At 41.9% G+C, this 57,671-nt stretch carries 47 protein-coding genes and 4 pseudogenes (1 of these 51 running past the window's edge); 38 read left to right on the forward strand and 13 right to left on the reverse strand.

The genetic code is table 11. From position 1 onward, the window contains the following. Nucleotides 1-89: 89 nt before the first annotated feature. Both ACYTXL_RS20820 and ACYTXL_RS20825 read left to right on the forward strand, forming a co-directional pair. A pseudogene (locus ACYTXL_RS20820) lies at nucleotides 90-272 on the forward strand (ATP-binding protein); the annotation flags it as partial. A 181-nt stretch (nucleotides 273-453) separates the two neighbouring features. Next, on the forward strand, nucleotides 454-843 hold the full coding sequence (locus tag ACYTXL_RS20825) for a hypothetical protein (RefSeq protein WP_461926388.1): 390 nt from the start codon (nucleotides 454-456) through the stop codon (nucleotides 841-843). A 69-nt stretch (nucleotides 844-912) separates the two neighbouring features. Here the strand turns inward: ACYTXL_RS20825 and dinB are convergent, their stop codons facing one another. Next, entirely contained in the window at nucleotides 913-2,037 is a 1,125-nt protein-coding gene (gene dinB / locus ACYTXL_RS20830; RefSeq protein ID WP_461926389.1) for a DNA polymerase IV, read from the reverse strand. Between the two features lie 266 nt (nucleotides 2,038-2,303). Between dinB and ACYTXL_RS20835 the strand changes: the two genes are divergently transcribed. Continuing rightward, nucleotides 2,304-3,806: an aromatic ring-hydroxylating dioxygenase subunit alpha gene (locus ACYTXL_RS20835; protein WP_461926390.1), complete on the forward strand. Its 1,503-nt coding sequence runs from the start codon at nucleotides 2,304-2,306 to the stop codon at nucleotides 3,804-3,806. 396 nt (nucleotides 3,807-4,202) lie between these two features. Here ACYTXL_RS20835 and ACYTXL_RS20840 read toward each other — a convergent pair whose 3' ends face one another. Both ACYTXL_RS20840 and rpaB read right to left on the reverse strand, forming a co-directional pair. Beyond that, nucleotides 4,203-4,883, reverse strand: a complete 681-nt coding sequence (locus ACYTXL_RS20840) for an SDR family oxidoreductase (protein WP_461926391.1) — start codon at nucleotides 4,881-4,883, stop codon at nucleotides 4,203-4,205. Nucleotides 4,884-4,902: 19 nt separating this feature from the next. Beyond that, nucleotides 4,903-5,680 (reverse strand): annotated as a pseudogene (gene rpaB / locus ACYTXL_RS20845) (response regulator transcription factor RpaB). 439 nt (nucleotides 5,681-6,119) lie between these two features. Here rpaB and ACYTXL_RS20850 point away from each other — a divergent pair. From ACYTXL_RS20850 to ACYTXL_RS20880, 7 genes are all read left to right on the forward strand, one after another. Further along, on the forward strand, nucleotides 6,120-6,413 hold the full coding sequence (locus ACYTXL_RS20850; RefSeq protein ID WP_461926392.1) for a hypothetical protein: 294 nt from the start codon (nucleotides 6,120-6,122) through the stop codon (nucleotides 6,411-6,413). 307 nt (nucleotides 6,414-6,720) lie between these two features. After that, nucleotides 6,721-7,107, forward strand: coding sequence for a four helix bundle protein (locus tag ACYTXL_RS20855; RefSeq protein WP_461926393.1), 387 nt, complete (start codon nucleotides 6,721-6,723; stop codon nucleotides 7,105-7,107). Nucleotides 7,108-7,404: 297 nt separating this feature from the next. Further along, on the forward strand, nucleotides 7,405-7,818 hold the full coding sequence (locus ACYTXL_RS20860) for an element excision factor XisH family protein (protein ID WP_461926394.1): 414 nt from the start codon (nucleotides 7,405-7,407) through the stop codon (nucleotides 7,816-7,818). Further along, nucleotides 7,806-8,141 (forward strand): element excision factor XisI family protein, encoded by a 336-nt coding sequence (locus ACYTXL_RS20865; protein WP_461926395.1) that lies wholly within the window; start codon nucleotides 7,806-7,808, stop codon nucleotides 8,139-8,141. The genes ACYTXL_RS20860 and ACYTXL_RS20865 overlap by 13 nt, the downstream gene beginning before the upstream one ends. A 57-nt stretch (nucleotides 8,142-8,198) precedes the next feature. Continuing rightward, nucleotides 8,199-9,221, forward strand: coding sequence for a tyrosine-type recombinase/integrase (locus ACYTXL_RS20870; RefSeq protein WP_461926396.1), 1,023 nt, complete (start codon nucleotides 8,199-8,201; stop codon nucleotides 9,219-9,221). Nucleotides 9,222-9,224: 3 nt separating this feature from the next. Beyond that, nucleotides 9,225-9,692 carry a hypothetical protein gene (locus ACYTXL_RS20875; RefSeq protein ID WP_461926397.1) on the forward strand — a complete coding sequence of 156 codons (468 nt, stop codon included), beginning with the start codon at nucleotides 9,225-9,227 and terminating at the stop codon, nucleotides 9,690-9,692. 2 nt (nucleotides 9,693-9,694) lie between these two features. After that, the gene (locus tag ACYTXL_RS20880; RefSeq protein ID WP_461926398.1) at nucleotides 9,695-10,390 is read left to right on the forward strand and encodes a hypothetical protein; all 696 of its coding nucleotides are present in this window, start codon (nucleotides 9,695-9,697) and stop codon (nucleotides 10,388-10,390) included. A 312-nt stretch (nucleotides 10,391-10,702) separates the two neighbouring features. Here ACYTXL_RS20880 and ACYTXL_RS20885 read toward each other — a convergent pair. Then, nucleotides 10,703-10,894 (reverse strand): annotated as a pseudogene (locus tag ACYTXL_RS20885) (DinB/UmuC family translesion DNA polymerase); the annotation flags it as partial. A 303-nt stretch (nucleotides 10,895-11,197) separates the two neighbouring features. On the opposite strand from ACYTXL_RS20885, the gene ACYTXL_RS20890 reads away from it, so the two are divergent. After that, nucleotides 11,198-12,700 (forward strand): aromatic ring-hydroxylating dioxygenase subunit alpha, encoded by a 1,503-nt coding sequence (locus ACYTXL_RS20890; protein WP_461926399.1) that lies wholly within the window; start codon nucleotides 11,198-11,200, stop codon nucleotides 12,698-12,700. Between the two features lie 60 nt (nucleotides 12,701-12,760). Continuing rightward, nucleotides 12,761-13,453 carry a hypothetical protein gene (locus ACYTXL_RS20895; protein ID WP_461926400.1) on the forward strand — a complete coding sequence of 231 codons (693 nt, stop codon included), beginning with the start codon at nucleotides 12,761-12,763 and terminating at the stop codon, nucleotides 13,451-13,453. Nucleotides 13,454-13,849: 396 nt separating this feature from the next. Here ACYTXL_RS20895 and ACYTXL_RS20900 read toward each other — a convergent pair whose 3' ends face one another. After that, entirely contained in the window at nucleotides 13,850-14,629 is a 780-nt protein-coding gene (locus ACYTXL_RS20900; protein ID WP_461926401.1) for a class I SAM-dependent methyltransferase, read from the reverse strand. A 223-nt stretch (nucleotides 14,630-14,852) separates the two neighbouring features. Between ACYTXL_RS20900 and ACYTXL_RS20905 the strand changes: the two genes are divergently transcribed. Beyond that, nucleotides 14,853-17,156: a two-partner secretion domain-containing protein gene (locus tag ACYTXL_RS20905; RefSeq protein ID WP_461926402.1), complete on the forward strand. Its 2,304-nt coding sequence runs from the start codon at nucleotides 14,853-14,855 to the stop codon at nucleotides 17,154-17,156. A 55-nt stretch (nucleotides 17,157-17,211) separates the two neighbouring features. After that, nucleotides 17,212-19,830: a CHAT domain-containing protein gene (locus tag ACYTXL_RS20910; protein ID WP_461926403.1), complete on the forward strand. Its 2,619-nt coding sequence runs from the start codon at nucleotides 17,212-17,214 to the stop codon at nucleotides 19,828-19,830. Here the strand turns inward: ACYTXL_RS20910 and ACYTXL_RS20915 are convergent. From ACYTXL_RS20915 to ACYTXL_RS20925, 3 genes and pseudogenes are all read right to left on the reverse strand, one after another. Then, a complete protein-coding gene (locus ACYTXL_RS20915) occupies nucleotides 19,791-20,759 on the reverse strand; it encodes a hypothetical protein (RefSeq protein WP_461926404.1) in 969 nt (322 codons plus the stop codon). The two genes, ACYTXL_RS20910 and ACYTXL_RS20915, sit on opposite strands and share 40 nt — an antisense overlap. Nucleotides 20,760-20,907: 148 nt before the next feature. Further along, a complete protein-coding gene (locus tag ACYTXL_RS20920; protein WP_461926405.1) occupies nucleotides 20,908-22,770 on the reverse strand; it encodes a protein kinase domain-containing protein in 1,863 nt (620 codons plus the stop codon). A 9-nt stretch (nucleotides 22,771-22,779) separates the two neighbouring features. After that, nucleotides 22,780-22,842: pseudogene (locus ACYTXL_RS20925) on the reverse strand (4-Cys prefix domain-containing protein); the annotation flags it as partial. A gap of 533 nt (nucleotides 22,843-23,375) precedes the next feature. Here ACYTXL_RS20925 and ACYTXL_RS20930 point away from each other — a divergent pair. The 5 genes from ACYTXL_RS20930 to ACYTXL_RS20950 all read left to right on the forward strand — a co-directional run bounded on the left by ACYTXL_RS20930 (nucleotide 23,376) and on the right by ACYTXL_RS20950 (nucleotide 31,286). Continuing rightward, a complete protein-coding gene (locus tag ACYTXL_RS20930) occupies nucleotides 23,376-24,887 on the forward strand; it encodes an NB-ARC domain-containing protein (protein ID WP_461926406.1) in 1,512 nt (503 codons plus the stop codon). Between the two features lie 11 nt (nucleotides 24,888-24,898). Next, nucleotides 24,899-25,204, forward strand: a complete 306-nt coding sequence (locus tag ACYTXL_RS20935; protein ID WP_094333446.1) for a fertility inhibition FinO-like protein — start codon at nucleotides 24,899-24,901, stop codon at nucleotides 25,202-25,204. Between the two features lie 673 nt (nucleotides 25,205-25,877). Next, nucleotides 25,878-27,305: a hypothetical protein gene (locus ACYTXL_RS20940; RefSeq protein WP_461926407.1), complete on the forward strand. Its 1,428-nt coding sequence runs from the start codon at nucleotides 25,878-25,880 to the stop codon at nucleotides 27,303-27,305. A gap of 305 nt (nucleotides 27,306-27,610) precedes the next feature. Further along, the gene (locus ACYTXL_RS20945; protein WP_461926447.1) at nucleotides 27,611-31,069 is read left to right on the forward strand and encodes a plasmid replication protein, CyRepA1 family; all 3,459 of its coding nucleotides are present in this window, start codon (nucleotides 27,611-27,613) and stop codon (nucleotides 31,067-31,069) included. 58 nt (nucleotides 31,070-31,127) lie between these two features. Continuing rightward, nucleotides 31,128-31,286 (forward strand): hypothetical protein, encoded by a 159-nt coding sequence (locus ACYTXL_RS20950; RefSeq protein ID WP_461926408.1) that lies wholly within the window; start codon nucleotides 31,128-31,130, stop codon nucleotides 31,284-31,286. A 61-nt stretch (nucleotides 31,287-31,347) separates the two neighbouring features. Here the strand turns inward: ACYTXL_RS20950 and ACYTXL_RS20955 are convergent, their stop codons facing one another. From ACYTXL_RS20955 to ACYTXL_RS20965, 3 genes are all read right to left on the reverse strand, one after another. After that, entirely contained in the window at nucleotides 31,348-32,277 is a 930-nt protein-coding gene (locus ACYTXL_RS20955; protein ID WP_461926409.1) for a tyrosine-type recombinase/integrase, read from the reverse strand. A 622-nt stretch (nucleotides 32,278-32,899) separates the two neighbouring features. Further along, on the reverse strand, nucleotides 32,900-35,026 hold the full coding sequence (recD2, locus tag ACYTXL_RS20960; protein WP_461926410.1) for an SF1B family DNA helicase RecD2: 2,127 nt from the start codon (nucleotides 35,024-35,026) through the stop codon (nucleotides 32,900-32,902). 232 nt (nucleotides 35,027-35,258) lie between these two features. After that, complete coding sequence (locus ACYTXL_RS20965) at nucleotides 35,259-35,651, reverse strand: hypothetical protein (RefSeq protein WP_461926411.1); 393 nt, start codon at nucleotides 35,649-35,651, stop codon at nucleotides 35,259-35,261. A gap of 508 nt (nucleotides 35,652-36,159) precedes the next feature. Here ACYTXL_RS20965 and ACYTXL_RS20970 point away from each other — a divergent pair. The 15 genes from ACYTXL_RS20970 (at nucleotide 36,160) to ACYTXL_RS21040 (ending at nucleotide 50,234) form a co-directional block, all read left to right on the forward strand. Then, nucleotides 36,160-36,450 (forward strand): hypothetical protein, encoded by a 291-nt coding sequence (locus tag ACYTXL_RS20970; protein WP_292796894.1) that lies wholly within the window; start codon nucleotides 36,160-36,162, stop codon nucleotides 36,448-36,450. 174 nt (nucleotides 36,451-36,624) lie between these two features. After that, nucleotides 36,625-37,074, forward strand: coding sequence for a hypothetical protein (locus tag ACYTXL_RS20975; protein ID WP_461926412.1), 450 nt, complete (start codon nucleotides 36,625-36,627; stop codon nucleotides 37,072-37,074). Nucleotides 37,075-37,076: 2 nt separating this feature from the next. After that, nucleotides 37,077-37,415 (forward strand): hypothetical protein, encoded by a 339-nt coding sequence (locus ACYTXL_RS20980; protein ID WP_461926413.1) that lies wholly within the window; start codon nucleotides 37,077-37,079, stop codon nucleotides 37,413-37,415. Next, nucleotides 37,409-38,911, forward strand: coding sequence for a hypothetical protein (locus ACYTXL_RS20985; protein WP_461926414.1), 1,503 nt, complete (start codon nucleotides 37,409-37,411; stop codon nucleotides 38,909-38,911). Before ACYTXL_RS20980 ends, ACYTXL_RS20985 begins: the two co-directional genes overlap by 7 nt. A 12-nt stretch (nucleotides 38,912-38,923) precedes the next feature. After that, entirely contained in the window at nucleotides 38,924-40,147 is a 1,224-nt protein-coding gene (locus tag ACYTXL_RS20990; protein WP_461926415.1) for a hypothetical protein, read from the forward strand. Continuing rightward, a complete protein-coding gene (locus tag ACYTXL_RS20995; protein WP_461926416.1) occupies nucleotides 40,144-40,983 on the forward strand; it encodes a hypothetical protein in 840 nt (279 codons plus the stop codon). The genes ACYTXL_RS20990 and ACYTXL_RS20995 overlap by 4 nt, the downstream gene beginning before the upstream one ends. A gap of 30 nt (nucleotides 40,984-41,013) precedes the next feature. Further along, nucleotides 41,014-42,072: a hypothetical protein gene (locus tag ACYTXL_RS21000; RefSeq protein ID WP_461926417.1), complete on the forward strand. Its 1,059-nt coding sequence runs from the start codon at nucleotides 41,014-41,016 to the stop codon at nucleotides 42,070-42,072. Continuing rightward, nucleotides 42,069-42,788 (forward strand): hypothetical protein, encoded by a 720-nt coding sequence (locus ACYTXL_RS21005; protein ID WP_461926418.1) that lies wholly within the window; start codon nucleotides 42,069-42,071, stop codon nucleotides 42,786-42,788. Before ACYTXL_RS21000 ends, ACYTXL_RS21005 begins: the two co-directional genes overlap by 4 nt. Beyond that, entirely contained in the window at nucleotides 42,785-44,200 is a 1,416-nt protein-coding gene (locus ACYTXL_RS21010; RefSeq protein WP_461926419.1) for a hypothetical protein, read from the forward strand. The genes ACYTXL_RS21005 and ACYTXL_RS21010 overlap by 4 nt, the downstream gene beginning before the upstream one ends. A gap of 29 nt (nucleotides 44,201-44,229) precedes the next feature. After that, nucleotides 44,230-45,054 (forward strand): hypothetical protein, encoded by an 825-nt coding sequence (locus ACYTXL_RS21015; protein ID WP_461926420.1) that lies wholly within the window; start codon nucleotides 44,230-44,232, stop codon nucleotides 45,052-45,054. A gap of 52 nt (nucleotides 45,055-45,106) precedes the next feature. Then, nucleotides 45,107-46,321 (forward strand): hypothetical protein, encoded by a 1,215-nt coding sequence (locus tag ACYTXL_RS21020; protein WP_461926421.1) that lies wholly within the window; start codon nucleotides 45,107-45,109, stop codon nucleotides 46,319-46,321. After that, the gene (locus ACYTXL_RS21025) at nucleotides 46,318-48,081 is read left to right on the forward strand and encodes a type IV secretory system conjugative DNA transfer family protein (protein ID WP_461926422.1); all 1,764 of its coding nucleotides are present in this window, start codon (nucleotides 46,318-46,320) and stop codon (nucleotides 48,079-48,081) included. Before ACYTXL_RS21020 ends, ACYTXL_RS21025 begins: the two co-directional genes overlap by 4 nt. Before the next feature lie 82 nt (nucleotides 48,082-48,163). Beyond that, nucleotides 48,164-48,526 (forward strand): four helix bundle protein, encoded by a 363-nt coding sequence (locus ACYTXL_RS21030; protein ID WP_461926423.1) that lies wholly within the window; start codon nucleotides 48,164-48,166, stop codon nucleotides 48,524-48,526. A 51-nt stretch (nucleotides 48,527-48,577) separates the two neighbouring features. Beyond that, nucleotides 48,578-48,994 (forward strand): hypothetical protein, encoded by a 417-nt coding sequence (locus ACYTXL_RS21035; RefSeq protein ID WP_461926424.1) that lies wholly within the window; start codon nucleotides 48,578-48,580, stop codon nucleotides 48,992-48,994. Beyond that, nucleotides 48,987-50,234: a hypothetical protein gene (locus tag ACYTXL_RS21040; protein WP_461926425.1), complete on the forward strand. Its 1,248-nt coding sequence runs from the start codon at nucleotides 48,987-48,989 to the stop codon at nucleotides 50,232-50,234. Before ACYTXL_RS21035 ends, ACYTXL_RS21040 begins: the two co-directional genes overlap by 8 nt. Nucleotides 50,235-50,343: 109 nt before the next feature. Here ACYTXL_RS21040 and ACYTXL_RS21045 read toward each other — a convergent pair whose 3' ends face one another. Further along, nucleotides 50,344-50,598, reverse strand: coding sequence for a hypothetical protein (locus ACYTXL_RS21045; RefSeq protein WP_461926426.1), 255 nt, complete (start codon nucleotides 50,596-50,598; stop codon nucleotides 50,344-50,346). A 70-nt stretch (nucleotides 50,599-50,668) separates the two neighbouring features. Further along, the gene (gene mobF, locus ACYTXL_RS21050; protein ID WP_461926427.1) at nucleotides 50,669-54,490 is read right to left on the reverse strand and encodes a MobF family relaxase; all 3,822 of its coding nucleotides are present in this window, start codon (nucleotides 54,488-54,490) and stop codon (nucleotides 50,669-50,671) included. Between the two features lie 706 nt (nucleotides 54,491-55,196). Between mobF and ACYTXL_RS21055 the strand changes: the two genes are divergently transcribed. The 4 genes in view from ACYTXL_RS21055 to ACYTXL_RS21070 are tightly spaced (at most 30 nt apart) and all read left to right on the forward strand, a layout consistent with a single transcriptional unit that may run on beyond the window. Further along, the gene (locus ACYTXL_RS21055) at nucleotides 55,197-56,303 is read left to right on the forward strand and encodes a ParM/StbA family protein (protein WP_461926448.1); all 1,107 of its coding nucleotides are present in this window, start codon (nucleotides 55,197-55,199) and stop codon (nucleotides 56,301-56,303) included. A gap of 30 nt (nucleotides 56,304-56,333) precedes the next feature. Then, nucleotides 56,334-56,753: a hypothetical protein gene (locus tag ACYTXL_RS21060; protein WP_461926428.1), complete on the forward strand. Its 420-nt coding sequence runs from the start codon at nucleotides 56,334-56,336 to the stop codon at nucleotides 56,751-56,753. A gap of 12 nt (nucleotides 56,754-56,765) precedes the next feature. Next, on the forward strand, nucleotides 56,766-57,617 hold the full coding sequence (locus tag ACYTXL_RS21065) for a hypothetical protein (protein WP_104899604.1): 852 nt from the start codon (nucleotides 56,766-56,768) through the stop codon (nucleotides 57,615-57,617). Beyond that, nucleotides 57,533-57,671 carry the 5' portion of a hypothetical protein gene (locus ACYTXL_RS21070; protein WP_461926429.1) on the forward strand. The gene runs 380 nt beyond the window's last position, so only the first 139 of its 519 coding nucleotides appear in the window; the start codon lies at nucleotides 57,533-57,535; its stop codon lies beyond the right edge, outside the window. Before ACYTXL_RS21065 ends, ACYTXL_RS21070 begins: the two co-directional genes overlap by 85 nt.

Genomic DNA, 57,671 nt, shown 5'->3' on the forward strand with positions numbered 1-57,671 from the left:
AATGATTGCAATGCGTTTAGTAAAGTTTTAATGCAATTCTTAATCTTATTTTACAGATATAGCTAACAATTTGGCATAGTAAGTACTGAAGAACCAAGTTATTTGATCCTTTTTTTACTACCAAAGATGTGGGGAAAGGTACTGGTTTAGGTTTATCGATTAGCTATCAGATTATTACCGAGCGGCATGGTGGTTCGTTAGAGTGTGTTTCTTCTCTTGAAGGGGGAGCAGAACTTATTATTACAATTCCAGTTGTACAACCCAAACAGTAATTTTGATTCAAAATGTGTGATTGCAGGTATCTGGAATATAGCGAGTATTTCTTCAGTATTGATTTTATCACCTATTTGCCGACCATTGGTCGGCAAATATTTTTCGATATGCGAACCGACCATCATAACTATAGTTAAATCCATCTCTACGGCGGGCTATTCGGCATCACGCTCCGATCACGTGCCCAAAAAGCAAGCAATCCTCACCCATACAACTTTCTGGCAAAATGTCTCTGATTCGCTGATAACTTCCTGTATTCTGGGATATCCGTTCTTTGTGGAGAGCCGAATGATTCCTATAGATATGAAACGACTCATCAAAAAAACCTCTAACCCAGTTCGCAAGAAAACAGAAATAACCCCACCACCGACTGAACCCATTGAGATGCCTGAGAGCCAAAATATTCCTGAAACAGTAATTGAACCCAATCCACCTGTGTACATTGAAGACTACGTTTCCGAATCCGAATACATTTCTGAACACTATCGCCCCCTACCCTCTGTGGGTAACTCCGGGTGGCAACCGTCTGATGTATGGCGCGAGTTGAGAGTTGATAATTTCTGTGAGTAAATTAAGCTCTGACTGAATAAAAATTAATATATATATCATGCTAAATTACCTTCACAGACTACATCTACGCTAAAATATGATGTTCCCATTCTGAAATAATGGCAATTGAATCGCTTGTGACTGTTTGGCATTATCAAGGTTAGACAACGAAATCCCCAACAACCTGATGCTCCGATTCTCCAGGTCAATTGATAAAAACACTGTTTTGGCTATCTCAAAAATCGTAGAGAGTTCACTGATGGGAGCAAGCATTGTCTTACTGCGCGTTATCTGATGATAGTCAGAAAACTTGACTTTCAGGGTTAATGTGCGACCTCGCGTTTCATTCTGCTCTAACCGTTGCTCACAAGAAAGGGCAATTTGTTCGAGTTCTTGTAACATTTGGCTGATATCGCTTAAGTCTTGTGCAAACGAGGTTTCTGCACCAATCGACTTACGAACCCGATTCGCCTCAACTGGGCGATCATCCTCTGCCCTGGCAATTTTGTAGTAATACTGACCAGCTTTACCAAAGTGGTGTGTTAGGTCAGTCAGCGATCGCCCCTTCAAATCTGCGCCAGTATGAATGCCAAGTGAGTGCATCTTCGCCGCCGTAACTTCTCCTATACCGTGGAATTTTTCAATCGCTAGCTGTTCTACAAATGCGATCGCATCCTCCGGTAAAATCACCGTTAGTCCATTGGGTTTATTCTGGCCTGATGCCATTTTTGCAAGAAACTTGTTAATTGACACACCTGCGGTTGCCGTCAATTTCGTTTCCTGGAAAATTGCAGTTTTGATGTGTCTTGCGATCGTAGAAGCGTAGGTGATATTCTGCTTGTTCTCAGTAACGTCCAAATATGCTTCATCTAGTGCAACTCCTTCCACTAAATCACTGTAGTGTTTGAATATGGCGTGGATTGCTGCGGAAACCTCTCGGTAAACGTCGAATCTCGGTCTGACAAAAATAAGTCCAGGGCATTTAGCGATCGCTGTTATTGAAGGCATTGCTGAGTGAATACCAAATTTTCTAGCTTCATAACTGGCTGCTGCAACTACGCCTCGCTGATTCGGGCTGCCACCGACAACTAACGGTTTGCCTCGGTAGCTAGGGTTATCCCTCTGTTCCACCGATGCGTAGAAGGCATCCATATCTACGTGAACTATTTTCCTAGTTCTAGCGACAGATTCTTGTCCCAAGGGTAGCTCCACCACAAACAGTCTTGCTTTTCACAGCATTTTCAAGGAAGTAAATACAATATCAATTTTATAGTACATCAGCACTAGTTTAGAGATAAAATTACCTGCTGTCGTTTTGAGCAACTGTCTCCTGAAGGGGTGTTTGAGGGGATACATAGTTTTTATGCCATCAAGCAAGCGAAAAAAGTTTTTTAAGTAGAAAAGAGCATACCTGGAATTGCAACTATATTAAATATTAAACAGCTCTAACTTTATTAGTTCAAAAACATAAAAGAACACACATGACCACTAAAATAGATTTTCAAGGGAATATGGATAACGCAAGCATTCCATTGAATCAAAACAAAGAAGAAGTATTTCAATGGAAAAAGCAGTGGTATCCTGTAGCAGTTGTGGATTTTCTAGATCCATCTCGCCCACATGCAATACAGTTATTAGGAAAAGATTTAGTCTTGTGGCGAGACAGTTTGAGTAAATGGTCTTGCTTTGAAGATTGTTGCCCACATCGACTAGCTCCTCTTTCAGAAGGGCGTGTTGAGTCTGATGGCACACTTTTATGTGCTTATCATGCTTGGCGTTTTGATTCGCAGGGAAACTGTGTGAGCATTCCCCAGTCGAAAGATCAGCAGACATCCTCTAAACACTGCTCAAATTCAAAGTCATCTGCAATTAGTTATCCAACACAAGAACGGCAGGGTTTATTGTGGGTTTGGGCTGAGTCTGGTTCTGAAGGACAGCTTGAAAGTCAATTGAGGACACCACGAATTATTCCAGAACTCGAAGAAAACTCCGACACAGTAGTTCATCTATTTTGGAATATACGTGACCTACCCTATGGATGGGACTTTTTCATGGAGAATGTAGCTGACCCAGCCCATGTCCCTGTTTCCCACCACGGTATAGTTGGCAATCGGTATAAAGATGCTAATTACTACGATATGCTTTGCATCAAGGAAATGTCTACTCAAGAAGGATTTTCTTTTGAAATTACACCGACTGCGCCCACGATTGAGCAAGCAATTCACGACTTCCAACCACCTTGTCAGATGAGGATTGTTTCTACTTCACGCGATGGTGGTAAGCTGATCTTGGCATTGTATGCTAGCCCTACACGCCCAGGGTGGTGTCGTCATATTGGCTGCCAGGTCTTAGTTAAGAACGAGATGGGTAAGACACCTAAAGGATTAGGAGTCTTTGGACTACCAATGCCAGCTTGGCTAGGCCATGTTTTGTCATCCTTGTTCTTACACCAAGACTTAGTATTTCTTCATTATCAACAGAAGATTCTAGCTAAACATCAAAAGGGCCAATGGGTGAACGCAGTTTATACACCCAATCCTCAAGATAAAATGGTCATTGCATTTCGCCAGTGGTTGGAGAAAAAAGCTGGAGGTAGTATTCCTTGGGCTTCAGGGTGTAATACCGATCTTCCCTTGCCCGAATTAGACAAACAAAAGCTTTTTGATGTCTGGACAACTCATACCCAACATTGCCAAGCTTGCAAAGATGCTTTGAAAAATATTAAACGTCTACGGGTGTTGGCTTACGGGTTATCTATATTATGCTTATGTGTTGCTGTAATTCTGGATGCAAGAGCCATAGCGGTAAAAGCTGCATTAGCATCTGCAAACCAAATACCTGCATCACTTTTAACGATTTTTCCTCATACAGGATTCTGGTGGGCGCTTGGGGGTGCAACATTATTTCTACTTCTAGGATACTTGCTTGATAAATTTAGTCGCCTATTTTACGTTTACGAGTTTGAACACGCACACAATGATTAATGAACTCAAGGTCAGTGCTAAGAAAATTTATTCAGAAGGCTCAGTTGGCAGGAGCGTCCTGCCAACTGAGCCTTCTGAATTCCAAATTTCCAAACCAAGTTGTACCCCGTTCGAGAGATGCCAATAGTTTCGCCTATTGCTATGACTAGCAGATCAGTCCAGAAATAGTAGACTTCGGCTCAAATCTTTTTTCTCCTGAAAACTCCAGTATCCAAAAATTGTACTAATTTCCTGTGCCTCTGGGCGATAAACCAATACAGTTGAAATCAGCCTGTTTTTTCGTAACTGTTCCCTTGCCTTCACAGAGGAACTTTCTTAACTGAACTACATTGAGCCAATTGCGATCGCTATTGCATTGGTTAATATACAGTCAAAACAATTCACGCATGATCAAGCTCATGAAATGGTTAAGGGAATCCCGTTATCTTTGGGTTTTAACTTGAGAATAAATGGCACAGCTTTCAATACCCAATCGGACACAGGTGTATAATTAGCAGCTTCTTCTCCAAAGCTAATAGAAAGCATATCTGTATGAATAATCCCCGGATTAAGGGGTATGGCAGCCATACCAGTTGGCAATTCTTGTGCCAAAGAACGAGTTAATCCTTCTATTGCCCACTTAGAAGCACAATATGGTGCAACTTGGGCTGAAGTCGAACGTCCCCAGCCAGAACTAAAGTTAACAATAATACCCCGTTTCTTTTTCACCATTGCTGGTACGAAATGGCGAATTATATTCGCTACTCCTTTGATATTGATATCTATAAGATCCGAAAATTCTTCAGATGGGATTTCCCACAAAGGTGCTAGATAATTGGTAATCGCCGCATTATTTATCACTATATCTGGCGGTTCATATTTTTGAAGTACGTCTAGTGCCCATTTTTTTACAAGCTGTTCATTTGCCACATCTACAGATGTGAAATCATTGGGCGCACTAAATTTGTGGCGTATTTTATCGAGCGCATCTGATGAACGGGCACAACCAATAACAGTATGCCCCTGTTGAATAAAACCCTCGGTCATCGCATAACCTAGACCTTTACTTATGCCTGTAATTAAGATGAGTTTAGTCATAACACTAACCTTGGCGGTTTCATGATTGATGTTTTAGTTGAGCAATTCGTTGAAAAAAGTAACCAGTTCCTCTTGCTGTAAGTATATATTCTGGATTTTCCGGCTCATCTTCTAACTTCAAGCGCAAACGTGAGATATGCACATCCACCACACGAGTATCTGCATGTTGTTCTGCGTTATAACCCCACACTTGCTGCAATATTTCTCCACGGTTAAAAGATTTGCCGGGATAGCTCATCAATAACTCTAGTAAGCTATACTCTACACCCGTTAATGGAATCCGCTCACCTGCTTTGTAGACTTGTCGCTTATTGGTATCAATTTTAAGATTGTCTACAACCATTACTCCCTTTCTTAGGAATAGCAGCAGTAGTTGTTCTATCGTTTCTTCGTCGCAGCAACGAGCGAATTCTTGACTCTAATTCCTTGGGAGAGAAAGGTTTCGCCATATAATCATCAGCCCCTAATTCCAGCCCAGTGATCCGATCTGCTACATCTCCCAAGGCTGTAAGCATGATGATTGGCACATCTGATTGTTTCCGTAATTCTTGACAGACACCGTAGCCATCCAGCTTTGGCATCATCACATCCAGAACGATTAAGTCAGGAGTTTCTTTACGAAAAGCTGATAAAGCTTCTTCACCATCACTAGCTGTAACTACACTGTAACCAATCATTTCTAGACGCGTCTGTAAAATTCGGCGGATGCTGGCTTCGTCATCTACTACTAAGATTGTGCCTTTATCACCTGATAAGTTTCTCAACGCTGTTCCTAATGAGCGAGAACTCTCAACCATCTATTATCTGCTCATTAGGAGTCAAAACCGCAAAACAATTTTGGTTCTTCAGTACCTGTTATGCTAAATTATTAGTTAAACATCAAAATTTGGCTTAAAAAATAAGGTTAAAAGCCAAAATTATTGCTAAAAACCTAAAATGTTAGTAAATAATGTTAATTATCTTGATAAATAAGGGTTTCAGGGTTTTATCAAAGGAATTTAGCATAGTAAGTACTGAAGAGCCACAATCTTGACCTACAGTCATGATCAAGAAGCGATCGCTTTAAGGCATCTGCACGAAAAAGAAATTTGTACTCAATTGATAAATTCTTCAGCAAGGAACTCGTATTTTCCATAGTTTTGCAGTAGAGTGTTTATTCGGTGCAATTATTAATACCCATTTTCTCCCAACTTTACTCATCCAAATTTTAAGCCAATGCCTTCGAGGGAACAGCCAATGAAAACTTCTAATGAGATACATACAAAGAAAATCATCAAAAAATCCGACAAGCTTACCCTGAGACAGATGAAATTAATCGAGGAGGCAGAAGACCAACTTCTTGAAGCTAATACTGTCAATTCTCCAGCCTCTGTGGTTGAGCTTGAGGAGAAACCAGTAGCGATTTCAGAGCCTAGAGTTCCTGACTATATTCCATTTCTTGATAATCCTCCAGTACAATCGGTGGGCAATTCCGGCTGGCAGATTTCTGATGTCTGGCGGGATCTGCGCGTGGATAGCTTCTCGAATTAAACCGGAACTAAAGCAATCGCCTGAGCAATTTTTGTAAACTATCTTTGCACCAAGTCAAAGTTATAGTTGCATTGTGCCTATAATAAGTTACGGCTAACTATAACTGGAAGTTAGCACCCTGTAAATGGTTATCGCTTGGATGACGCATCAAAGGCGATACCAAGACAAACAAAATTTATCGGCAGCGCAATAGTTTCTATTCTCGTTGCAAACATGCACCCTCCGCGATCGCATGTTGGGAAAGGAGTGAGCAGAGGAGCAGAGGAGCAGAGGAGCAGAGGAGCAGAGGAGCAGAGGAGCAGAGGAGATGGAGAAAGAACCGATTAAAAGTCATAAAGATTTGAAAGTTTATCAAATGGCTTTCGATGCCGCCATGAAAATCTTTGAACTCTCCAAAAAGTTTCCTGTTGAAGAGCGTTATTCATTAACCGATCAGATTCGCCGCTCGTCCCGTTCTGTGTGTGCAAATATGGCAGAGGCTTGGCGAAAACGTCGTTATGAGGCAGCTTTTGTAGCGAAACTGAATAATTGCGAGTCCGAAGCTGCTGAAACTCAGACTTGGATTGAGTTCGCTGTTAAATGTAACTATCTCTCTGTCGAATCAGGCAGAGAACTATATGGAACTTACAACCAAATTTTAGGTGGTCTAGTAAATATGATTGCTAACCCAACACCTTGGTTAATGAAACGTTAGCATTCTTTCTTTCCCTATCTCCTCTGCCCCTCTGCTCCCCTGCCTCTCTGCTGGGTTCGTGTATTTTAATCGTAGTTTATGTCGGATAAAAGATAAGGGTATCTTATTTTGTCTTGAAGTATTGTACTACGATGTAACTTAAAGCATAATGTGAGCAAAGTCTAGATTTAAAGGATTTATGTGCTGGAGTCGATAGTCAGTACCAAGTTGAAATCTATGTTTAAATGTTTTACTGGCGAATGACACTACTCTAGGTGTTGAGCAGTATTAAGGTTAGTGTGGCTTTGCTGTAAAACTATGGCTCGTGATTTATTCCACAATATTGTGAGGTCTGCATTAGAAAAAGAGGGTTGGGTAATTACAGATGATCCGCTCAATATTAGGTGTGGCGGGGTTGATGTTCAAATTGATTTAGGTGCAGAGCGACTTCTAGCTGCCGAAAAAGCAGGAGAAAAAATAGCAGTTGAAATCAAAAATTTTGTGAGTGCCTCAAAAATTTCTGAATTTCACATGGCGCTAGGACAATTTATTAATTATCGGACAGCATTGCGTGGTGAGGAGCCAAATAGAACCTTATATTTAGCTGTACCATTGGTAACTTATAACGACTTTTTTAACTTGTCTTTCATTCAAACTGTAGTTAATGAAAACAAATTAAAGCTAATTATTTACAATCTGGAAACTGAGTCAATAGAACAATGGACAAATTAAATGACTATCGGACAAAAGTTAAGCAACTCTTAACTAAATATCTTCAGTACAAGCCTAGTTACGGAGATGTAGAAGTCGAACAGATTTTTGATACAGAACATGACCATTATCAAATTATTAGTGTTGGATGGAATAATCAGCATCGGATTTATGGGCCAATAATGCATTTAGATATCAAAAATAATAAAATTTGGATTCAACAAAATACAACGGAAGCGGATATTGCTTTAGAATTGATGGAAATGGGTATAGATAAACAAGATATTGTGATCGGTTTCCATACTCCAAAAATGCGTCAATTCTCAGGATTTGCTGTGGACTAAAAGCAAAAATAATACTAGATTAATATATTTTTTAGGATAGAAAGTATCTAATTCAAAATGAATTACAGCGCAGATTTTTTACCACCCATTAAGTTAATTCCGATTGAGGATACCGCACTTACTAGAGAGACAGGAGGTAGTAAAAGAATAACAAAAACAACTGCACCAACCGATATTCGGTTGGTTAAGGTGCTGGAATTTTTACGCAGCAACAACCTTGCACTCAATAGCCGCAAGCTTTACGAACGTGAACTGAAGCGATTTTTGGCTTGGAGTGAGCTACACTATCATGAGCTACGCCCGCGTCACTTCGCACTATATAAAGAGTATCTGCGGGATGAACTGCGGACTGATGCAGGTAAACCGCTTTCAAAAAGCAGCATCAATGCAGGAGTAGCGGCACTCAAAAGCTTTTTTAAATGGATGTGCTATACGTACCCTGACATTATTGCTAGTAATCCCACACTGGGGATTAAACTGGAAAAAGTGCCACTGCCACCAGCCCAAAGTTTGACCCCTGAAGAAATGGAGCGGGTTTGGTCAGCTTTGGAATTGCTCGGAGAAACAAGGCAACGGGATACAGCACTCGTTCACATTCTCAGTCATGGACTCCGGGCTGGGGAAGTTGTTCAACTAAATGTTGGATCATTTGATGGCAAGCTGCTGTTTTTACCCGATACCAAAACGAATGAACCACGCTTAGTGCCATTGCGTCAAGAAAGTCGCCAAGTGGTGGCAGAATATTTACAATTGCGCGAACAGCAGGGGGAGGTTTTGACCAGCCTTAGCCCACTGATGATTTCACACCATGCTTCATACAAGGGCGAACGCCTGAGTTATCACGGGATTTACTTCGCTGTAGAAAAAATAGGTGAACTAGCTCACATTGAGGATTTACATCCTCACTCCTTTCGACATACTTACGCTACTGACTTATTGCTATTGGGAGTTGACCCCAGCCATGCACGAAAATTAACAGGGCATCAAAGCGAGAAAGCGTTTCGGCGGTATACCCTTCGCAGTGAGCAAGAAGCTGCGATCGCTGCTTACTATCGTGCAATCGGAGAGGAAGTGGAGTAAGGTATGCCCAAGCCACTCGATCCCAAATGTCAGCTATGTGCCAAACTACCAACTGCCCAAGCTAAAGTTTTACATGGAACAGCAGGGGATGGATGTTGGAATCCCAAAGTCTGCCACAATCGCCGCTCATTCTATCGCCACCGCTCCCAGAATAATTTAGCAGAAATTGATTCAGTAATAGTCGAACCACCAGCAACATATTTTGCAGTGCTGTATTTGTATAAAGAATCAGGGGATAAGCCATTGCACGCCTTGGGCGCAGAACTCTGGCTGGGACAACAGCCTATTTGCCGCTTAGAACCAATTCACTGTTTTGGGTTAACGGCTGGCAAGATCCGCGCCTATACAGATCAGGTGTTGCAGGCTTTTGCAAAACAATACAGTGTTTCACTATATCAATATAAGGATATGTTTGAGATTACCTCAAGTTACTGTCCAGTACGACCCTGCCCGTTACATCCAGAATCCTAGAGATGACCACATACCGCCAATTAACAATTTGGGATGTATTAGATGAGTTGTCCGAATCTCCACCAACTTCTTCCCTTGATGCGGTATGGCACTGCTTGGATACAGAACTACATGATTTACCTATTGAAACCCAATTATCAACCGCAGCGCTTGCCTTCAGTCAAATTGCGGATATTCTCAAGTCTCGTGCCGAAGTGCTGTTGCAAGATACCCGCGATCGCAATAGCCCAAAGGGGCCAATTGTAAGCACCGATCTCTTTGCTGGTTTAGTGCGGACTACAATGCACCTAGATTTAGATGATTTGATTGAACCGCAAACACCACAAATCTTTAAACCACACGGCCCACACCAATTTTCATATCCTACTGAGTTGGGTGATTCTGTAGTAGCACCTGTTGAAAAAGCGAATGTTTTGGCAATGCTCAATGAGGTGACAACTTTAGAAGATGTTCGCAATTTGGCATCAGATGAGGATGTCCAAAAATGGCAGAGCGCGATCGCTAACCACCTGATAAATGTCAAAGATGAGATTTCTTTAGTTAAACTGCAACGTGTGTTGCAAATGCCGATGGTAGAAGTATGGTTGGGATTATTACTGGGTGGGTTTACACTAGAACAGCGTGGTGATTTTTATCACAACCATAATGTCTGGGTGAAAAGCTCAGAAACTAGAACCAACAACATCCTTGGGGGCTGACCAGCCTTACAGGAGTCCTCTACTTCCTTTACAAATCAAAGTCAAGGCTGAAGGTTTGATCATCAGAATCCTCTTATTTTTCAATAGTAGATGGCTCTTTAGTCGGCTGAATAAGTTTGTTATCTTCAGTATTAATCGGGGTGAAAGCTACTTGTTGAGTGGGAAATGTACCCTTTCTGAAAGCAAAATAACAATCAATGATAAAGTAAAGTAGTAAATCTCATAAACTACTATTGTTTTATTTTAGGTATCCTCAACTAATTTTCTCATGATTTGAAGAATACTTAACACAGCCAATTACTGTTACTAATTTCAGTAATTACCTCTGGGTAAGCCACTTTTACATAGTACATAAATACTACTCAATAGTGATCGCACTGTGCCAGTTGCGTAAGTCCTGATCGTATCTAATTCACTAATAGGAGCAAGCATTGTCTTACTGCGGGTTATCTGATGATAGTCAGAAAACTTGACTTTCAGAGTTAATGTGCGGCCTCGTGTTTCGTGCTGCTCTAATAATGATCTTGATCGTAGCGATCGCTCCTGCTAACCTACTCTCATCACTGCCGCAATCTCCTGATATCCCTTGACAGGGTAAGTCATATTCGTGCGTTGCCCCCTGGGACTACTCAAGGGCAGCGATCGCTACCCAAAATCCAGCTAAGTATCTGCCAATTAAAAGCCGTTTTATGCCATCAGGCAAGGGAAGAAAGTTTTTTAAGTAGAAAAAAGCATACTTGGAATTGCAACTATATTAAATATTAAACAGCTTTAATTTTATTAGTTCAAAAACATAAAAGGACACACATGACCACTAAAATAAATTTGCAAGGGGATATGGATAACGCAAGCGTTCCATTGGATCAACAAAAAGAAGAAGTATTTCAATGGACAAAGCAATGGTATCCTGTAGCAGTTGTGGATTTTCTAGATCCATCTCGCCCACACGCAATACAGTTATTAGGAAAAGATTTAGTCTTGTGGCGAGACAGTTTGAGTAAATGGTCTTGCTTTGAAGATTGTTGCCCCCATCGACTAGCTCCTCTTTCAGAAGGGCGTGTTGAGTCTGATGGCACACTTTTATGTGCTTATCATGCTTGGCGTTTTGACTCGCAGGGAAACTGTGTGAGCATTCCCCAGTCGAAAGATCAGCAGACATCCTCTAAGCACTGCTCAAATTCAAAGTCATCTGCAATTAGTTATCCAACACAAGAACGGCAGGGTTTATTGTGGGTTTGGGCTGAGTCTGGTTCTGAGGCACAGCTTGAAAGTCAATTGAGGACACCACGAATTATTCCAGAACTTGAAGAAAACTCCGACAGAGTAGTTCATCTATTTTGGAATATACGTGACCTACCCTATGGATGGGATTTTTTCATGGAAAATGTAGCTGACCCAGCCCATGTCCCTGTTTCCCACCACGGTATAGTTGGCAATCGCTATAAAGATGCTAATTACTACGATATGCTTTGCATCAAGCAAATGTCTACTCAAGAAGGATTTTCTTTTGAAATTACACCGACTGCCCCCACGATTGAGCAAGCGATTCACGACTTCCAACCACCTTGTCAGATGAGAATTGTTTCTACTTCACGCGATGGTGGTAAGCTGATCCTGGCATTGTATGCTAGTCCCACACGTCCAGGATGGTGCCGTCATATTGGCTGCCAGGTCTTAGTTAAGAACGAGATGGGCAAGACACCTAAAGGATTAGGAGTCTTTGGACTACCAATGCCTACTTGGCTAGGCCATGTTTTGTCATCTTTGTTCTTACACCAAGACTTAGTATTTCTTCATTATCAACAGAAGATTCTAGCTAAACGCCAAAAGGGCCAATGGGTGAACGCAGTATATACACCCAATCCTCAAGATAAAATGGTAATTACATTTCGCCAGTGGTTGGAGAAAAAAGCTGGAGGTAGTATTCCTTGGGCTTCAGGGTGTAATACCGATCTTCCCTTGCTAGAATTAGACAAACAAAAGCTTTTTGATGTCTGGACAACTCATACCCAACATTGCCAAGTTTGCAAAGATGCTTTGAAAAATATTAAACGTCTACGGGTGTTGGCTTACGGGTTATCTATATTATGCTTATGTGTTGCTGTAATTCTGGATGCAAGAGCCATAGCGGTAAAAGCTGCATTAGCATCTGTAAACCAAATACCCGCGTCACTTTTAACAGTTTTTCCTCATACAGGATTCTGGTGGGCGCTTGGGGGTGCAACATTATTTGTACTTCTAGGATACTTGCTTGAGAAATTTAGTCGCCTATTTTACGTTTACGAGTTTGAACACGCACACAATGATTAATTTACTCAAGGTAAGTGCTAAGAAAATTTAGTAATTTACTGATTTTTAATTAAGAAATTCATGAGCGCAAATTGTGACTTGTCGCTCTCCATCGCAATGGCATCAGGTTATTCAATGGGTAAACGAAAGAGAAAACATCACAATACATCCTTCCCTTGGATGCTAGAAGAAAAGAATCTGTTCATTGCAAAGACTGGTAACGAAATAGTTACAGATGCTGGATGGGAGAAAATTTCATTTGAAGAAGCGAGAAAACTGTTTAGTCCCGAAACTTTTCAAGAGTGGTACGAACTGTTCCTAGAAAATACGGATATCTCGCAAATACTTTCAGAATCTAATGTAGATATAGATTTAGATGATGAATCAGCAATAGATAAGTTTTTACAAAGGAGCAACTGGACACCAAAACAAGTCAATTTAGTTGTAGCGAAAGCTATCTATAAAAGTCATGCCTGGGTGAGAGTATTGCTGATTTCTACACCTGATGTTGAAGAACCCTACTTTCAAAATTATGAAATGGAGGCAATTCGTTTAGGAATCCAATTGCGGAAATACATCAAAGAGGATATTCCAGTAATTAATGACTCCAAAGATGCTGTCAGACATTTATATGGAAGATATGCCCTCATTGGCTGGCAACCAAGAAATTGTGTGACCGCAGCTCACAACCTAAAAATATCTCAAGCAACTAAGGTTTACAATGAACTTCTCTGGGATGAAGATTGGGTAGATGAAGAAGACGAAATTTATTAGTCAAGAACAAGAAACTCTAGAACACTTGAAAATATGCTCCCCATTGCTGATGGCTGAACAATAATATATCTCAATGGCACAGCTGAACCAACTAATCCCTAAGAACTGGCTAAACCGATAATTTGTGGCTAAAGTCATAGTTTGACCGAATCCAGTTGACGCCACGCCAGAGGCACTACAACAACAAAATACTGTTTGGGCGTATTCTAGAAATCACTCTCTTCAACACATTGGTAAAACAACGGCTAATGCTTGATTATTTGACCGCGAGTATTGCATTTTGGGTGACTATATAAACCTTATCTAGGTTGAAATCCGTAGTTTTTCCGTATCGGGTTTGAGATGAGTTGTAACCCACACTCGATATTGAGTTTTATTTAGAATGAAAGGGCTGATTTAAATTTTTTGAGCAAAGAAAAGAACCGATAAATAGGGTTTAGTAACATATCCTCCGTGAGCATTTAATATCTGTATAATAGCATTAGAAAAATCCTGCTTTTCAGTTTCAGTAAATTCTTGATAAGCAGTTTGAGTTTTCAGAAGACCTAGATATCGTTCTGCATCATAATTAATAGACCAAGGATATTGTTTGACCACTAGGTTTTTGAAACAAAAGCTATTTAATATCCAGTTTTCTCTTTTTTTTATTAGTGATTCAACTGAGGATGGTTTAGCATTATATATTGTTGTATGTACATATTTTTGAAACGTTTCTTTGAGCGCCTGAAATATTGAAGTATCTGGTAAAATAGAGAAATTCCAAAAAAACGCAATATAACCTTTTTCTTTTAAAGCTTGTGCAACTTTTGGATACCCTTTTTCACGATTTATCCAATGAAAGGCTTGGGCAGATATTGCTAAATCAAAGGCCCTTGGGCGTAGGTTCCAATCCTCTAAAGTCACTGTCTCAAATGTCACCTTTGGATATAAACGCATATTTTGAGATGCTATTGCAATCAGTCTTTCACCTGGCTCTAAACAGCAGATAGCATAGCCCTTTTCAGCAAATGGAACAGTTCCCTTACCTGTCCCTGTTCCAATATCTAAAATTGAAGCTGAATCTGGAAGATTAGCCATCTCAATTACATCTTCAATCAATTGAGATGGATAGCTAGGGCGTGCTGCATCATAGATTTCTGCAACTTCATTAAAGGACTCACTACGTTTTCTGTTCATCACTGATAAATCCACAAACGTATTTTACTCCCGATCACTTTCGCTCGGATTTTAGAAAATATTAACAGTTTTACCACTAGAGAAAAAGCCTCTGTCTCCAATCCAATTTGACAAGACGCTACCGCTACTATTAATCTGTATGATTGGTAATCATTCGGGTGCAGGGTGCAAGTCTGTACTAAAAATAATTCAGAAACCAACCGAGAAACTTTTACTATGATTTATGACAAAAGCTTTATCCTGGCTTATTAAGGGCAGCACTTTGTTTTGTCTATTGCCTTGGGAGCCAATTGCGGCACAAATTGTTCCAGATGCAACCCTAAGAGTCAACTCCAACGTCACGATAGAGGGTAATAATACCAGTGCGATAACGGGAGGAACCCAAGTCGGAAGCAATTTGTTCCACAGCTTTGGACAGTTTTCTGTACCCACAGGAAGCGCAGTCTACTTCAAAAATGCCCCAGACATCCAAAACATTTTGACAAGAGTGACGGGTAGCTCAATATCTAATATTGATGGTTTAATTCGAGCTAACGGCATAGCCAACGTATTTCTTATTAATCCCAATGGGATTATTTTTGGGCTGAATGCTTCACTGAACATTGGCGGCTCGTTTTTCGGCACTACTGCCAGTAATATTAAATTTGCTGATGGCATCTCCTTCGATGCTAAACCCCTTAGTGGTGCAGAACCTCTGTTGACAGTGAGCGTGCCTGTGGGATTAGGATTTGGGACAAATGCTGGAAATATTCGCGTCTTTGGAGACGGACAAGGTATAAGAAAAACTTCAAACCTCATAGATACTAGTTCTGGTCTACGCGTGCAGCCAAATCAAACCTTAGCTTTGGTGGGTGGTAATATATTACTCTCAAGTGGAACGCTTAAAACAACAGGGGGACAGATTGAATTAGGCAGCGTGGCTGGAGCGGGTTTGGTCAATCTGATTCCTACAGATAAAGGCTGGACGTTGGGATATTCAGGCATCTCAGCCTTTGGAGAGATCCAGTTATCTGGAGCAGCAGCAGTTGATGCCAGTGGGAATGGTGGTGGCAATATTCAAATACAAGCCATGAAGCTAATGCTAGACGGTGGTTCTCAGATTGAGTCCAGCACATTAGGAGCAGGAACGGGAGGAACATTGAAAATTAATGCTTCAGATTCCGTGAACCTGGTGGGATTACCAGAAGTTGATTCGTTTTTCAACACTGGTATATCGAGCCTAGTTTACCCAAGAGCTACCGGAGCTGGTGGCAACATCAATATTGAAACTGGGCGGTTAAATGTCCGGGATGGAGCAGGGATCGCTGCTGGTACGTATGGCTTCGGAAATGCTGGTTCCATAGAGGTCTTAGCTCATGATTCAGTGGAAGTGTTGCGAAAACCAACAGCGAATGCAGGCAGTTCCATAACAAGTTTGGCCCAACGAGGATCTACCGGATCTGGCGGTAACATCAAGATTCAAACTGCGCGGTTAAGTCTACGCTCTGGAGGAGTTATATCATCAGGCACATTTGGGCAGGGTTCGGGAGGCAACGTATCTATCACTGCTGACGAAGAAGTGCAAGTAACCGGAAAGTCATTAACTGGTAATTCTCCTAGCAGAATATCAGCTCGAACTGGAGGAACTGGAAAGGCCGGAAATCTGACAATCGAAGCAGAACGATTAACTGTCACTGATGGTGGGAGAGTAAATATTGGTGGTGAAAAAATTCCAAAAAATCTCAACTTTCAGCCAGGACAAGGAAATGCAGGAACCCTCCGAATCAACGCAGACAGTATCAATCTAGACAGAGGTACTATCACAGCTGGCACAGAGGGCGGCACAAAGGGCCAAGGAGGCGACATTTTCTTACACTCTGGTGACTTACAATTACGTGACAGTATCATTACTGCGACTGCTGGTGGTAATGGCGACGGCGGTAATATCAGAATCGACACAGATATCCTAGTTGCAATAAAAAATAGCAGCATCACAGCGAATGCTTTTGAAGGGCAAGGCGGTAATATCAGAATCGACACCAAAGGACTATTCCTTTCTCCTGATAGCAAAATTACAGCTAGTTCACGGTTCGGATTGAATGGTACGATTCAGATCAACACCTTATTTACTAATCCTGTGCAGGCTAAAGCAGAACCAGAAGCGATTCGTGCAACTCCTGAGATTGCATCGGTTTGTCAGAGACGATCGGGGACAGTAGCCAGTAGTAAATTGGTCGTCACTGGTACTAGCGGTCTTCCAATTAGTTCTAACGACCTGCCAGCTAGCAATTTGAGTTGGCAGAGTAACTTTGTTCCAGGTGAAGCTATTAATAATTCACAGGAACCAAAGTCATACTCAAGCGAAGAACCAACACAAATCATAGAAGCCCAAGCCTTGATACAAGATTCTGATGGGAATTTTATTTTGACGGCAAAACAACCCAATACTGTCGTTCCTAATGCTTCGTTGTCTGCCAGTTTGTGTTCTCAAGAATCCCATGTATTAAAAGTATTACCACTGAAGAAAACGACTCAGAAGGATGATTAGACTCCGATATTGCTTCAAGTACTTGTTGCTAGTCATTTTCGGGTTATCTATAGTTGTGAGCCAACCATTTCTGATTCCGGCTCAAGCTATAAATAAAGAAGCCCAACAACAGAAAGAGGCGGATTTACTGACCCAAAGAGGTCAAAAGCAATTGGATATCGGCCAAGCAGAGTCGGCTTTTGAAACTTGGCAAAAAGCTACGAAAATTTATCAAAAACTCCACTATGAAGATGGTATTACCGGAAGTTTAATCAACCAGAATCTTGCTCTACAAGCGCTGGGCTTACATTATCGAGCTTGTAATACGCTTTTGTCAGCTGTGAAGTTAGACGCAAATGCTTCTCTTTGCGCCACTACACCACAGCAACCTACTGATAAGATGGAAAAACTGCTGACGGCAGCCATTAATAAGCTAACTCCTTCACCCGTAAACTTGCTCGGATTGCATAACTTGGGAGAAGTCTTGCGTCGGTTGGGCAAGCTTGATGAATCAAAAAAAGTTTTGTCAGAAATATTATCTGCGGCTAAGTGGATACCCTCTATTGACACTAGTGGAATTCTGCTTTCATTAGGTAGTACTAAGCAGGATATTTACAAGCAAGCACAAAATAAATATTACTTAATAGAAGAACCTATTTTTCGGAAAGGATTTGTCAATTTTATTCAACAACAGGCAGCTGAATCACTTGATATTTATCAACAAGTAATTCACACCCCAAATGCTCCAACAGTAGTAAAACTGCAAGCTCAATTACATCGCTTAAACTTACTATTGGACTTTGATAATTGGTTAGCAGTAGAGTCCAGTTCAGGTAATACAAAATTAGCCTCGCTTCGTAATATAATCACTCAACAGATACAGCCTGCTGTTGCTTTCCTGTTGAAAAATCATTCGGCATTTTCTCAATTACCAACCAGCTATTCTGTTTATGCCAAGCTGAACTTTGCTAAAAGTCTGAATAAAATCCCAGACAACCAGTTTCATTTCATAGCTATTGAATATGCTGAATCTGCGTTAGAAACGGCTAAAAGCACTAATAGTCTGAGATTACAGTCAGAGAGTTTTGGCACTTTAGGAAAGTTCAAACAAGTCGCAAGTCGTAAGTCGCAAGTCGCAAGTAAGTTTTGTGACGGGGATTTAGCGAGAAACGCGGTCTTGGGCAAAGCCCAAGAGGAGCGATTTCTCAAGACAGACCCCGACCCAAAACGCGCTGTCTGTAGAGACTCTTTACTTAAACCCCTAAACTTGTTAAAACTAGAGCAATCACAAGCAGATTTTGAAGAGGCTTTGACATTAGCTCAATCAGTTCAAGCATGGGATCTTGCCTATCAATGGCAGCAGGAATTAGGAAATTTGTACAAAGAGCAGGGAAAATATAAAGAAGCTCTCCAAGCATATAGTGCAGCAATTGAAAACGTCACTCAAGTTCGCAACAATCTTTTGTCAACTAATACAGATTTACAGTTCTCCTTCAAAGAAAAAGTGGAGCCTTTGTATCGTGACTATATGCGATTGCTCCTAGCAGATTCTAACCCGAATTTGTCACGAGTAATTCAGACTAACGAAAGACTGCAAATAGCAGAGTTGGAAAATTATCTTCAATGTGGCAGACTTGACCTTGTGGCTTTGAATGATCTGAAAAATTTAGCTAGCATACCTTCAGTAATTCACATTATTGATTTGGGCAACAGTATAGAGGTAGTTGTTCAGTCACCTAACAAATCCATTCACCATCATTCTGTTGATCCAAATCTAGTTAAAGTTCATGCAGATCATCTTTTACAAACTTTACAGGATCGGAACTTTGCTAATACTAAAAATCAGGTAATTCTTGATTATTCTCAAGCACTTTATAATTCGCTAATTGCACCCATCAAGAGATATTTGCCTCCAGATGGAACATTAGTGTTTACTTTAGATACATCTTTTCAAAGTTTACCTATAGGCTTGCTTCATGATGGAAAAGATTATTTACTGAAACACTACAACATTGCTGAGACTTTGGGTTCTAAAGTTCGGCAACCCAAACTCTTACCTAAAAAACAGTTAAGAGCTTTAATTGCTGGACTCTCTAAATCTAGTCCCAGCTTCAAAGCCGCAAATGCTCATAACTCCCTGACAGAACTACCATCTGTGGTACAAGAAGTAGCAAACGTCAAAGAGCAAACCAATTCTTCAGTTTTGTTGCTCAATGAAGAGTTCACTTATAAACGCTTTCTAGAAGAAGTAAATACAGAAAGTTTTCCGATTATTCACTTAACAACTCATGCTCAATTCAGTTCCGTTCCTCAACTGACAATGTTTTTTAGCTGGGATAAACCAATCAACTTATTAGAGTTTGACAGTTTACTGAAACAAAAAAATCAAATCGATGAAGATACAATTGAGTTATTGGTTTTAAGTGCTTGCCAGACAGCTAAGGGAAATAAGCGTTCAGCATTAGGAATCGCTGGGATCGCAGCCCAAGCAGGAGCAAGGAGTACTGTAGCAACTTTATGGCGTGTAGATGACAACTCTACTGCTCTCCTGATGAAAGAATTTTACAAGGAATTGAAAGATGGCAAAACTAAAGCAGATGCACTACGTCTTGCACAATTGAGTTTGCTGTCAAATCCAGATTACTCTCACCCTTACTATTGGGCAGGTTTCCTGCTCATCGGTGGTTGGCTTTGAGATTTGAGCAATTTTAGCCGTGACTCCACCTGAGCTAATTCATTCGAGTTACCACTACTTTTCGCCAACCACTCTGCCTTCTTATATTCACGAAAAGCTTCATCTAGTAACCATGCATCTAAATAACGATCTCCTAGTACTCTAAACAGTGTCGGATTTTTACTACCTGCTGCCACTCTTGCTTTTAATGTATTAATTGTTTCATTTAGAAACCCTTTTGACATATATATAATGTCTAGGTCAATCAAAGCGGCTTCGTCGGGAGGCAAGCCTAATTTCTTAATTACATTCACCTCCTCTAAAACCTGTTTAACATCACTTTCCGGCAATACATGAACTACTAATGAACCAGAAGAATTAATCGGAGAGTCACCTTGATTTGCAGTTACAGTAATTGTATACGCAGCGCCGTACTCCAATTCTTTTCGCTCTTTTGGATAGGGCAGTATAGTATCTTTTACTTCTGTTTCCCAACGAAATTCGTAACTAGTGACCTCTACTGTATAGCTGGTAGCATTTTTCACAGGACGCCAAGAAATTGTCGGTCGGGTATTCAAAAGTATATTTCCATAGGGAGTAATCAGCTTTAGTGAATCTTGCTCCTCACCTGGGCCTTTCATCTTTGGACAGCCATGCCGATTTAGAGGTGTACATTGCCGTCGTTCTGCTTGAACCTGTGGCGGCGTACATATACCTGAGACACCGAAAACAGCACTCTGCTGAAATTCTAAAACCTGACGACTGGAATAGCATACAGCTTTAACCGTACTTCCATTAGCTGGGTTAATCTTATCTCCTAGACAAATCTCGCTTCCAACTGCTAAATAGCGATCGCTATCACTGACAATTCGACCAACTTGATTAATACACACACGCTTTGCTACTACTTGGGGTTGAGCAAATACGCAAAGAGAGTTTGATAGAAGCATTATTGATGCAATTGTTACCAATGGAACTCTAGAGACTTTTTTCCCTATTTCGTTTCTTGAGTTGGGTGTGGCTGGATTGGGCATTGGAAAATCTTGTCTTATTCTCTGCAAGTTAGTAGCATAACGGGATTGGGTGATAAAAAAAAGCCTATGGTGAAGATCCCGGCACAATATCTCCCAATAACCGCTTTAATACTTGCTTCCTCCATTTCTGAACCTCTAACTGGTTAGACTCTGCAACCAAGCAGACTTCCCAGGATATCCTGGCATGATTAATTTCACCCTTCATTTCATGTACCTGTGCTAGCAGGCAGTAAGCATCTGTTCTTTTGGAGTCTAATTTAATCGCTTTTTCTAAATATTCCTTCGCCTCGCTATACTTCTTTTGCCCTAATTTCGCCCAGCCTAAATTCTTGTACAAAGTAGCTTGACTTTCAGGGTCTTTAGTTTTTTGTAAGCCTTCTAGAGCTAAAGCGACTGCTGCATTATAATCCCCAGTTATATTCTTTAATCTGGCTAGATTATTAAGAGGTTGTGGATCTCCGTTGCTATTTTTTATAGCTAATTTATATTGGATTTCCGCTAATTCGTATTCTGTTCTGTCATCATAAAAACTTCCCAGCGTATAATGCCCTAACCATGACTTAGGATTTAATCTAAAAAGTGCCTCATAACTACTTTTAATACACTTATCGTCAGATAGGTCTTGACATATTAAAGCCAAATTAGTATAAGCATCTTCATATTTAGGATTAAGCTTGATAGCTAGCTCATAGTATTTTCTAGAAGCTTCAAGAGTATTTCCACGCCGATCTGCTTGCTCAAAGTAAAACTGGGAGATTGAATAAGTTAGATTAGAATTATATTGAACTGCTTGATTAAAGTAATTTATAGCATCTGCAAACCGATTTTCTTGTTGAGCTTTTTTTCCTTGATCTAGATAATAATTAGCTATAAAAGGGAGTGATACATAGAACAAGCTAAACAAACTTAAAGCCCCTAAAATACCTGCACCAATTTGAAATGACTTCGATGTTATTACTCGATTAAGTTTTGATTTAAATGGTAAGCGCTCTAAGCGCTGCAAAATTACTTCAGTTGTTTGCGGACGCTGCCCTGGCAAAGGAGCCATCAACTCATCAATGAAATCAGCAAAAGGTCTGTCAACCTGCGGTGCATCTTTTCTCCAAATCAGGTTTCCTGTTTTTTCATCTGTTGGTAGGTTAATAAGGGAAGTACCAGTAAGTAGATTTACAATAGTACATCCCAAGGAAAAGAAATCTGATTGAGGTACTGCTCTACCATTAATTTGTTCCATCGGAGTATAACAAGGTGTAACGACTGACGTAATTTCATATCGTCCTCCCCTACCTGCACTAGTTCCTCCACTTCCACTAACTTTTGCCAAATAGGTATCAGTCACTCGCCGTGCCACTCCAAAATCAACTAATGCTAGTTGACCATTTGGTTGAAGAACTATATTAGAAGGCTTAATATCTCTATGAAAAAAATTAGAGCGATGTACTTCATGAAGGATATCAACCAACTGTCGCAACCATCCCATTGCTAAAGATTGGGAAATTTGTCCATTAGATTCTATCCATTCCTCTAAGTTTTGTCCCTCAAATTTATTCATAACCAAGCAATGCAATGTTAGAAGATTATTATTCGGGACAAAAGTAAAATAATCATCTGGGGAACTGCGAGGAATTTGGGGATGCCGAATTAGTTGCAAAGTGAGAGATTCCCGATTGATTAACTCTGTTAGCTTAGGTGTGTTCCATTTAAGAACTTTCATGACTCGTTGTTCACGAACAGCATGCCACTTAGTACCAGCATCATCTACCTCAAAAACATCAAAGTAGTTGTAGGGATTATCAGTGAGCGCCTTTAATGGCTTGATTAATCGGATGCGGTTGTTAATCAGCAGTGAAGTACCACAAGAGACACAGTTTTCAGCATCATCGGGGTTTTGACGTTGAGTGCAAAGGGGATTGATACAGTAAATCACTAGTGAAGTACCACAAGAGACACAGTTTTCAGCATCATCGGGGTTTTGACGTTGAGTGCAAAGGGGATTGATATCAGTAAATCACTGAACTTCCTCCCTTGCGTTTAAAGCGTGATAGGGAATTCTTTAGTGAATCCAATGGCACTAAGTTAAGAGACAGGTCTTGCCCTGACTGGTTAAGAGCCTCCAGCCTCTTAACCCACCTTGGGAGGCGGAGCCTCTTCTTTCTTGACGAAAGGCAGAGCTTCTCGGAATACATTCCCAGTCTTAAGACTGGGAACGATGCGACACAAGGCTTTGGGCTTTTATTAGTACCATTCCTTAGTGAATCCTTATTTTGTATAAGTCTATTCATAACCATTCGCTTTGTGTATTGTTAAGCTAGCCAAATGTAACTACATAACCAGTTAGGTTTATTTGTACCTACCTACTTACTCAAAAATCTAAGTAGCTTTATTAGAAAATCTTATAGCAGTTATCTAATGTAAACAATTATGAACAAAAAAAAAGTATCATATAGGTGCAGTACAATTTTACTGAAACTAGCCCTAATCTATAAAAGACTCTCTGTACACATTTAATACTCCAACAGAACTAAAAAAGATATGGATTTTAGTGCTGAATCAAGACTTAAATCTGCTGCTGCTCCCTCTGTTATTCCAGAACAACAGAGACTTCTAGGGCAAATGTTTTTAGTGTCTGTAACTTTTGAGGAAGCATTGGTTGTAGCAAATCACTTAGTCTTAGCCGAAAGACATACGTACTTATCTGAGGCTGAGGTTCTTGTCATTGAGGGAGCATGGAATAACAAGGAGTATCAGGAATTATCAAATAACTCTATTTACAGTCTTAACTACCTCCAAAGGCGTATAGCTCCTCCCTTGTGGAATATGTTCTCGAAAACAATTGGAAATGGCGAACGAATTGTTAAAAAAAACTTACGATATTTTTTAGAGCAAGTAACAAAAAAGTATAAGTATCAAGATATCCTTAGTAAGGAACAAACACACCCTGTTAATAAGTTAGTACCAATTATTGGAAGTAAATTACCTGATGTATCTAATTTTTATGGGCGAGAGCATGAGCTAACACGTTTGAAAGAATTAGTAGTTAGGCAGCGATGTGTATTGCTAGCAGGAGTAGCAGGAATTGGCAAAAGTGCATTAGCGGCGAAGCTAGTAGCAGAGCTTAGTATAGAGTCTAAACCCACATTTGACTGCTTAATTTGGAAATCTGTAGCCCATGCGCCATTAATTCAAGAATTGATAACTGATTTGATAAGGCTAATTAAACCTTTGGAATCATCCTCAAACTTGCTTGAACACAGCAGTAAGGCAATGATTTCTGTGCTGATAAACCAGTTGCAATCACGTCGCTGCTTGCTAGTATTGGATGCATCTGAAGCTTTATTTCAAAGGAATAACTTCCAGCATCGGCTAGAGTATGGACTATTTTTTCGTCGTTTAACAGAGGAGTTATCCGAGAGCTGTGTACTCTTAACTAGTCGAGTTTTCCCTGATCAGCTTGAAAGTTTGATAGCGGCAGAACTACCTATTGACTTTTTGAGAATTGAAGGTTTGGAGGTAAATGCCGCTTTGCAACTTTTATCCAGCAAAGGATTAACTGACAAGGAAAAGTGCAATAAGTTAATTAAAACTTATCGTGGTAATCCTACAGAATTAAAAGCAGTAGCTAATAGAATTCATCATTTCTTTGCTAGTAGTGCAGAAAAGTTTTTTGAAAACCCAACTACTTTGGTTAGTGATCAGTTTCAAGAAATGCTTAATCAGGTGTTTAGCCAACAATTATTGAGCAAAACTCAAAAACAAATTATGATTTATCTAGCAGAAGAACTAACCTTGGATTCAAGTCCTGTAAATTTTACCAAACTCTTAATAGATATGAATAATAAACAGAAAGAATTAATGTCAACTTCAGATTTAATTAGAGCTTTGGAAGTCCTCGAAAAAAACTCATTGATTGAAAGTAACAGAGATTCAGTTACTAAAGAAATTAGTTTTACTCTACAACCAGTGATTAAAAAGTATATTTTGACAGATCCGCTAGGATTGGTGCATACATCTGACACTTCATCAGAATTAGCGATCGCATCTTAAGGGAGGTAGCTATGATTGCAGGAAAACTAGAAATAACAATCAAAATCAACGAACTGCCACAATCTAACATAGTAGAGAATGGTTGGCAACAATTTGAACTTGACTGTGATGATCGCATCATTTCAATTACAGTCAAACCTAAGATTTGGAAGAAACTGACCGATGCTGCTAGTAATTACCCACAGTGGGTTGCAGCGATCGCTGGTAAACTTGGTCAGCAAACAGAACATGGGTTCGTACTAGAAGAACCCAACATACAAGTTTTTGAGCGCAAGCCCAAGGCAGAAATGACCTCTGCTGTAGGTGCTGCTTCTTGAAAAAGTGATTACCCAATCAGGGTAAGCTGGAAGAAACACTGGTAAATATGGAGGAATCAAACAAAAAAAATCAGAATCTCGTTAGATACGGAAAGACCACAAGTTATGTAAAATCAAGCTAATTAAAAGGAGGTATGGAGGTGAAGATACAACAGTACGAGAACTTAACGCAGAAAGCGCCACTAGGGAGTAGCGCTTTCTGCGGGTCTTAAATTCCATATAACCTCAGAGCGGGGTTGATCTCGAAGCAACAAAACAAGTGGTATTTATAGTTTGGCGACTGTCATTCCACTAAGTTTGTCCGAGAGTTTTTACCGCGCTACCAGATCCATTATAGGATCTGCCGCTTGGAAAGTCCATTCCTTGCGGTGTGTTTTTGCTGTCAAAATTCATGAATTTTAGGTAAAGTAAAGTTTGGTTAAGAAATCCCAAAAATCGTAGCAAAAAGCAGTAGCAGCGCGAAGAACAGTTACCAGTTATCAGTTGGAATTCACAGTCCTTGATAACTGTCAACTGATAACTGATACAACCCCCTCTGAAGCTTGTCAACCAAGTTATCAGGGAAAAATATCGTGAAAAATGACTTATGCCCAATACACCTTGGTGTCGGGATTAAGGTGACATCAAATTTTTTTTCAAACCACTCTCCTTGTGCTAATGACGGGAGAGAAATATGCTGACACTAAATAGAGAAGAAACCAAATCAGCACTTGATTACAATGATCTCAACAGCAGTATCAAAGACATCTTCGCTACCATAGACCAATTTGAGTTGCAAGCAGTAGAACTCTTTCGCGTCATGCATGACGAGCGGATGTACAGAATCGCTGGGTACAAAAACTTTGAACAATATTGCCAAGGCGAATTGCATGTATATGGTGGCTATCGGCGTATAAATCAACTGTTAGGGGCATCAAAAGTTATTGTTGCAGCAGGGGAGTTGGGGCCACAGATTAAAAATGAGCGCCAAGCCCGTCCTCTTTTGAGGTTAGCCAAAGAACCAGAAAAACTTATTGCTGCGATAACACTGGCTTTGGAATCAAACCCAGAGCCTAGCGAATCAGATTTCGCAGCTGCGGCTAATATTGTTGCCCCAATGCCAAGAGCGAGAAAGCCATTCCATCAGGAACCATTGGTTCCCAAAAATCAGGAACCATTGGTTCCCAAAAATGTCATCACAATTTCATCGCCAGAACATCCAAGTTTTGGGGAATCAGGAGTGATTTGTGCAGACGCACCGAATAATTCGCAGCAGATTGTTAGCTTCAGCGATGGTGAAAGGCTGCTGGTAAACAACACTGATTTGGACGCCGCAATTGTGTCCCAATCTACTGAGCGTACATATCCTAAAGTTTATGCCGAAGCGATCGCGGCACTCAAAGAGCAACACAAGCAAGAGTTAGAACGTCTAGAGCAGGAATTGAGGATTGGACTACAAGCAGAGGTTAATGCTAGAGCCGAAGCCCAAGTAAGTGAGCAAATCCAATCCTTGCATTTCCTGTACAGGCAACAGAAGGAGCAGAATATTCAGTTACAGCAGCGATTGGATGAAATGGAAGGGTTGAGAAAGCTCTCAATTGAGAATCAGCAACTCCAACAACGTATCCAAGAATTAGAACACGCACTACTTGAACGCCCTCAACAGCAGTGGGAAAATACCATGACCCAACAGGCAACTAAAGCGTTGAACAAGCAGGTCAAAGTTGCACTGGAAAAGACAATTGACCTGCGCGAGCTAGCGCAGGAACCGCCCAAGGAAAATGCCCAGGAATGTCTGCGCCTCATGGGTATGGCACTGAAAAACCTCGCCAGTGCCATGAACAACACCCAAGCGCTAGAAGCTGCGGCGATAATTTTGGGTACTAGTCCCACACAGGAGGCGCTAGCAACAAGGACGGAGCAATTACAACTATTACCTGTGGCTATTAGTGAAATTAGGCAAGTACTTGCTCGTCTTGAGTTTACATGGCAGGAGTTTTGGGCTGTGGCTGAAAAATACGAGGTGATAAAACTTGACTATTGGGATCTCCTTACCACCCAGGAGACTGATTTAATCACACAAGCTCGAAAAAACAGTGAACAGTTAACAGTTAACAGTTAAGCTAATCGTCATTCATTTTTCCAGGTTGATTCGCTGTAAGGACAACCCTACGGGTTCTGCTCCCGCAGTACAGAGGGAGCTTTTATGCAACTTAAATGCTCCGTCATTATCGCTGATAACTAATAACTGATGACTGATAACTGATGACTGATAACTGATAACTGTTCACTGATGAATGCGGCATAGGTGCAATGTCGCCGAAATTGTCATGGAAAAATTTAGGAAAAAATGTGAATACAAATAAAAATGCAATTAAGAGTGGCAACAAACAGCCATTCGAGCCTAAACCAGATTGCAAGGTATCAATTGAGCAGAAGGAACACCCGATTGAATATCCCAACAATCTCACAGCTGCTGAACACCATGAGTTATATGTTGGTAGCGCCATTCATCCAGCGTTAATTGAGCGCAACTTCTTCCACATAGAGTCCGAATCAGTTTACGACTACCTGTTCATCTCCGACAAAATCCCCCGGAAAAATGCAGGTCGAGTCACAGATACATACATTAAGAAGTATGACCATTTATTGCTGGGGGGGATATGGATTCAATCTCTTGACCCATTGAATAATTGGCGACCAATGGAGTGGGGGCGAATTAAGCCGAACTTCCCCCGTATTGATTGGGACTCATGGAAACCCGTTAAGTATGAATCACCCCCCAAAACCCCCAACCGCGTTACCTACTTTGATGTCGCTAACCCCATCTGGGACAAAATAGCAAAACGCTATTTAATTAAGCGCTATCATTCACTTTTGGCGCTGCGCTTACTGGATCAACTCAATCCGCTAATCTTTTGGGAGTGGGTAAAACAGCATCCAGAGATTCCGATTATCTTATGCGAGGGCGAGAAGAAGGCGGCCTGTTTGCTCTCTTTGGGGTTTGTAGCGATCGCACTCCCCGGAATTTGGAACGGGCGCGTCGGCAAACAAGATTTTGATGAACGGTTGCATCCTGACTTAATACCAATGGCTCAGGCGGGACGCAAGTTTATTATTTTATTCGATTACGAAACCAAAGCCAATACCCGTTGGTCAGTATTTCAAGCCACTGTTCGCACTGCAAAAGCAATCTTAGCTGCTGGTTGTGAATGTGAAGTTGCGCTCTTACCAGGCCCAGAGAAAGGTGTTGATGATTTTGTTGTGGCGCGGGGCGAAGATGCTAACGCTTTACTGACCGCAATCATCGATGATGCTAAATCACTTGCTGATTACAAGCGATCGTATCGGGCTAAAAAATGGGGGTTAAGCAAGTACCAGCCGGATGTCACTATTAATGTCAAGTATCTCTCTGAGGCTTTGTGCATTCCTGAACTTGAAGAAAAATGCAATTTGCCTGAGCTTTATGATCTTGAAAAGGAACAACTTTTCACGCCATCTATAAAAGGACATTCGAGAAAGAAGGAATCTACGGATTCTGGCGGAGTTTCTTCAGACAAATCGAAGAAATCCCCTACCTTCAATTTCCCAAAATCAGGACTGGTTGTACTGTGGAGCGACATGGGTACAGGGAAAACTGAACTCATGCGCTGGTGGCGTGACCAAAATCCTAATGCCAGATTTCTCAACAATGGACATCGGGTTAACTTGTTGAAAAATCTTGCCGAACGACTCAAAACTGCCATGTACTCCGACTTGGGTTACACAGGTTTAGCTCAGGCTCAAGCCCTTAGTATTACTATTGACAGCTTGCATAAGTTGAATACTCAGTCTCTCACCTACGGCTGCATATTTATAGATGAAGCCTGCCAATACCTCACCCACTTACTACACAGTAATACTTGCAAACAGCACCGTGCAGCAATACTTGAAGTACTGGAATATATAGTATATAACGCGCCACTGGTCGTCATCGCCGACGCACACATGGATGACCTGACTGTAGACTTCTTTCTTGCAATGCGACCAAAAGGTGAAGTACCTTACATCATTAAAAACGAGTGGCGAAACGGTTCACGCACAATTTATTGGTACGAGGGGGATAATGAGAGCGCCCTAGTCGCCCAAATCTCGGCAGCGCTGATGCTTGGTGAGAAAGTCATGGTTGCAAGTGACAGTAAGCGTTTTATTAAAAAACTCGACAAATCCTTTACTATCAAGTACGAAGAATCTAACTCCGAAAAATCACATACACCAAAAAAATGGCGTATCTGGTCTGTTCACTCTGACAATTCTGGCAGTGATGAAAATGTCGCTTTCATCAAAGATATCACCAACGCCGTCAAAAACTTTGATGCCTTGTTCACCTCTCCCAGTCTCGGTACTGGTGTCGATATTTCTGAGTATCATTTTGATTTAGTGTTCGGTGTGTTTCACGGCGTTTCCCAAACCGCTACCGAATGTGCCCAACAACTGTACCGCTATCGCCCGAAAGTCCCGTTTCATATTTGGGTGGCCCCGCGTCCTCCCTTTGGTTACAAGGATACAAACGCATCCAAGATTAAAGAGCGCTTGCTCCAAACCAATGAAATGACAGCTTTTCTGTTGCGAATTGACAGAGAAACAGGCAAGCGGGGCGCAGAGAAAGATTGGGCGCTTGAGGCTTACTGCCAAATTATGGCTAACCGCCACTATTCTCTTAATAATCTGCGTGATGATTTGCGATCGCTCCTCACCGAAATGGGTAATACATTTATATGTGTGGGCAGTGATGATGATGACCAAGCAAGAGAAAGTCTAAAAGCAGCAGCACAAGCTTTGGATCGTGCCCACAATTCTCATGTTGCCAAGGCTAAGAATATTACTTTGAGTGAGTACCGCGCCCGTCAGAGCAAAGATTACCTTGACCCTAATGAAATTTTTGAATGTGAAAAGTTTCGCATTTCTGATTCTTACGGCATCGAAGTAACCGAATCACTCGTAGAAATGGATAAAGGTGGTCGCTTAATTAGAGCAATTGCTGGACTTGAGGCCATTTTAGCCCCGCCCGAAGAATCGTTTACTGACCCCAAAACTGGGCAAACTTATCCTACCCCACCAACAATTGTCACCCAAAAAGACCGCACCGAGCGCGACAATCTACCTTTGTGCATCGACTGGGGCAATTACTCCGCACGCTGGCTGGCTAGATTTAACCTGGGACTGCATCAAATTCTCTCAAGTTTAATGAAGGGTGAAGAAGTTACCGGAGACGATTCCACCTTACTCAAGATGACGGCGATCGCTAAAAACTGTGCTGCTCACGTCAAAGCAATTCTTGGGTTTACTATTCCCCTAGACTGTAAACCTATTTGGTTGCTGGCGACTTTACTAGAGCAGCTGGGGCTAAAGCTGACTTTCCGCAAGCAAGGTAAACGGGGGCAACAGGTGAAACTTTTCTCTTTATCTAAAGAGGAATTAGAATTTGCTCAAGAGGTGATTGCTCATCGTCAAACGAAGCGTAATCAAAAAGAAAATCGAACCTATTACGCTGCTCAAACCCCTGCTGCGTATAGTGCAAACCCCAATCAGCAGGCCGTATCCATCCCCCCCCTTGATGCTATAGGGAACTCCCATTGCCAAGGGGAGGATACTACCGAATTTGAGTCGCCTCCGACCGATCGCATTACCCTACTTCATTGCGTGGAAATGCTACGCTCTGGTATCAAGCAGGGGGTGGACGCGATTAAGGGTATCCTCAAGCGATGGACTGGGGATTTGCGCTGGGAGACGGTGCTGGAACTTGAAGCGATCGCGGCAAATGAACTGCGACTTGTGGAATCTCAAGTTCCTGAATTTTACACCTTGCTAAGTGAAGAGGTCTTGCCTATGGAGGGGGCTGGCTAGGGAAAAAATCTTTTTGGCACTTGAAAGCTGTTTTTTGTTTCGTTTCCGGTAGCAATTTATGCCACTGGTTCAAATTTGTGATGCATTTTCACAAGTCATGCAAAATGTCAAAACAATTCAAAATTCAAAATTATCAATTTCATTATTACAAGACGCGACTCGAAAATACTCGCTTGCCGCCGGCGCTATCAGTGAGGGCAAGAAAAGAGCGAATTAATTAATTCAAAATTATTCTTATTATTCATTTTGAATTTTGAATTTTGAATTTCATTAAATGGTCAAAGATCCATCAAGTTCAAAGCGCTACTGTCATTAGGTCTAGCCTTTAGATAGCGATCAGTGATGGCTAAATTGGCATGACCCAAAGTTTCTTTCACCAGCACTGGATTAGTCCCGCGCTCAATCGCGTGAGAACCGTGGGCATGACGTAACCAGTGAGCAGAAACCAGTTCGCTTAATCCAGCTTCTTGTGCAATTGCTTTGACAATTGGGTGCAAGTTTTGACGGTCGAGATGTCCCCCTTTTTGACTTCGGAAAACTGCGTCTGTAGGTAAAGCTTGACCTTTGAACTCCATTAGTTCCGCCCACAGCTTCGGCTTAATGAGAATTGTGCGATTTTTGCTCCCCTTGGCTTTTCTCACGTACACCTGTCCACTATCACTGCGGGGTGTCAAATCTACCCAAGTTAAATTACAGATTTCACTTGCCCGTAACCCTGCCTGATACAAGAGTTTGATAATTAACAAATTACGTAGGGCTGTGTACTGTCGTTTGGAAGTTTTCGCATCAGCTAAATGCTTATTGGCTGCCCGTATCAACAATTTAATATCAGCTTCATCGAGATAGCGTTCGTTGATTACATCTGGCAATTCACCCAGTTTTAGTGCCATACCCACATTAAAAGGGAGATATCCAATTTTATGAGCGAAACTAATCAAGCTTTTAGCACAAGCTATGTATATCCGCTTTGTGCTTTCGGCATTGCCCCCAAAGTCAGCGGCGTATTCTACCAAGTCTTCATAAGTCACTTTTTTGAGCGGCTTGTCCAGAAAATCCAGAAATCGCCTAGTGTATCGCTGGTAAGCCCGAATAGAAGACGAGGCTTTTCCCTCCAGCCACAGCGCAATCAACTTCGCCTCCGCCTGGGCTACTGGCAAGGAAGCGATCGCCTTTCTATGCGCTGTTATGTGGACTAGAGAGAGCGTCATTTTTATTACTCCCTTAAAAATCAGACACAATAGTAGTTTCGTCTGATTTTATAGTGTCTGATTTTTATTGTCCTTTAAAATGGGCGTTTCAACTCACCCTCAAGCGACTGAAAATTTCTCGATTTTTGCGTATAGTACACCTCTAATACTGAGGAGCGTGACAAACACAATACTGTTATGCAATTGTTCAGCAGGGTATTTATTTTGAAAAACCTAAAAATAGGTGAAAAAAATAAACTAAAAATGACTTTATAGTTAATAAATGATATAAGAGGTCAAAGAGCGTCCTCTAAATGCGATATACAAATACTACAAATGTAGTTTTTGGTTTAAAAAATGGACAAAGGTGCTTATTTTAAAGAACTTGTACAAAATTCTCCCCTACTTATGTTGCTTCGGTACCAATCGGAATAGGGGGTTTATTTACGCCGCAGTGTACTGTTTTTTAAGCGCTATCACGCCATAAAACTATAGAGTCATTTTTAGTTTATTTTTTGAGAGGGGCAGGAAAAGGTACAAACCGAGTGGAATTGTGGGCGAAAGCACAGCTAGCTACTTCTTTTCTCACTCTTGATTGAGAGGAACAACCGCAAGCCGGGTGAAATTGTTAAGTTGAACATTTCTAAATTGCAATCGTCGGGTGCAAAAAAGCGCTTTCCAACCGCTGCTGTAATCGCGTATATCGCAGTTGGCCGTCACTAGAACGCAAAGCCTTGGATATCGCTTTCTTGGAACCAACGACAATCGCTAACTGCTTGGCACAAGTTAATGCTGTGTACAACTGTTCACGAGACAACATCATATAAGGCTGCGTATAAATTGGCAGAATTACTACCGGATATTCTGAACCCTGGCTTTGATGAATGGTGAAGCTCCAGGCGAGGGCAATTTGATTTAAGTCTGCTCTGGTCCTAACGACAGTATGCTTACCATACTGTACAGTAACTTCCATCTCTTCAAGATCAATGGCCTTGATAATTCCGAAGTCGCCATTAAAAATTTCGTGATTATAATCATTAGTTAGTTGAATGATCCGATCGCCTTCTCGTAATAAATTCCCGCTCCTGGTAATCTCTACTTTGTCGGGACTGGGCGGATTAATCAACTGCTGCAATACGGTATTGAGGTTACGAGTCCCAAGCAAACCCCGCGACGTGGGGCAAAGCACTTGCACATCCGTAGCTCGATTGTAACCCAGGCGGGGAATCAAGTCTGTAATGATTTCGGATATTGCTTTAACACCATGTTTGGGGTGATGACCACCGCCGTGCCACAGACACTCAGACACGGGATTATCGGAAATCGGTTCAATTGTGGGAAACTGGCTTCGGTTAATTTGGTGAGCAGCGGTGATAATTGCGCTCTGTTGGGCTTGCCTAAATACCTTGGTCAACCGCACCACCGGAACGTGACCAGAATTAATCAAGTCAGCAAGGACTTGACCGGGACCGACAGAGGGTAACTGGTCAATGTCACCCACTAGCAGTAGTTGGGAACCGTATTGTATCGCCTTTACCAAAGAAGATGCCAGAAACAAATCAAGCATACTAGCTTCTAGCGCGACAATTGCGGTATGGGGTAAAGGGTTTTGATTATCGCGTAAGAAGCCCATTGTCTTTGGGTCAAATTCCAACAAGCAGTGTATCGTCTTGGCTTCGAGTTGTGTGATTTCACTCAGGCGTTGAGCAGCGCGTCCAGTTGGCGCAGCTAAGGCGATAGATTTGCCCATTGCTTTCCACAGAGAGACTATGGTCTGGGTGGTGAAAGTTTTACCGCAACCGGGGCCACCAGTAAGAATCATTACCCTTGAATATGCAGCCATTTCTACCGCTAGCCGTTGCTGTGGTGAAAGTTTGATTTTACGACTCTTGGTGAAGCGCTCAATCCAGGCGCGAACACGAGGCATATCTTGTGCAACTGGTTGGCAAAATCTAGATTGTATTAATTGAGCAAGGTTCTGTTCGGTGTGAAAGTACGTTGGTAGATAACATAGCAGCGTTTGGTCTGAGCTTTTCTCGCGGATTAAGTCATCCTTGAGTGCCATGTCTTTGATAATATCAGCGAGGGCATCTTCTTCGGGTGTGTGATCTGCTGTAGTCAGCAGTTTGATCACATTCTCAATGAGTTTTGGCTGGGGTAAATAGCAATGCCCATCGGCAGCAGCTTCGTTCAAAACATGAATTAAACCAGCACGGTAACGGAACTGACTATCAGGCGCAACTCCTAAATTAAAGGCAATTTTATCAGTTCTCAGAAAACCAATACCGTAGATGTCAGCAGCTAACTGGTAGGGATTGCTGGTGAGAGTAGCGAGTGCTTCATCCTTGTACTGCCTGTAAATTTTGACTGCATAAGTAGTAGAAACGCCATGACTGTGGAGAAATAGCATTAAATAGATGTAAGAGATGTAAGAAAATAAAATAAAAATAAGTTGATAGCTAAATAAAGATATTTTGAATTGAAGCAGAGACTTCATATTTGGGTTATGCCATCGGCGACGGCGACCCGGACGCGAACAATCCCACAAACTATCGAGTTTGCCCCAGTACCAGCGATGAATTGTGTCGCGTACAGTCTGTGGATGCCATTTTAAGTATTGTGCGATCTTTAGCACTGTCCATCCAGCGGCTGATAAGCGTAGTACAGTGGCACGACTTTGAGTTCTTGGTGGTATACCTTTTGCTTGAGTGAGTGCTAGTAGGGCTTGATCTTCTATTGGTGACAGGTCAACTTTTAAAGGCGCTGGCATCTTGGTCAGGGGTAAAAATATTTTATTTTATTGTGTACTTCAAGAGTAGCTTGGTTGGATGCGACCGTAGTTAGATATGAGTAATGGAAAAATCACATATTCAATACAAGTAGGTCGGAAAAAGCGAATTGCGTTAGCGACGAACGCGAGTGCGTCTCGCAGAGAAGGAGCGTCACTGCGTTAGCGGAGCGGGGCGTTAGCAAGAGTGCGAATTGTTCGGTCATCTGGCAAGTTAGTCAGAAGCATCCAAATGTTTTTTCAAAGTGTAGGGGCAATCAGGAGTTTTGATTCCACTGGCGTAAGGTAATTTATAGGATGCCCAAAGCTGCCACCGTAAAACATCAACTCCAATAGTTGAACTACCGAATTGTACTCGACAGTCTTTATCTGGGTTTTGTATAAGATTTTTGATTATGGTATTTACCGCTTCTATCTTGAGATTATTTGGTATGCCCATTAGTAGTTTTGTAAGCCACTGTTTGATTTGTGGTGACTGTAGCCAGTCTTTGATTTGATCATCAGTAGGAGTTAAGCGATTGACTAATAGCGTGGGATTTTGGTTATCTTTATTAATTTGACTTTTGGGTTGAAAGAGTTGCTGAAAATTAGTATCTGTGTTGGACATAAAGTTGATTGCTTAAAAGAGAATATCTCTATTATAGATAAATTTGATAAATCCGATAATAGCTAATATATTTTAGAAAAATATTAAGATAAATAAATATAATAAAATTATTTATCCTCTGATACTAAATTATAAAGATTTGACTAAGTAATTATGTTATAAATATTAAATAAGTTCCTTATGCAAGTATCAAATAAATACTATGCACCCAATAGAGTTTAAGAAGAAGTGGAAATTAACTTATCAAGAGATGGCGTTCGTATTAGGATACGAAAGTGATTACACTGTTCGCTGCTGGGGAATGAAAGGAAGATTTAAGCGAAACCCTCAAAACGTTGTTCACGTAGCTTGCAGCCTTCTAGATGAAAAATGGGCGAGTCAGGGTAAGAAGCTAAATTCTTGTCTTTGAACAAAATTTTTCTCTTGTAGTTGCATTTGCGACTTGCCCGCCACGAAAAAGGCGGGTATTTTTATATGTAGTTAGAAGTGACAAGAAGTTCTCAGAATCATGGGGATAGGGGGGAATGCTTGGCAAAATGAAGAACTAACAAGACCAGAAGTTGCGGCGATGTTAAAGCCAAAGGTTTCTGCAAGACAACTACAAGCATATTTGAATATAGCTCGGAAGTACTTGCCAGAGTTCAAGAAATTCACCAACAAAAAAACAGGTGGTCTAAATGGCATGAGCAAGCTATACAAGTGTCATATTGCTCCCCTTCAAGAAATTCGCTCACTAGCTAGAGAGCATACTTTAGTTGACATAGAGAATGAGTTTCTTCAAAGAGGATCGAAAAAGTAATTTTTATCAAAACAGAATTCAGGAGTCAGTCGCCAGAATTCAGAATTGAATTCTGTGCGACACAACGACCGGCTCAGTGCATCGCTGGTGGATGTTAAGTATGGTGTAAAACCATACTTGATTGATTCTGACTTCTGAATTCTTGATTTTTATATGAAGAAAGGAGCAATTATCTTGGCATCTAATAATTCTGTGCGAAGAACACAATCTCAAGTTCTGGCTAAGGCGTTCGCGGCGATTGGGCGCAAGTATCAGCATCAAATTTACGCGGCAGGTACGGCGACAATCATTGTCATGCAGTCGATGCCTTCTTATGGGTGGGGCTTGTTCGATTCGGCTCAGACAGCAATGACTTGTATGTTCGGCGGCGCTGGTGGTATTGGTGGCGGTGGTGCGGCGGCGGCTACTACCGCGATTAAAGCACTTCCCGCAGTTATCAATGCAACCATCACAGTGCTTTTGTTTGTATACTTTGTGGCTTCTGGGCTTAAGGTTGCCAACGGCATTGGTGAAGGACAGGAAGTAACGCAGATGGTTCAACAGCCCGTAGGCGTGTTTTTCATAATCCTGGTGCTTTGGATTGCTCAAAGTATCTTATTTAACGGCGTTACAGCCGCTTGTTAGTGATGAGCGAGTACAATAAATCGCCCATCAAACGGGTGAATCAGTCACTTGGTCAAAATGCAACAATAGGCATTTTTACTGGCTTTCAGTTTGCAGTCGCCTTATTTATGTTTGGCGTGGGCTTCATCATAGCGATTATGTTTGGGGCAGGAATAGTTTGGGGACTGCTGGCTGGTGTTTGGTTGAGTGCAACTGTGATAGTTTTATCTGGCAAACGTCCTTACTTGTTCTGGTCAAGAGTGTTCCCAAGCGTTCCAGTTTTCACTCGTGGCTATGTCAGATATTCTTCGCCCCAAAATAAAAAAAGGGCGGGTGTCAAGGGGATGCCTAAATTATGGTAAAAAGCAATATTCGTAATCAAAAAATAGTTCCCTTTGAAGACTTTTTAGACTTAGCAACTTTAGTAAAATTAAAAAAGGGGAACTATCAAATTGGAGCTTACTTGTTGAGCAAAAAACAAGTAAGCGACACGAACAACACCCTGCAATTAGTATTCGGATATGAATGCACTGGCTTTCACCCACTGTTTAATTCATCAGAGAGACTAGAGGCGATGGCCAAGGCTTTTGAGAACGGCTGTAAAGAGTTCTCGTCGGGTGAGAAATTCACGTTTAGATGGTCTTCGTTTTGCGACGAAGAGAAAGTGATTGAAAGCTATCGCCAGAGACTAGATAGCCCTGTATCTCAAGAGATAGAATTTTTGGATTGGGGGCAGGTTGCGCGGATGCAAGAACTGACGCGTAATTATCAGCGTAAGGATATCAAGCTCAGTATTTACACGACTTTTACTGTCCGCCCAGGAGGGACCGAAGGTGGTGACGCGGTAGATAGAGCGATAGTTAAGCTGGCGAACTTTTTACAGCGCAAATTCACCCCAACAGGAGCAACCGAACTCACTCTTCAAAACTTAATTCAAGTTCTTGAAAAAGCGATAATTGTCTCTTTGCGCCATCAACAAATACTATCTGAGATGGGCTTGTTCCCCTCGCCAAAATCAGACAAGCAATTGTGGGGCGACCTAGTTTCTAGAATGGGTGCGAAGCCGACAAAAGTGCCCCATGCTCTAGTTTATGATACTGGCGAATTAAAAGAGGAATTTAGCGAAGCCGCGCCCAACCCATCGCGGTATAACGACCAATTACACGCTACATCCGTACTTCTGAATAACGGCATACCCTACGCGGACAGACGCTGGGTATGTTTACCCCACCAGAGTACTGACAAAAAGAAGTATATCGGCGTAATGACGCTTGCCCAAAAACCAGAGGTATTTGCTTCAACCCATCAGCAAGTACGCTTTTTATGGGACGTATTCTCACGCGAGGTTATTTATGATGTCGAGATAATAACAGAGATTAGCCCAGCCGATCAAAAAATGATTAGGCTTACCCAACAATTGATTACAAGACGGTCAATAAATGCCTCCTTTAGCGCCAGCAAAAAGACTATTGACGTAGGAGCGCAAATTAATACGGAGCGGTCAGTCGATGCTCAGAAGCAGCTTTACACGGGTGATGTCCCGGAAAATGTAGCTGTGACAATCCTTGTTTATCGCAACTCTCCAGACGAAATCGACGATGCTTGTCGGTTGATTTCAGGCTATATCAATCAACCTGCTGAGTTGATTAGAGAAATGCAGTATACATGGTCAATCTGGCTTGATACTTTGCTATTGAGACAGCGACCGCAATTTACTTTTCCTTTCAACAGACGTGCCACTTTCTTTGCCAGTGAAGTAATTGGTTTAACGCCAGTCGTCCAGACAGCGCACGGCGATAAACAAGGCTTTGAATTAGTTGCTGACGAGGGTCAATCTTCGGTTCACATTGACCTGTGAAAGCCGAAAAACATGATGGTAATTGGCACTACCGGGAGTGGGAAATCGGTAATAATTGCCTCTATTATTTATCAATGCTTGGCGTTGGGAATGTCAGTATTAATGATTGACTTGCCAAATGATGATGGTTCAGGAACCTTTGGAGACTTCACGCCCTACTTTAATGGGTTTTACTTTGATATCTCTAAGGAATCAAACAACCTTGTACAACCGCTAGACCTATCGAAGCTTCCTGAGTCGCAGTGGGAGGAAAGAACAAAAGCCCATCGGAATGATATTAATTTAATTGTGCTTCAATTAGTTTTAGGAACGCAAAAGTTTGATGGGTTGCTATCACAAACTATCGAGTCTATTATACCTCTAGGTACAAAAGCTTTTTATGAAGATGCCGAAATCCAAGAGCGATTTGAATTAGCGCGGAAAGCGGGAATTAATACCCCAGAGTGGGCGAATACTCCCACCCTAGTAGATATGGAGAAGTTCTTTTCTCCTGAGTGTATTTACTTGGGCTATCAGGATGACAATGTAGAAAAAGCACTAAACTACATCCGCTTGCGCTTACAGTACTGGCAGGCCAGTAGCATTGGTAGCGCAATCTGTAAGCCTTCAACCTTCCAGGCAGATAGCCAGTTGATTACCTTTGCTCTGACTAATCTGCAATCAGGGAAAGATGCAGAAGTGTTCGGGATGAGTGCATATATCGCCGCGTCTCGGCAATCCCTTTCGTCGCCCAACAGCGTGTTTTTTATGGATGAGGCTAGCGTCTTGCTGGGTTTTTCCGCCTTGTCGCGGCTTGCGGGTCGGAAATGTGCTACGGCTCGTAAACAAGGCTGTCGGGTGTTTCTGGCGGCGCAGGATGTGATTTCTATTGCTAAATCGGAGGCGGGAGAACAAATATTACAAAATATGCCATTGCGATTGATTGGGCGCATTGTCCCAGGTGCGGCTAATAGTTTCTCTGAGTTACTGGGCATCCCTAGAGAAATTATTGATAAAAACGAAAGCTTTGTCCCTAATATTCAGCAGCTATATACTTTGTGGCTGTTGGACTACAACAACAAGTATGTGCGCTGCCGCTATTATCCTTCGTATCCCCTGCTGGCGTTGGTTGCTAATAGCAGAGAAGAACAAGCAACGCGAGATAAGTTCAAGAAAATTCACAGTGATAAGTTTACCTGGGTGGCAGAATTTTCTAAATATTATGTCGAGTGCATCAAACAGGGAAAACCATTATGAAGGTTCTATCGTCAGTCATTCATACGAAGCTATTGGTGGCAATACTCGCGGGTGTCGTGTCAATAGGAGGCTTTCAGGTTTGGCAATACAACCAAGCTCAATACGCAAAATTTATTAGCGATTCAAAGATAAATTGCGGTGTCGATATAGAATTAGGCGAAGATGCCGTTCCAGCCAACGCTCAAACCAATCAAAACCAATCTTTCTTAACTCAATTTCAACAAATCTATAGCAGCTTGCAGACTTACATTAGTAATTATCAGAAAGAATTTACTAAAAGTTTGGGCAAGTTGTCAGCTGAATTAACCCAGGCAATTGAATCTAGCGTTGGCGATTTGGGTATTCCTGATCCCCTAAAAGCTGGCAAGAATATCGAGAAAGTGATTCAGAAACAAGAAGGCGCGTTGCTGATATTAGACCCTCGCATTCAAGCCGACAATGCTATCAAGGATTGGAACCAGCAATATACACGCGGTCAGTCAGAATCAGTACTAGGAGTTGAGGGTCAACGAGTGCAATCGCAAGAGGCAGCAATAACTAATGATGCCACTGCTCAATCAAGCGAAAATGCTGCCGCCGCCCAACAGGATGTTATTACCCAAGACATTCTTAAAAAGGTCGCTATTCAAAACTTGCAAAATGTTGTGATTGCCAAGTCTATCCACTCAGAAGCACAAGAGCAATCCCGTTCCTTGGCTGTTGCAAATATTAACCTTGCCGATATTTCAGACAGGCTTGATGAGCAAGCTGCGGCGAAGGATCAGGAATCTAACGCCGCTACTCGCCAGATAATCCAATCTGCTGCCGCTAACGATTCATTCTGGAAGAATCAATAATCGAGTCACAATAACGTTACGATAACTCAAATGATAACGTTCTTAGTTATTCTTTTTGCCCAAACGACAGGGCAAAAAGCTGGAGAAGATACGGGTACTACGAATTCAGGCGAAATAGTCGAAGGCGCTATCTCAGGCGCAGACCTAATCTATAAATCGTTTGAGAATGATTGGCTAGAATTAGCATCTGGAACAAGCCCAATTTATACGGCTGTCGTCGCTGTTTCTACCCTCGCGGCTGTTGTGATGATTGGCTTTGCATCATTTGGCTGGTACAGGAAGTATGCAGAAGAAGGGTTTGGTTTTGATTTTATCTCTGAGATGGTTTTACCCTTGCTAGTAATTGCAATGCTTAGTAATAATGGGTTCCTTCTCGCTAATGCAACAGTCGCTTTGAGAAACGTTTCAACTGGGCTAAATAGGAGTATTTTAAGTATTACGAGAAATGGGGTAAACCTGAGAGATGCGATACGGAATGTTAATGCTGATCAAAGCTTTGTTTTAGCCGCACAATTAGCTATAGCTAATTGCGAGAAGAAAAGAGAAAAAAAGCAGGAAGGTGAAGAATTGAGCGAGAAACAAGCTTGCATCAAAGATGCTGTGGAAAATGCACGAAAAGACGCGCAGAAAGCTAGAGAAAAGACTGGCGCGGGTTCTGGAGGAGGAAGTTGGAACCCCTTAGACCTTAGCGGCGAACTAGTTAACAGCGCAATTCAGGGCTTTGTTTATGTCATTCTCAGTGGGGTATCGGCAGCTTTTCAGTACATTGTCCAACTGTCATTCTTAATGATTGCATTTGCTGCCCCAATCTTCCTAGTTCTATCTTTGCTGCCTTTTCAAAGCAAGCCTATTTACGCTTGGCTGTCTGGCTGGTTAGGACTGACATTAGTTCTTATTTCGTACTCCATAACAGTAGGTATTATTGCCAGCGCAATAGTCTCCAAACCTTCTAGCAATCCTTTGCTAATGCAACTTTTGCAAGCCATTTTCTCGCCATTACTCGCAGTAGCCATAGGCACTGGTGGCGGAATGGCTGTATTCTCAGCTTTCACTAGTGGGGTCAAATTCTCAGTAGGACTACGAAGATGAAATTCTTAGAGAGGAAAGAGTTAAATTTTACCCCAATATTCCTAATAGTCAATGCTGTTTTATTAACGGTTTTATTATTCATAGAAATTATCAATTTTGCTCGGATAGGGACAATTTATAAATCGAAAGCCTCGACCCTTGTGGAGTTATACGATGGCGAATCTATTAGAGTTATTCCTATAGGTAGCCAGGAGCGATCGCCGCAAGCTATTACACATTTTGTAGGGCAGACAATGACCGGACTTTTGAGTTGGAATGCTCTACCAAAGCCAACCGATGATTACAAGAAAGACCCCACCAAACAATTAAAATTAGATCCTGGGGTATCAACATCGAAAGCCAAGATTACTACCAGTGCATGGGCTTCAGGCTTTGCATTGTCAGAAGATTTTCGCGCACCATTCCTTGAGGAGATAGGTAATCTCACACCGCCCGATGTCTTTAATGGGTCTACGCAATCAATCCTAAAAGTCAGCCTAATCAGTCAGCCGACTCGGATTAAGGATGGGCAATGGAAAGTAGATATGGTAGCCGAGATTGTCGTTTTCCAAGGCAGCAATTTAGTTGGTAAGCCCATCTCTTTCAATAAAACTGTATTCGTCAGGGCGATTGATACGGCTGCCATTCCTAGATTTGCATCCGATGTTCAAGAAACCGCTTCTCGCGTTCGGAAAGCTGGGTTGGAAATTTATAAAATCCAAGATTTAGACCTATGATCCAGAACAGCCAGGAACCCTTACCGTCGGCAACTATTGAGATAGAGTCGCAAGATTTTGCCGCCATGAACGGGGCTAAAACCTCTTCGATTAATGATTCAATTCAACCAGAACAGAACCCCGCACCAGAGGAAATCGTTACCACTCGAACAGTCTCACAGTCTCCACTCTTAAAAATGGGCGTTGTTGCCCTAATTTGCCTTCTCTTCGTGACGATCATCGGGGCAATGCTAGGCAACTCAATGAATGTGCTGAAGTTTTCCAGTAACAAAGTGCAGCCGCCCAAAGCCAACGAGCAAACGCCAGAAACAGAAGTAGTTAACGAGGTAGGCAAGGATAAAACAGCGCTTGCCCTGACTAGCCAAAATTACGAATTTAAAAAGATTCGTGAAGAGAAGCCAAGCCCAACGCCTACCTCTAGCCCAACCCCAGTAGCTGTAGCGCCTGTTACCCCCACCCTAAGAACAGTGCAGCGCGGACAACAGCCTGATTCCGTTACTAGCCATCCAGCGCCTAGAACCTTTGCCACAGCTAAAGTATTGCAACCTCAGCCCCAGCCCCAAATTGCCCAGCCAGTCAGACAATCTCCTCAATCGATCCCCCTCCCCCAAGCGAACGTCGCAAAAATAGATCCCACTCAGCAATGGCTTATTGCTGCCAATGCTGGCAGTTTCAGCAGTTCAGCCGAGGAGCCAGAAAGTGAGGAACCTACTAAGACGAATGGAATAGAAGGAGGCACAGTCGGAGCTACGCAAATAGCCCAGAACACAACCATTAATTACAATACAAAGCGCGTACTCGTCGGCAGCACCGCAGAGGGCAGATTAGAAACGCCGATCGCCTGGGGTGCTGGTGATACTGGCAACCAGAACTACTTAGTGAAAATATCGAAACCCTTAAAGGCTTCTGATGGTGGCGACGTACTACCCGTGGGCGCTTATCTGGTTGTTCAACTAGCAGAGTCCAATGGTTCGGGTTTCGCCAAACTACGCGGCGTTTCAGTCCTAATTAACTCTAATGGCGACACGCAAGAGAAGCCGCTACCGCCAAACGCTGTTTTGATTATGGCTAAGGATGGCAATTTTCTCAAAGCACAGTCCCGTAAAGGTAGCAACCTGGGTAACAATTTTATTTCTGGGATCGTCGCGGGAGTCGCCAAAGCTGCCGAGGTACAAAATCGCCCCATAACTCAAGTCAGCAGCAACTCTAATGGCTTCTCTACTAGTTCCACTACCAACGGTCAAAAAGATTTATCCGCCGCTTTCGGAGAGGGTGCATTTAATAGCGTTCTCGACAATATCAAAAATTCAAATGTTGCACGTTCGCAACAGTTAAGCGGTAGAGAAGAAGTGTTCGTGATTGACGTTGGTAAGCCAGTGCAAATATTCGTTAATCAAACAATATCGCTGTAGTCACGATAATGTTACGGCAACTAGGAAAAATGTTAAAGAAACTCGCTATTGTTACAACCCTCTTAATAACTACTGCCTCAAGCGTGTCGGCAATGCCCATCCGAACGGTTTACGAGAATGATGCAAACTCCAGCGCTATCGAGTTAAAGGTGTGGAAGGGCTACGGATTAACTATTAATTTGATGTCTACCGGGGAAACTATCAAGCAAGTTTGGATTGGCGATCCAAGTCGCTTTGCTTTTACATCGAACGGTGGCTTATGCCCAAAGCAGTCCCGCGATTCTGAATGTACAGGAGGCAAGGCGACCGTAATTTTTCTTCGCCAGATTAACCCGATCAACTTCCCCGTTACATCTAGTAGCAATGGAAGCACTCAAATTACATTGCTTACCAATGAAAAACAATATCAATTTAAGATAGTCCCTGCTACCGGCAACCCAGCTTACACGAGTTTGATGATTAAATCGGACTCGGATCGACCCCTGCCAATTACCCGTCCGCTACCGCTAACAGTTCAAAAGCTGCAATTAGCGCCACCAGTAGTCCAGCAGCCCTCGCCGTCGCCACAAACAATAACAGTCCCGCCGCGTCAATCTGTTGCCGCTACCGTTTTACGCCCCAATCCTGGGACTACGTTAAAGGTTGCGATTCAAAGGAACGATGCCAATGCTCTCGCTTTTGGGCTAGCAGAAGCGGGGCGCAAAGGTCAAGTTAAACCCGGATCTACGACATGGAATAAAGTTCAAGATGCAATTAAACTATTGCGGCGCGGCAAAACTAGAGACGAGGCAATCTCACTTTCTAGAGTTGACAAAAACACCTTTAATCAATTACTGGAATGGGGGCAAAATTGAGCAATTTGTTAAGGTTTATTCGTAAAAAATCTGACTAATACCCACGAAAATCATGCAATCTAAACTATTCCTACTAGCCGCGATGGCCACGTTACTGCCGCTTTCCACCTTGAAATCATTAAGGGCGGACACCCCAGTGGTTGCTCCAACAATTGATTACTCCCAAGGCTTGTACAAAACGGCTGCCCCCGACTGGTCGAAAATTACATGGGATACTTTGCTGCCCGTTCAGCAGCCTGGATTTTTAAAGATACCTAAAAACCTGATTTTGGTTTTTGGATATGACCCATCGCGTTCGTGGACAGCAGGGCAAAAAGTAGACTCTGTTGTGATGTTGGGCGATGCCGATGATGCCTTTAAGATGTCTGCCTTGAGCTTAAAGTCCATTAGCACGGTGGCTTTGCCCACTACAGCCACAACCACCAAACCCACCCTCAAAGACTTTGGATTAATGCAATGGCAAACGCCAAAAACATTGGTCAAGGCGATGCCTGAATTAAGCAATCTGAGCCTATCAGAAGTTCCCCCATTAGCGGCTCTATTTTCTAAGAATGGTGCTGGACTGGGTAGCAGCACTATTTCTCAAGCCATAGCCTCAAATCCTCAAGCCGCAAACCTGACACTAGATAAGATTGACCTAAGCAAATATTCGCTTGATTCAATTCCTGGGTTGGACAAAACTCAGTTAGGGAAATTTAAATCATGGCAGCAAGCCTATGTCAATCAAATTCCTAAATTAAGTCAAGTTCCCTTTGATAAAATGCCTCAGCCTATTAGCTCTGATATAGGCGTTGTGGGGATTGCGTCGGTTGTACTTGGTACGGCTGAAAAAGGCGATGCAAAGGCAGGTAACAATTACTTTGTTTCTGGACGTGTTGTCAGAGGCGACCGCACCGTTCCCGTCGCCTGTCCTCCCGGCAAGGAATGCTCGTATTTAGAAATGGGTGATTTTGCTGGCAGTCAGGGCGGCTTATATGGTAAGCGTTGGGCATCTGGTTCATCCCAGATAGTTAAGGGCGGCTATGGGTTCCTAGCAGCAGTTAATGGGGGCAAGGAACCCACGGGGCGGCTAGTGTATGGTAGGGGATTCAAAGTGGCGCTAACTGGAGTTAATGAATCCAAGGGGACTGCCGACTTTGGCTTATTCTTTAGGATCTGTGCGCGACCGCCATTCCAACAGAAAACTTGCACTCCTTACTTCATTGGGCCCGTGCCCTGGTTGCCCGTGAGCGAGAATGATTTGGTAATTGTGGGCACTGGGCGATGACAGAGACTCCTAAGACAGAGGTCTATCCAAATCAATTCATTCCCCCAGGCATTGAGTCGGCGCTATTTTCCCCCGCCGGATTAGGGGTACTCGCTTGTGGCGCGGTGATTGTAATCGCCAAAATCATCGATAGTAGGGGAGGGAAAGCCAAGTTAGCCACTGCCAGATGGGGCGGGACGGTAGAGAAAACGGCAGCTCGGAAATTGGCGTGTAAGCAAATTCAGAAGCGAAAGCATAACCGAGTATCGCTGTATGTAGGGACTCCCAGAAATACAAGGAGCGAGATTGTCAATGGAATCAGGAAAACGAGTATCCCTGAAGATCCAACAACCCTTTACTTCCCAGAGGCACAGCGAGGCATCCTAGTTTGTGGTGGACCAGGAAGCGGAAAGTCATTTTCAATGATTAATCCTTTGATTCGTTCAGCTATAGATCAAGGATTTCCATTAGTATTGTACGATTTTAAATATGCACAGCAAGAATCTGCTTATTCTGCATCTAAAGGACAAGCCCCGATTCTGGCTGGATATGCTCTCGAACGTGGCTATCAAGTTACTATTTTGGCTCCTGGGTTTGCAGAATCCGCAGTTGCTAACCCAATAGACTTTCTTCGTAGCAATGAAGACTCAGAAATGGCGCGGCAGTTAGCAATCACGCTAAATCGCAATTTCCAACTCGGTGATAAAGATTCTGGAAATAGCTTCTTTACCAACGCTGGCGATCAGTTAGTCCAAGCCGTCTTTATGCTGGCAAAGGGCACAGAGTACCCAGATATCATGATGTGCCAAGCAATACTAGGGTTGCCAAAGTTAGTTAAGCGCATGGAGCAAGCAGAAAATCTGAATTTCATGGTCAGAGAGGCTTTCGCGCAGTTTGTCTCTGTCGCCGGTTCCCCAGAAACAGCAGCTAGTATTGTTGGTACAGCTAGCGGATTGTTCAGCCGTTTTATGGTTCCCTCTGCCCTCGCTGCTTTCTGTGGAAAAACTAATATTCCACTGGACTTGAAGGGACGACAAATGGTGATTTTCGGGATGAACAAAGAGAAGCGTGATGTAATTGCCCCTTTGCTAGTCTCGATTCTGCATCTATTAGTTAGCCGGAATGTGGCTAACAAACGTACTTGTCCTTTTGTGTTGGGGATTGATGAATTACCCACATTATATTTACCAGCACTGGTTGACTGGCTCAACCAGAACCGTGAGGATGGATTAATTTCTATCTTAGGTTTACAAAATCTTTCAATGCTGATTGAATCCTATGGTGAAAACACAACTAATGCCATCTTTGGGGGATGCGCTACCAAGGCATTTTTCAATCCACAGGATGATGTCGCCGCCGAGAGGTTTAGTAATTTCTTGGGGGAGGAAGAAATTAAGTATAAGCAGCGTTCTCGCTCATCAGGAGGCAAGGGCGGCGCAAGTACTTCTAATTCTGATCAAAATAGTACCCGGAAGCTATTTGATGTCAATCAATTTAACACCTTACCAGAGGGAAAAGCAGTAATTATTAGCCCAGGGTTTCGTTCTCGTGGTCAAATAAGTTTGCCAATCTTGCAATCAATTAAGATTCCTCAACATGAAATTCAATCTGAAGTTGACAGTGTGAAAGTTTGGTACGAGTTTCAAAAGTTCTTGTCTAAAGAGTCTACTCTCTTAACTCCAGCAGATGAAGAAATGAAAATCCGCCGCTCCTTGGCTTTAAAATTGTTACCTTTAATAGAAAATCAAGAGCAGTTATCAGAATATGCAAGTCTGATTTAGGCAAGAAAAAGGGAACAGGGAACAGGGAACAGGGAACAGGGAACAGAGAATAGAAAAAATTAGTAATAAATGAAGGCTTTATATGTCAGAAATTAATGATTTTAAAGACTTAAACATTTGGCAAAAAGGGATAGATATAGCTGAGAAATGCTATTTTTTGACCAAACTCTTTCCTAAAGATGAGTTGTATGGAATGGTACAACAAATCAGAAGGTCTGCGGCATCTATTCCAGCTAACATAGCAGAAGGCTATGGAAGAAGATCAACGGCTGAGTATATCAGATTTCTTAACATTGCCCAAGGTTCACTTAACGAATTAGAAACACATATTATTTTATCTCAGAGAGTAGGATTATGTAGCCAAACTGACATAGAATCAATTATCCTTTTACTACGAGAAGAGAGCCGGATGATTATTGCTCTTATTAAAAAGCTACAACAATAAATTCTGTTCCCTGTTCCCTGTTCCCTGTTCCCTGTTCTCTGGATAAAATTCATGTCGCCAAGTAATTTTTACCCTCTCTCCGATTATGACAGAAAACAAATTGCTAAACTACCTCCAGATATAGCAGCCCTAGCAGATAAATATCCGAGCGAGATTTTAAACACTGCTGATAGTTGGGATAACTTACCTTTTGATGATAACTATCTGACTGAGTGCCTTGAAGTTTATAGCGGCGATGCAGACGATGCCAATATTTTTGTGTTAAATGGTGTTCTGAAAGATTATGTCCCAGCTCATGCTGAAAAAAATACATCATCGATAACAGTTATGATTGATGGAGAATTTGCTTACATTGAAATTGAAGGTAGACAGGTTCTTAATAAACTTGGCGGGATAGTTTTACCAGAAGTAGCGATTAATCCTGATGCGTTAATTCAGTCAATTCTCAAAGGTGAAAATAATGATTGATGATGGCGAAGCTCAACAGATCAAACGAGATTATCTAGAAATTTTAGAATCTCTCCTGAAAATTATCCAGGCGAAGGCTAAAGAAAAAGGATTAGAAGCCAGCAAGGATATTCATATTTACTCTAGCTCTAGCAAAGTTTATGAAGGGACATTAGGAGAATCACCTTCTAAAAACTTATTAACGCCGACGATAGTAGAGAACTTAAGAAAAGCTCTGTCTGACCCGAAAAATTCTCAAGGGGCAATTTCCATTAAAATTGGTAATGAAAAAGTATTTCATATTAAAAATGGAGAGGTATTGACAGATAAATTAGGTTTAGCTCCCCCATCACAGAAAAATAAAGTTGTAACTAAGGAGCGAATCTACAGTGTAGAAGCTTTAGGAAAACAAGTGCAAGTATTGCAGAAAAAACTAAGCGAACAACAAAAACTTGTAGATAGTATCAAATCAGAACAGCTTTCACCCGAATCTTTATCACAACTAGCTGCTCAAGTTGCCGAAATGAGTAAATCCTTGGAGAAGCAGCAACAGTTGATTGAAAACACCCAAAAAGCATTGTCACAGGTAAATGAATGGTTTTTACCACAAGTCCAAAATACTAAACTCCAAAATTGGGTTGGGTCAGTTGAACGTCAGGTTAAGAAAACAGCTAAAAACGCATTTGAGCAAGTTTTGGATGCTCTGACACCGGAAGTCACGAAGCTTAGAAAAGAAATTGGACAGATGAAAGCTCACATAGAGCAACAAGTTACTAACCGACTAGATGAAGTCAGAGAAAACACAGATAATGTCAGGGATGAACTCAATCAACAAATTGGGAACTTAACTCAAGAGTTACGTACACAGGTAGACGGTGTTAAAAACACTGTTGATCAAAGCCTTATGGGTGTCAAGTCAGCTATTGACAATACTCGAACTGAACTACGGGCTGCTGTTGATGATGTTAAAGGTCAAGCAATTGAACAGAGTGTTAAAGCAATGCTGAATATCTTGGGCAAAGATAACCCTGATGGTTCTAGAAGCTTCAAAAGTAAAACTTTTGATTTTGAACAGCAAGACGGTAATGTAATCGTTCGTGCCAAAAACGGCGAGGCTGTTCTCACTGATGCAGTTTTATCGCCTAATGTTTCAGAGCAGCAGTTACAGGCACTTGATAAAGTTCAATCTGTTGTTGATATACATAATAAAATTGAAAACAATGCTCAACAAAACTTGGAATCTAGAGGTATAAAGAGATAGAAAATTGCGTCATAAAAGTGGAACGGGTAAGAGATGATGATGGGGAATAGGATTGTGGGGAAAGGGGAAAGGTTTTGAATACATCCTTTCCCCTTTCTCTCAGAAGTGTTTATCGTCTAAATCTGCTTTGTTTGCTCTCATGGGATTGGGGGATTTCCAACAAGATCATAATCCGGGCTTTGTCCTCTTTAATCAATTGGCGAACCATATTCATTTTCTGTTCAAAAGTTAAAGATAAGTCAGCTTGACCAACTCTAGAAAATAACTCGTTGACTTGATCACCTTTGACTTTTTCACCTTGAGCATATTTCCCTACTTCGATAAATAAATCTAACAGTTGTTGTTTATCTAAATGCTGGAGCATCTGCTTTAAAAGTGACTCGACATTTGTTGTAATTTGTTCCTTGTGTTCGACTGCACCAGCAGTTTTTTGTTTAGGACACTATCGGCTTACGTGGTGGTGATATCGTGGCAGCACGTTGTAAATGATTCTGCTGTTGCCAATCCTTTAAATGCTTTGCTTGATGATTTAATAACTCAAAGATAAGTGGCCCCTGAGCAACGAGAAGATCATCAACGCCTTTATCTGGCCCTGGCAAGCTAATCACTTTCACCTTGGCTCCAGCTTTTTGTAATAATCTTCCAGTTACGGAAATATCTCGCTCAATATTGAGCTTCGTTTCAGGCTTGGTTTCATAGTCAAAGCAGAATTTGATTTCTCGAGAAGGTGTGGCGAAAACTGCTAACTCCTCATGCAGATAAGACTTGCCAATTTTCTTGCCAAACTCATCTTTGGGAGTTCGATATCCTGCTGAAATCCCAGGTAGCCCAATGGCAGCATGACCCTGGCTCAACAGACTGGCTGCTTTCTTCGCACCCTCCGTAATCGTAGCTGGTATGTTGTATTTCCAAACACAGTACCAAAATCCCGATTTGCGATCGCTATCACTGGGGTTCACCTTGTGTTTGGAGTAAATGCGTTCGGCAATATCGTCAGGGACATCTAGCAAGAAGATACTTAATTCAACTTTTGGGGGATGCTCATATTTAATGAATTTCCCTTCAATTATTTGATTATTCTCATCTTTTTTGGGTCTTGGTTGATTTGGCTTGTAGCATCCCCATCGTTTAAGAGTTGGTTTATCACCTGGGGTTAAATCAGCGAATGAACGCGCATCAACTCCAGCATCACACCACCATCCTCCAGCATCAAGATGAGAATATGCTCTGATTAATCCCTCCGTTAACCTCCCGGTATTTGTACGATTAAGTTTTTCACTAACCATGAGTCTTTCCCAAGACTCATGCTCACCACCTGCATAGTTGAATTGAAGACTTTCAAAATTTTTTGCCGCAATATCAGGATGGATAGCGCTATCTTCAAACTCTTGCCAGTGCTTTGGTTCAAGAAAATTGGGAATGTCTTTACTTTGATGTGGTGTCCAAAATGCTTCTGTTGGGGCAGCAGATTTCAGTACTGGCTTGGAGATATGAGGTTTTGTAACGGTTGGTGGTAATTCTATCTCTTTTAGCTTGACTACAGGTATTTCTGTCGTCACCTCTTTTTGACAAATTAGCTTTGTTTCTGGCTCTTCTCCTGATTTAAGAGTTTTCAGTACTGGGTCAGACTTCAGTCTAGGTGCTACTAGCTCATCACTTATATTTATAGTTATCGCTTGCTGAGGCGAAAGTTGGCGCTGGCGAAGAGTTGAATTATGAACCTGTTTTCGTAGCAATTCCAAAGCATTATCTTTGGCTTTCGACTGTTGCGCTAACCAGAGCAACTGCGTTGGATCTTCGGTGTAAATTTTTAATTCATGCCTTGCACGGCTGGCAGCAACATAAAAACTTTCCTGCCCAATGGTGAAGTCTGCCGAAATTAACACCCGATCCGCAGTCTTACCCTGGCTACTATATGTTGTACTCACAAGGGCATAGTCTAAGTTTTGCGCCTGTGCCAAACTAATGCGTTCAGTACGCTCATCAGCATATTTAATCTGGACTATGTTCAGGTCGATCCCTGTTACAGTAAATTCCTGCCCGTTGCGTCGTCCCAATTGCCGATCATTTTTCTTCCATTGCAAGCGATCGCCCACAGCAATTTCAATCTGGTGACTCTGGTAAACCGCTTTCTCAAAAGCCGTGTCTACATCCATTACCTGACGTTCATCACTTCTTAGTGTCAACTTATCAGTAGTTCGACCTACCACTTCATATAATTTGCCTTTCTCTAGCCCGCGACGTTTATAGTCCCGTGTCGGCATGACTACATCCCCAATTTCAAAATTATGGGCAAACCGCATCTGCACTTTTGTCAGATTTTTGGTTTGCAATTGGGTGATGGTTGCAGTTTCTCCCAAAGTTCCCTCATCTTTTAACTGAGAGCGAATCGCTTGGGTAAGGGCAAGTCTTTCCGTGTTGGTTCCGGCTAAGACAAGCGTTTTGGCTCGTTGCTCTGGTGTCCCTACTATATAATCACTGGCGATCTGCTCTATTTTGGATTCTGAAGAAACAGTCTTGATAGAACCATTTGCTAACAAATGTTCAAAACCCGCTTCAATTCTACCTTCAGCGATTAAATCTACTGCCAGCTTCAATTGAGGGTCTTTTTGGCGCAACGATTCATTGAGGTGTACGGTTTTGATTCCTGCTTGCTGCAACGACTTGAATGGATTACCTGCTGATACTGCTGACAACTGCCGAGTATCACCAACTAAAATCACCCTAGCTTGAAGTAAGGTAGCTCTTTGTAGGACTGCATGGGCATCTTTAGCACTGAGTAAACCCGCTTCGTCCACAATCCAGATTTGATTTGGTTCAATTTCCTGTGGTTCCGAAACCAAAAGCCTAGCAACAGTTTCAGACTGAATTTCTAACTCTTCGCTCAAAACCTTAGCAGCAGAGGAACTAGGGGCAAAGCCAATAATAGTGTATCCGGCATCTGTGGCTATTGCTTTCAACTCTTTGAGGGCGAAAGTCTTGCCAGCACCAGCTACCCCCTGCCATGCAATGAACTGGTCAGATGTTGTTGCAGCTAATTCTACTGCTTGGCGCTGTCCGCTATTTAGTAAGGTATTCTCTAAGTGGTTTTCGACTACTTCCGAGTGGGAAATGGAGCAAAATTTACATTGACCCTGCTGCATCAACTCAATCGTCGCCAACTCCCGCCGCACTGCTGTCATCGTCGTAAATTGGTGAGTCAACCCTGGCAAAGCGATTAACTCCTGATGTTCTCTAATCAGCGGTGCGATCGCTGCTACATCATAAGCTAAACGTTCTTCTAGGATGAATTTTTCTAAATCCTCTTGTCTAAAGGCGACATTTCTCTCACTGAGATGTGCGATCGCTAAATCCAAAACCTCTGCCAAACTTTTCTCATTGGCTGGTATATCCTGCCTTGTAAAAGAAGGCTTAACAAACCTAATCCCTAACGCCGCAGCTTCTGACTTCCAGAATGCAACTAATTCTGATTCTGGTAGTTTTTGCTTACGCTGGCGGGTATCATCCCAGATTTTCTCACGTTCTGCCCAAGTCGAATTAGCCCCAGATAAAGCGATTATTTGTTGTCGTCGCTTAGAAAACGTTTCTAAATCTTCTGACTTGAACCCTTTGATATCAAACTGCCCATGTAAACGAAACTCCACTTCATACCCTAGTTTCTGCACCTCACGCGCCAGATAACTTTGATACGCCATTCCCAAGAATTTCTTATTGGCGAATATCTGATTATTGCCCAGACTCAACCATCTACCATCTGGGGTTTGAGTCATATTCATCACCAAACAATGGGTGTGCAGATGTGGATCTAAATCCCGGCTTTCAATGTGGTCAAACTGAGCTACCACCAAGTTACCAGTGTTGACTCTATGGCGTGAGTCACCCTCTGTAACTCTGGTATAGGCATAACGTTCTTCCATCAGTTTTATTACTTCAAATAATGCCCGATGGTGAGCATCGATTAAACGTGTATCCCCACCTACCAATGCCATCAAGCTCACGCTTTTGGGGGCAGAGAATGTACAGTCTAATGCAGCTCTCTTCGTTTTTGGTTTGACTGCCCTGGCATTTAACTGTTCTTTACCATCAGGCGATCTCCCCTCAATCACATTTTTAAAAGCGTCTTCGTCATCCACTGCCCCTGACAAACCCAATTTTTCAGCACCTTGACCACTCCAAAGTGACTTTCCTTCGTGATAGTAATTCTTGATGAAGTAGTTCACTGCCATCTCTGAGGAGACGTTAGCCGCTGTTAGCATGGCTTACCCTGACTCTGGACAAAACATAACTTAATACTCCTTCAATTCCACTGACAGAAATTCTGTTTATTTTCTCTGCTGGGAAGATAATCACCCTTTAAATAACTATTGAATGTCGTTGTTAACCCACATCATCAAATGTAACCACGCTTGATGACGAGTGAAAATATTTTAACGCTCATTGTATTTTTAGTTTTTTCTCCAAGAGGTAATTGATATTTAATATAGCAAAAAAAGCGAACATTCTTTCCGCCAAATATGGCGTACTGTGCGTCAGAAAAACATGGATTCCAGGGCTTAGACCCTCTAAAGCGTATTTTAAATTAGTAGGAAAAGATGGGGATAAATCGAGTGACTTCCGAGAAGTTCCGGGAAGTTCCGGGAACTATTGGGTTTTATTAAGCTAATGATAATTGGTTACTAGATGATGTTTAATATGTAATAACATCAGCGATGAATTTGAATTTGTGGAGTGGGATATTGGGATAAATTGGGATAAATTGATGAGAATTAGTGAGGATTGGTGAGGATTGGAAACTTAGGCGATTTTCCGGAAAATGCACAAATCAGTGAAATAAAAGTGCAATTGTAATGGTTCCTAATTTTTATTTACAAATGCTGAAATCATTACGGGATAGGCGCTTTAGCTTTTTAGGAATAATTCTTGATAAAGAGTGAAAAACAGGGGAAATTTTTTGTGGATTTAATGTTGAGCCTTGATCCAGGAACTTCAATGACGAAGATGGTTTATCGTGTTTCCTTGGACATGTCTTCTAAGCCAGAATTGCTGTGTATGGAGCCAGAGTTAGTTAAGATTTCTAGAGACTCGCTCTCTTTATATGAGTCTGGGCAAATTAATCGGCCGAATCCAGAGAATGAGGCTTGGATAGAGTTAAACGGAGAATATTATGCGGTTGGGTTTTTGGCCCAAAAGTATTTTGAAGCGCGAATCAATTTTTTAGAACTCAAGTATGAGAACGCGATTCCAAAAACTTTGGCAGCAGTGGGGGCAATAGCGATTAGAGAAGGATTGAAGTCCAACCTTGATTTATCGTTGGGACTGCTGTTGCCTTATGGGGAGTGGGAAGACAGGGAAAGATTGGAGATGGGTTTAACCAAGGCACTGTCTAGCTTTAGCTTTCGAGGTCAACAATTTTGTGTAAATCTGATCAGCTTTCAGTGTTTGCCGGAGGGTGGGGGACTGGTATTGACGCGAAGTAAAAAACTTGGCACAGATTTTAATAAAGTGAACATTGCTGTGGTCATGCTAGGTTTCCGGGATATATCAGCCGTAATCTTTTCTCGTGGTATATCAACTGGAAAAACAGAAGGTTTGGGTTTAGCCTGGATGCTGGAGAGAATCAAAAGCCGAACATCAGGACAGAACTTACATGATTTGTTAAAGGCTGTTCATCTATCAGGTTCAGCGTTAAAACCGAGATACTTTAACACCTTGGCTCGGAGTAAGAATGCTGAGTTTAAAGCTGAGGAAGTAGCACAAATTGTTGAAGTAGCGGAGTTATCTCGGAAAGAATACTGGAATAAAGTATCTATTTGGCTGAGTATGAATATTCCTGTTGATATTCAGCAAGTAATTATTGGTGGGGGAACATCGGAATATTTAGTTGCTGAGTTGAAAAACTTATTTACTTATACCGAGATTTCATGGGCGGCAGAATTAGAAGAGGATGTGCGCTTGGCTTTTAACCTGCCGATTAAAAAAGATGCGTTGTGCTTACGTTTCACGGATGTATACGGATTATTCCGTTATCAAAACGCTACATCAGCTATTTCAAACCATCGTGCGTCCTAGTAATTTGCTCGTTTTAAAGGAATATTAGCAATGTTTTCAGATGTTGAGTTTCGCTTACGAAGTAGAGTTAAGGCTGATAGCCCCGAAGCAATGCTGTTTAAGTATTTAAACTCGAGAAATACTCTTTATCCTGCTAAGGATATGGTGATGATTGCTATTAGCAGCTATTGGCTTCCTTTAGCCTATCAAGCTGAAGAGCAACCCGTAGATTTAGAACCACACATTCGTGCTTGTCTTTACCGCCTTCAACTTCACTCTTCATATCTGATGGGACTGCTGGGAGAAATCCCGTCTCAGGCAGCCACGATGATTGCAGTAGACAGAAATTCACTTTCATCACTTTCCCTTCCATCCAATATTCCCCCAACAGAACCATCTAAGATTCCCGCAACAGAACAAAGACAGTTAAAAGTTGACTGGTTAAATCCTTTTTCAACTTTATCTAAATAGGAATTCATGATTATGTATCAACCACAAGAACTTTTTAACAACCTCTCACCATCCGAAATTAGCCGGACTTTACGCTTGAGTGGGATACCTGAAAAAGAGTCATATACCGAGAATGATGCAGACAGGTTTCGTGAATGTCGCACTTTAATTGAGCAGGGTGGAACTGACGAGGAAGTAATGGCTCTATTATCTCCAGTTGTTGACAATGCACTGTCAGAAACTCAGGGCAATTCCTCGTCGTCAACGAAGAATGGGGGGAAAAAACAAGGTAGGAAAGCCCAATTACCATTAGATATCACTGAATTACTAGTTATTGCTCGTGAAAGAGGCTATAAAATCGCACTTTCTCAGGCTTTAATAATTCTCCAAGTCTGCGGACTATCTGAGCAAGATGAGTATAGCCCAGATGAGTGCGAACGCTTTCTTGAAACCTACAAATCAATAAAAGAGCAAAACAAATCCTTTGAAGAAGTTGCAGCCAGCTTAACAACTCTAGGTAAAAGCGAAAATTCTCAACAATTAAAATTAGATGCAGTGATTGAGAATGTTAGTGAAAAAGCTGTAGCGGCAAGAGAAGATTTATCTAGCTTGATTGATAAAATTACTGCTGCTCAGGCTGAAGAAGCCCCAGAGTTAGTTCAATCACTTTACCTTAAAAATGTTGCACTGAAATTACAACAGAGCGATTCTGAAAATAACCTCTTCGCTCAATTAGAAGAAAGAATCATGGCGAGAATCGCCGAAAAAAAGCAGCAGAGGCTACAGTTATCTGGAGTGACTTGGGAGACGACACCCTTACCATCTTCTTCGCCCACGCCGATGCTGTCGCCCAACGCATTAGAGAATGGAACGAATACCGATTAAAACAAGAAATTGCAGCCAAAGAACGCACTATTGATATTCAAGTCGAAAAAGCCT

The sequence above is a fragment of the Nostoc sp. genome, from assembly GCF_054880495.1.

What these genes read in the sequence shown, in the direction of transcription:
- ACYTXL_RS21020 (WP_461926421.1), top strand. Translation starts at nt 45,107, where the DNA reads ATGCAATCTAAACTATTCCTACTAGCCGCGATGGCCACGTTACTGCCG.
- ACYTXL_RS20835 (WP_461926390.1), top strand. Translation starts at nt 2,304, where the DNA reads ATGACCACTAAAATAGATTTTCAAGGGAATATGGATAACGCAAGCATT.
- ACYTXL_RS20840 (WP_461926391.1), bottom strand. Translation starts at nt 4,883, where the DNA reads ATGACTAAACTCATCTTAATTACAGGCATAAGTAAAGGTCTAGGTTAT.
- ACYTXL_RS20860 (WP_461926394.1), top strand. Translation starts at nt 7,405, where the DNA reads ATGGCTCGTGATTTATTCCACAATATTGTGAGGTCTGCATTAGAAAAA.
- ACYTXL_RS20955 (WP_461926409.1), bottom strand. Translation starts at nt 32,277, where the DNA reads ATGACGCTCTCTCTAGTCCACATAACAGCGCATAGAAAGGCGATCGCT.
- ACYTXL_RS20870 (WP_461926396.1), top strand. Translation starts at nt 8,199, where the DNA reads ATGAATTACAGCGCAGATTTTTTACCACCCATTAAGTTAATTCCGATT.
- ACYTXL_RS21010 (WP_461926419.1), top strand. Translation starts at nt 42,785, where the DNA reads ATGATCCAGAACAGCCAGGAACCCTTACCGTCGGCAACTATTGAGATA.
- ACYTXL_RS20995 (WP_461926416.1), top strand. Translation starts at nt 40,144, where the DNA reads ATGAAGGTTCTATCGTCAGTCATTCATACGAAGCTATTGGTGGCAATA.
- recD2 (WP_461926410.1), bottom strand. Translation starts at nt 35,026, where the DNA reads ATGCCAGCGCCTTTAAAAGTTGACCTGTCACCAATAGAAGATCAAGCC.
- ACYTXL_RS21055 (WP_461926448.1), top strand. Translation starts at nt 55,197, where the DNA reads ATGTTGAGCCTTGATCCAGGAACTTCAATGACGAAGATGGTTTATCGT.
- ACYTXL_RS20930 (WP_461926406.1), top strand. Translation starts at nt 23,376, where the DNA reads ATGGATTTTAGTGCTGAATCAAGACTTAAATCTGCTGCTGCTCCCTCT.
- ACYTXL_RS20980 (WP_461926413.1), top strand. Translation starts at nt 37,077, where the DNA reads ATGAGCGAGTACAATAAATCGCCCATCAAACGGGTGAATCAGTCACTT.
- ACYTXL_RS20985 (WP_461926414.1), top strand. Translation starts at nt 37,409, where the DNA reads ATGGTAAAAAGCAATATTCGTAATCAAAAAATAGTTCCCTTTGAAGAC.
- ACYTXL_RS20865 (WP_461926395.1), top strand. Translation starts at nt 7,806, where the DNA reads ATGGACAAATTAAATGACTATCGGACAAAAGTTAAGCAACTCTTAACT.
- ACYTXL_RS20990 (WP_461926415.1), top strand. Translation starts at nt 38,924, where the DNA reads ATGATGGTAATTGGCACTACCGGGAGTGGGAAATCGGTAATAATTGCC.
- ACYTXL_RS21025 (WP_461926422.1), top strand. Translation starts at nt 46,318, where the DNA reads ATGACAGAGACTCCTAAGACAGAGGTCTATCCAAATCAATTCATTCCC.
- ACYTXL_RS21040 (WP_461926425.1), top strand. Translation starts at nt 48,987, where the DNA reads ATGATTGATGATGGCGAAGCTCAACAGATCAAACGAGATTATCTAGAA.
- ACYTXL_RS20900 (WP_461926401.1), bottom strand. Translation starts at nt 14,629, where the DNA reads ATGAACAGAAAACGTAGTGAGTCCTTTAATGAAGTTGCAGAAATCTAT.
- ACYTXL_RS21060 (WP_461926428.1), top strand. Translation starts at nt 56,334, where the DNA reads ATGTTTTCAGATGTTGAGTTTCGCTTACGAAGTAGAGTTAAGGCTGAT.
- ACYTXL_RS20855 (WP_461926393.1), top strand. Translation starts at nt 6,721, where the DNA reads ATGGAGAAAGAACCGATTAAAAGTCATAAAGATTTGAAAGTTTATCAA.
- ACYTXL_RS21000 (WP_461926417.1), top strand. Translation starts at nt 41,014, where the DNA reads ATGATAACGTTCTTAGTTATTCTTTTTGCCCAAACGACAGGGCAAAAA.
- ACYTXL_RS20915 (WP_461926404.1), bottom strand. Translation starts at nt 20,759, where the DNA reads ATGCTTCTATCAAACTCTCTTTGCGTATTTGCTCAACCCCAAGTAGTA.
- ACYTXL_RS20895 (WP_461926400.1), top strand. Translation starts at nt 12,761, where the DNA reads ATGAGCGCAAATTGTGACTTGTCGCTCTCCATCGCAATGGCATCAGGT.
- ACYTXL_RS20850 (WP_461926392.1), top strand. Translation starts at nt 6,120, where the DNA reads ATGAAAACTTCTAATGAGATACATACAAAGAAAATCATCAAAAAATCC.
- mobF (WP_461926427.1), bottom strand. Translation starts at nt 54,490, where the DNA reads ATGCTAACAGCGGCTAACGTCTCCTCAGAGATGGCAGTGAACTACTTC.
- ACYTXL_RS21015 (WP_461926420.1), top strand. Translation starts at nt 44,230, where the DNA reads ATGTTAAAGAAACTCGCTATTGTTACAACCCTCTTAATAACTACTGCC.
- ACYTXL_RS20950 (WP_461926408.1), top strand. Translation starts at nt 31,128, where the DNA reads ATGCCACTGGTTCAAATTTGTGATGCATTTTCACAAGTCATGCAAAAT.
- ACYTXL_RS21065 (WP_104899604.1), top strand. Translation starts at nt 56,766, where the DNA reads ATGTATCAACCACAAGAACTTTTTAACAACCTCTCACCATCCGAAATT.
- ACYTXL_RS20875 (WP_461926397.1), top strand. Translation starts at nt 9,225, where the DNA reads ATGCCCAAGCCACTCGATCCCAAATGTCAGCTATGTGCCAAACTACCA.
- ACYTXL_RS21005 (WP_461926418.1), top strand. Translation starts at nt 42,069, where the DNA reads ATGAAATTCTTAGAGAGGAAAGAGTTAAATTTTACCCCAATATTCCTA.
- ACYTXL_RS21030 (WP_461926423.1), top strand. Translation starts at nt 48,164, where the DNA reads ATGTCAGAAATTAATGATTTTAAAGACTTAAACATTTGGCAAAAAGGG.
- ACYTXL_RS20965 (WP_461926411.1), bottom strand. Translation starts at nt 35,651, where the DNA reads ATGTCCAACACAGATACTAATTTTCAGCAACTCTTTCAACCCAAAAGT.
- ACYTXL_RS20970 (WP_292796894.1), top strand. Translation starts at nt 36,160, where the DNA reads ATGGGGATAGGGGGGAATGCTTGGCAAAATGAAGAACTAACAAGACCA.
- ACYTXL_RS20935 (WP_094333446.1), top strand. Translation starts at nt 24,899, where the DNA reads ATGATTGCAGGAAAACTAGAAATAACAATCAAAATCAACGAACTGCCA.
- ACYTXL_RS20940 (WP_461926407.1), top strand. Translation starts at nt 25,878, where the DNA reads ATGCTGACACTAAATAGAGAAGAAACCAAATCAGCACTTGATTACAAT.
- ACYTXL_RS20880 (WP_461926398.1), top strand. Translation starts at nt 9,695, where the DNA reads ATGACCACATACCGCCAATTAACAATTTGGGATGTATTAGATGAGTTG.
- ACYTXL_RS20905 (WP_461926402.1), top strand. Translation starts at nt 14,853, where the DNA reads ATGACAAAAGCTTTATCCTGGCTTATTAAGGGCAGCACTTTGTTTTGT.
- ACYTXL_RS20890 (WP_461926399.1), top strand. Translation starts at nt 11,198, where the DNA reads ATGACCACTAAAATAAATTTGCAAGGGGATATGGATAACGCAAGCGTT.
- ACYTXL_RS21035 (WP_461926424.1), top strand. Translation starts at nt 48,578, where the DNA reads ATGTCGCCAAGTAATTTTTACCCTCTCTCCGATTATGACAGAAAACAA.
- ACYTXL_RS21045 (WP_461926426.1), bottom strand. Translation starts at nt 50,598, where the DNA reads ATGCTCCAGCATTTAGATAAACAACAACTGTTAGATTTATTTATCGAA.